Genomic DNA, 56,155 nt, shown 5'->3' with positions numbered 1-56,155 from the left:
CGGCCAAAGAAGGACTAGGGAACGACCCTTGCCCGGGCCACGTCCGGACCACCCGTTTCCAGGACGCCCCGCTACATGATCCAGACTCTCGCCGACGCACTCGCCGAAAAAGGCTTTACCACACTCACCCCCGTACAGGAGGCCGTGACCGATCCCGCACTTTCGGGACGCGACCTTCTCGTCTCAGCCCAGACCGGGTCAGGCAAAACGGTGGGCTTTGGCCTTGCCATCGCAGAGACCCTGCTGGACGGCAGCGAAAAGATGGGTCGGGCCGGTACGCCGCTCGCCCTCATCGTTGCCCCCACCCGCGAACTGGCCTTTCAGGTCATGCGCGAAATCACATGGCTTTATGCCCGCACCGGCGCCGTTGTCGCCACCTGCGTCGGCGGCATGGACATGCGCGGCGAAAAGCGCACGCTTGAACGCGGCGCGCATATTGTTGTCGGCACGCCGGGCCGTCTGGTTGACCATATCAAGCGCGGTTCGCTCGATATGTCGGGCCTGCGCGCCGTCGTGCTAGACGAAGCGGACGAGATGCTTGACCTCGGCTTTCGCGAAGACCTTGAATTCATGCTGGGCGAGGCCCCTGCCGACCGCCGCACGCTGATGTTCTCGGCCACCGTGCCGCCGATGATCGCGACGCTGGCAAAGCAGTACCAGAACAACGCTGAACGCGTGAACACCACCACCGGTGCAAAGCAACACGCCGACATTTCCTATCAGGCGATGGCCGTGGGCGAACGCGACGGCGAACATGCCGTGATCAACCTGCTGCTGTTCCATGATGCCGAAAACGCCATCGTTTTTGCCAACACCCGCGCCATGGTCGCCCGTCTGACGGCGCGCCTGTCCAATCGTGGCTTTGCGGTTGTGTCCCTGTCGGGCGAGCTGTCCCAGACCGAACGTACCCATGCGCTGCAAGCAATGCGCGACGGACGGGCCAAAGTCTGTGTGGCCACCGACGTTGCTGCACGCGGCATCGACCTGCCCAACCTCGACCTCGTGATCCACGCGGAACTGCCGACCAACTCGGAAACCCTGCTGCACCGCTCGGGCCGGACGGGTCGCGCTGGTCGCAAGGGTGTGTCTGCGATGATCGTACCGCAAAAGGTACGCGGCAAGGCGATGCGCCTTCTGAAATTCGCCAAGCTGGACGCCGTATGGACCGTGCCGCCCTCGGCTGACGACATCGTCGCGCGCGATGAGGAACGCCTGCTCAACGATCCGAGCTGGACCACCACGCCGAACGCAGCCGAATCGGCCTTTGCCAACCAGCTGATCGAACGCTTCACGCCCGAACAGATCGCAACCGCCTTCCTGCGTCTGCACCAGTCCCGCCGCTCGGCGCCCGAGGATCTGTCGGCCCCCGACACAAAACCCGACCGCAAGCCGCGCGAATTCGGCCCCTCGGTCTGGTTCAGCCTGTCCGCAGGCCGTGACCAGAATGCCGAACCGCGCTGGTTGCTGCCGCTGCTCTGCCGCGCCGGTAATATCGACAAGGACAGCCTGGGTGCGATTCGCGTTCAGGAAACCGAGTCGTTTGTCGAGCTGCGCGCCTCTGACGCCGACAGCTTCATGGCGGCAATCGGCCCCGATGGTGAACTCGAAGATGGCATGACGATCAAAAAGCTGGACAGGGCCCCCGACATCGGTGCCCCGCCCCGCCGCGACAGCAAGCCTGCGCGCAGCCCCCGGCCCGATTCGAAACCCCGAGGCGAGTACAAGCCGAAATACGACCCCAGCCCCCGGGCCGCCGAAGACGCGCCGCGCCCGGCAGCCCGTCCCGCAGGCGAAGACGCCCCGGTGACCCCGCCTGCCTTTAATGACGCGTCGGACGCCCCCGTGCGCCCCCGCGCTGCAGCGGCAAAAGCCCCTTACGCTGCACGCGAAGATCGCGGCGACCGTCCGGGCAAGCCCAAGCCCTACAAGCCGCACCGTGATGACGAAGACCGCCCGCGCGCCAAGCCCTACAAGGCCCATGACGACAAGCACGACGGCGCCAAAGGCCCTTACAAGGGCAAGCCTGCGGGAAAACCGGCCGGCAAGTTCGGAAAACCCGGTGACAAACCGTATGGCAAATCTTCCGAAGGTGGCAGCAAACCCTTTGGCAAACCGGCAGGAAAATTTGGCAAGCCCGGCGGAAAACCCGCAGGAAAACCCTACGGTGAAACCAAGTCCTATGGCGAGGGAAAGCCCAAACCGGCCCCGGCCAAGGCGGGTGACACCTCCAAACGCTTCACGCCTCCGGGGGCAAAGGCCAAACCGCGCGCAGCCAAACCCGCCGGTCGTCCGGGCGGCAATGACGTGCCCCGGCGCAGCAAGGACTGATTGCTGTCCCTGAGAGTCTGATCAGAACGCGATGACATTTCCAGCGGGGCCCATGACTTTGGGCTCCGCTTTTATTTTGACCTCTTCAATAAACGGACAAGGCGCGGCTCAGCCGCGCGCGGCGAGGTAGCCGTCCAGCAGTTCTTCAGCCGCCGCCGCCGCCGTCATCTCGCCCCGCCCGACCTTGTCGGCTAGGACAGACATGGCGCCCTTCACCGGCTCACGCCTGAGCCGCGCCAGCAGCCCCTCGCGCACTTCCGAAAGGAACCAAAATCGCGCCTGCTCCGCCCGCCGCCCCGCCCAATGTCCCGTCTCGCGCCGCCAATCGGACAGCACCTGCATTTCGTCCCAGGCCTTCACAAGGCCCGTATCCTCCAGCGCCGATACGGTCAGCGCCTTGGGAAAGCCATCGGGGTCCTGCGGACGTTTGCGCAGCAGCCGCAGCGCCCCGGCATAATCCGCGCAGGTCCGCATCGCCTGGGGCCTCAGATCACCGTCTGCCTTGTTGATCAGGATGATATCCGCCATTTCCATAATGCCGCGCTTGACCCCCTGCAGCTCATCGCCACCCGCAGGCGCCAGCAGCAGCAGGAACAGATCCGACATCTCGGACACAACCGTCTCGGACTGGCCCACGCCGACCGTCTCAATCAGGATCACGTCGAAATCCGCCGCCTCACACAGATCAATCGCCTCTCGTGTGCGCCGTGCCACGCCGCCCAGATGGGTCTGGCTGGGCGAGGGGCGAATGAACGCCTTCGGATCGCGGCTCAGACGTTCCATTCGTGTCTTGTCGCCCAGGATCGACCCGCCCGACCGGGCCGAACTTGGATCGACCGCCAGCACCGCCACGCGCAGCCCCAGACCCGTCAGCATCAGACCAAAGGTCTCGATAAAGGTCGATTTTCCCACCCCCGGCGTGCCAGAAAGCCCGATGCGCAACGCCTGACGCTTCAGCGGGCGCAGAGATTCCAGCAAGTTGGTGGCAAGGGCACGATGATCTGCACGTCCACTTTCGACGAGGGTGATGCCCCGCGCCAGTGCGCGCCGCTCTCCCGCCGCGATTCCCCGCGCCATATCCTCGATATCCATGCCACCCGGACCTCCTGTCACTGAGCAAAGTGATGCCCTCCCGCTCCCGACCTTGTCCACCCCCCAACACCAAAGACCCAAATCGCCTTCATCTGCCCCCAAATATCCCGGGGAGCGCGAGGGGCTGGCCCCTCGCTGCGAACCTCTCGGCACAGACCGACGCCCGCCACTTGCCGCCCCATCGCCAATCCAGCATAACCCACGCGATGATCACCCTCCCAATCGACGCCATCCTGCCCGACCTGATCACCGCCCTGCGCGCCCGGGGTCGCGCTGTGCTGCAGGCCCCGCCGGGCGCGGGCAAGACGACGCGCGTCCCACTCGCCATGCTCGATGCCGGTCTCACGCGCCAGACGATCCTCATGCTGGAACCCCGCCGCCTTGCCGCCCGCGCTGCAGCTGAGCGCATGGCCGAAACCCTCAGCGAAAACATCGGCCAGACCGTCGGCTACCGGATCCGGGGCGAGGCGAAGGTATCTGAGCAGACCCGGATCGAGGTGGTGACCGAAGGCATCCTGACCAGACGTATCCAGTCCGATCCGGAACTGCGCGGCGTCGGTGCGGTGATCTTTGACGAATTTCACGAACGCTCGCTCAACGCCGACCTCGGTCTTGCGCTCTGCCTTGAAATCGCGGGCGCGCTGCGGGACGATCTGATCCTGCTCGCCATGTCCGCCACGCTGGACGCCGCCCCGGTGGCCGCGCTGATGCAGGCGCCGATCCTGACCTCTGAGGGGCGCAGCTATCCGGTTGAAACCCGCTGGCTCGACCGGCCCCTGGCCCGCGATCAGCGGTTCGAACCGGCGATCGCCGATCTGATTGTCAGTGCCGCACAGAACTCAACCGGCGGCATCCTTGCCTTTCTACCCGGTGAGGGCGAGATTCGACGCACCGAAGCGCTGCTGAAAAGCCGTCTGCCCGCAGATCATCACATCCACCCGCTGTTTGGTGCCATGGATTTCAGCGCACAACGCGCCGCGATCCAGCCCGCAAAACAGGGTCGCAAGATCGTCCTTGCCACCGCAATCGCCGAAACCTCTTTGACGATCGAGGATGTGCGTGTGGTGGTGGATGGCGGGCGGGCGCGGCGGGCGCGCTTTGATCCCGGCTCCGGCATGTCGCGCCTCGTTACCGAAAGGGTCACCCGCGCCGAGGCGACACAGCGCGCAGGTCGCGCCGGACGGGTCGCCCCCGGAACGGCTTACAGGCTCTGGACCAAGGGCGAAGACGGCGGGATGCTGCCCTTTCCCCCGGCAGAAATTGAGGCGGCAGACCTTGCTGGTTTTGCGCTGGAACTCGCCCTCTGGGGCGCACAGGCCGAGGCTTTGCCGCTGCTGACCCCGCCCAACCCCGGCGCCTTGGCCGAGGCGCAGGCGCTGTTGCAGATGCTGGGCGCGCTGGATCACAGCAACGGCATCACTGCCCATGGCCGCGCGCTGTCCCGCTTGCCGCTGCATCCGCGCCTTGCGCATATGCTCGCCACGGCTGGGCCTGACGCGGCCCCCATGGCCGCACTGCTCGCCGACCGCGACCCGCTGAACGGCGCGCCGTCAGACCTGACCCTGCGGCTTGAAGCACTGCGCGATCCGCGTCGTTTCACCGACACGCGCCCTTATGGGCTCAACCGCCCCGCGCTAAGCCGCATCCAGACCGAAGCAAGCCGCCTGTCCAAGGCCGCCAGAACTGTCTCGCAGACACTGTCCCCGGCGCAGACCGCCGCCCTTGCCTATCCCGACCGCATCGGCCTGCGCCGCAAGGGCGACGCGCCGCGCTATCAGCTTTCTGGGGGCAAGGGCGCGGTGCTGAATGACAGTGACACGCTGGCTGGCGCGCGGCTGATCGTCGCCACAGATCTGGACGGCAACCCGCGCGAGGCTAGGATCCGGCAGGCGATCCAGATCAGCGAACCGGAACTGCGCGATCTCTTTGCCGACCGCATCACTTGGGAAAACATCTGCCTCTGGTCGAAACGCGACCGTCGCGTGACCGCCCGCCAGCAAGAGAAACTGGGTGCCATCGCGCTGGACGACAGGATCTGGAAAGACGCGCCGCCAGAGGCCCTGTCCCGCGCCATGCTGGACGGGGTGCGCGACCTTGGCCTCACGCTGTCGGACCCAGCACGCCGGTTCGTCGCGCGCGTAGATATCGCGCGCAGCGCTGGCCACGATCTGCCAGACATGTCCAATGAAGCCTTGATGGAGCGGCTGGACTATTGGCTGCTGCCCTACCTGTCCGGTGTCACGACTGCAGATCACTGGAAACGGTTCGACCTGCTGCCCGCCCTGCGCGCGCAATTGGATTGGGACGCGACGCAAATACTGGAAAGGGCGGTGCCGGGCAGTTTCACAACACCGCTGGGTCGCCAGATCCCCATCGACTATTCTGGCGAAGCCCCCGAAATCTCGCTCCGCCTGCAGGAAATGTTCGGCCAGACAACTCATCCGACGGTGGGCAAGACGCCCCTGCGCGTGACACTGCTGTCCCCCGCCGGACGCCCGGTGCAGACCACACTGGACATCCCAGGCTTTTGGGACAGCTCTTACGCGGATGTGCGCAAGGACATGCGCGGACGCTACCCCCGCCACCCCTGGCCCGAAAACCCCCGAGAAGCGGACCCGACCCTGCGGGTCAAACCCCGAGGCACCTGACACAAGGCCCCGGGCCCAAGACCTATCTCAGACTTCGAGACACCAGCGCATGATCGCCTTTTGCGCATGCAGGCGGTTTTCAGCCTCGTCCCAGATCACCGAATTCGGGCCATCCATCACGTCGGATGTCACCTCTTCCTCACGGTGGGCAGGCAGGCAGTGCATGAACAGCGCATCGGGTTTGGCGTGATCCATAAGCGCACGGTTGACCTGATAGGGCCGCAGCATGTTGTGGCGGCGTTCCCGGGCCGATTGCGCGTCATGCATGCTGACCCAAGTGTCTGCGATGATCAGGTCGGCGCCTTCGACCGCCTTGGCCGCGTCGCGTTCGATCGTGACATTCACCCCGGCGTTACGCGCCAGACCGACAAATTCCATCTCTGGGTCCAGCTGAACCGGGCCGGTAAATGTGAAATCACAGCCGAACTGCGCAGCCGCATGCAGCCAGGAGGCGCAGACATTGTTGCCGTCACCCGCCCAGACCACCTTCTTGCCCTTGATCGGGCCGCGATGCTCCTCGAACGTCAGGATATCGGCCATGATCTGGCAGGGGTGGGTGCGGTCGGTCAGGCCGTTGATCACCGGGACGGTAGCATATTCCGCCATCTCGGTCAGCACAGCCTCGTCAAATGTACGGATCATGATCATGTCGACATAGCGCGACAGCACGCGGGCGGTGTCGGCGATGGTTTCGCCATGCCCCAGCTGCATGTCGCTGCCCGACAGCACCATGGTCTGGCCGCCCATCTGGCGCACGCCGACATCAAAGCTGACCCGCGTGCGGGTCGAGGGTTTTTCAAAGATCAGCGCGACCATGTGATTGGCCAGAGGCTGCTCGGCGTCCGGCGTTGCCTTGGACGCACCGTTGCGGGCGGCCTTCATCGCGGCGGCAGTGTCGATCATGCCCCGCAGAGCAGCGGGATCGGTTTTATGGATATCAAGGAAATGGTTCATTGTTCTGGCTTTTCTTTTCAGGACTTCGGGGGCATCACCCCGAAACCCAAGAGAGTTTGACCCGGAGAAACGAGACCTCTCAGGCCGCTTCAACGGCGGTGGCGGCTTTGTCCAGACGGTTGACCGCCTCGGCAATGTCAGCGTCGGAAATGTTCAGCGGAGGCAGCAGACGGATGACATTATCTGCTGCCGGCACGGTGATCACCTGCGCATCATAGCCTGCCTTGACCACATCTGCATTCACCGCCACGCATTTGAGGCCCAACATCAGACCCTGCCCGCGCACCGCCTCGAACACCGTCGGATGGGCGGCAACCAGCCCTTCGAGCTTTTGACGCAGCGCGCCGGCCTTGCGGTTCACCTCGTCCAGAAAGGCGGGATCGGCGATATGGTTCATCACGGCGATGCCCACGGCGCAGCCCAGCGGGTTGCCGCCATATGTCGAGCCATGCGTGCCGGCCGTCATGCCACTGGCGGCCTCTTCGGTTGCAAGCACCGCACCAAGGGGGAAGCCGCCGCCGATACCCTTGGCAACCATCATGATATCGGGCGTAACGCCCGACCATTCATGGGCAAACAGACGACCTGTCCGCCCCATGCCGCACTGGACTTCGTCAAAGATCAGCAGCAGTCCGGTGTCCTCGGCCATCGCCTTCAGCCCCTTGAGACACTGATCCGGGACCGGGCGAATCCCGCCCTCACCCTGCACGGGCTCGATCAGTATGGCAGCGGTGATGTCGCTGACGGCAGCCTTCAGCGCCTCGTGATCGCCCCAAGGCACATGCACGAAGCCGGGCAGCAAAGGGCCAAAGCCCTTGGTCATCTTTTCCGATCCGGCAGCGGCAATGCCAGCGGAAGACCGACCATGGAACGAACCCGAGAAGGTGATGATATCGGTCCGGTCGGGCTGACCCTTGTCGTACCAGTATTTGCGCGCCATCTTGACCGCCAGTTCGCAGGCCTCTGTGCCGGAGTTGGTAAAGAACACCGTGTCGGCAAAAGTGTGCTCCACCAGCAGATCCGCCAGCTTCTGCTGCTGCGGGATCTGGTAGAGGTTGGACACATGCCAGACCGCATTCGCCTGCTCGGTCAGGGCCGCGACCAGATCGGGATGGGCATGGCCCAGCGCATTGACCGCGATCCCGGCGCCGAGGTCCAGAAATCGGCGTCCATCCGCCTCGATCAGCCAGCTGCCTTCGCCTTTGACAAAGCTGAGGGGGGCACGGTTATAGGTCGGAAGAACGGAGGAGATCATGGGTCTACCCTTTGTAAGAAGCCCGATTGGTGCCAAGCACGCCGGGCCAAGTCAAGTTATCAGGGGATATGAACAGGCAAAGCACCCGGTTTTCCGGGCACAGGAGGGGACTCAGGCGAGTCGTCGGATATGCAATGCGCTGTTCATGCGACCGCTCATTACAGCGCTTTGCACACATTGCAAGCTTTTCTGACAAATCTCTGGCGAAGAGCCCGAAAACGCGCTGGAGAGCCGAACTCTCGCACCTGAAGCGTCCAGCGCGCAAGCCCTGTCTTGCGCGGAATTCAGCCGAGATAACGTTAGGTAAATCTAACGTCATGAAACTCTTTGGTCGTGTCGACCGTTCTGAAGGGTATGAAACATGTCGCAGATTTCTCCATGACCGCACCCGACATGGCAGCGGCGGACCGGTTCCGGACCACCGGCTTTGTCACGGGCAAGACGCGGTCGCGCCTTTTTGCAAATGGTGCGACCGCGCTATTGCCACCTGTCGTCGGGATGACGGTCACGGACAACGCTGCCTCCAAAGGATTTCTGTCATGAAAAGCATCACTCTGGATCTCCAGACCTTGGCGACACGTGCTGCACGTGCGCGAGGGTTTGAAAAGCCCCAGGCCGAGACATTTGGTCGTGCCGCAGTCCGGCACGTGGCAGAGGGTCGCAATTGCGAGGCGCTGCTAAGCGCGCTGCGGGATCCCGATGACAGCCCCATCCTGCGCCTGCCGCTGATGCTGCGCGACCTTTTGGCGGCCTGTGCCGTATTGGACGGAACGGTCGAGATGACGCTGAACCAAAAGGACGCCGATCTTGCAAAAAGCTATGCGCAGCTTCTGCCAGTGCATCTTGATGAATTCGAGGTTGTGCACCGCGCCGATCTGCGCCGCCTGCGCATCGTCGCAGATACGACCCGGCCCGCCAGCGCAGAAATGCCGCAGGTTTCAGCGCCGGATGCCCTGATTGAAAGCCTCAGGCGGATGGCAACCCGCAGCATGTAACGCAGCGCGCCCGCCCAATACGACGCAAGAGTTACCCGACATCCGCACCGATCAGACGAACGGATCCTCTGGATAACCGACCGCCATCAACGCGAGCCCCTGCGGCGGCGCCACCGGGCCACAGGCCGCACGATCCTGTGCCGCAAGAGCTTCGCCGACAGCCTGCGGCGTCCAGCCTCCAGATCCGACACGTTCCAGCGTTCCAACAAAGCTGCGCACCTGATTGTGCAAAAACGACCGCGCGCGCACTCGGAATTGAAATTCCGTACCCGCATCTGTTTCCACCGCAACGATATTCAGTTCGTCCAGCGTCTTAATCGGCGACTTCGCCTGACAGGACATGGACCGGAAAGTGGTGAAATCATGCAGCCCCACCAGATGCGCCGCCCCTTCGCGCATGGCCGACAGGTCGAGCATATGGTTCACCCGCCAGACCAGTCCGGCCTCCATCGTGGCCGGCGCCCGGCGGGACAGGATGCGGTAAAGATAGTGCCGCTCGTTCGCCGAAAAGCGCGCATGCCAGTCATGAGGTGCCAGCGCGGCGGAAACCACGGCCACCGGAGCAGGCTTGAGGTGGAAATTCAGGGCCTCGGACAGGCGGAAAGGGTCCCACTCCCTGTCCAGATCGCAGTGGCAGACCTGCCCGCGCGCATGCACCCCGGCATCGGTGCGCCCCGCGGCGGCAATTGTGTGCTCACCCGGCTCAAGCCGCGCCAGCGCCGCCTCGATCGCACCCTGAACCGAGGGCTGCTCAGACTGCCGCTGCCAGCCGGAAAACGGCGCGCCATTATATTCGATTCTCAGGGCATATCTGGGCATGCTGCCTGTTATAACGCCCTCAGGCCCCAGACAATCCCCCTGCAGGCACTGGCACCCGCGCCCGCGCATGTCTATCTTGAAACCGGACAGCAAAACGAGGGAACCGCCACGTGGTCATAGGAACCATCGCCGACAGGCTGACGCGCAGCATCGAAAACGTGACCGGCACCATGTCCGGCGCCTTTTCCGATACGGTGATCCGGCTGGGTGTGACCGGGCTTGCACGGTCGGGCAAGACGGTGTTCCTGACCTCACTTATTGCGAACCTGCTGGACAGGGGCCGCATGCCCGGACTGCTGGCCGCCGCTGACGGCCGCATTCAGGCCGCCTATCTGCAACCCCAGCCCGATGACACGATCCCGCGTTTCGATTACGAAGACCACCTTGGCGCGCTGACAGCCCGCATGCCGCACTGGCCCGAAAGCACTCGCAACATTTCTGAGTTGCGTCTGTCACTCAAGGTACGTCCTTCGGGCCTGCTGGCGGGGCTGCAGGGACCTCGCACCGTGCATCTGGACATCATCGACTATCCCGGCGAATGGCTACTCGATCTCGCGCTGATGGAAAAATCCTATGCAGACTGGTCGCAGGAAACGCTGGCGCGCCTCACCACCCGCCCCAGCGCCATGCAGTTTCTGGCACAGGCGCAGGCCGAGGACAGCACGCAAGCCTTCGAAGAAAGCCGTGCCAAACACCTTGCGCAATCTTTCACCGCCTATCTCGAAGCGGCGCGCAAGGACGGCTATTCCGACCTGACCCCGGGGCGGTTCCTGCTGCCCGGCGAAATGTCCGGCTCTCCGGTGCTGACATTTGCGCCCCTCCCGCCACAGGACAAGGCACCGCGCAAATCGCTCTGGCGCGAGATGGACCGCCGGTTCGAGGCGTATAAATCACAGGTCGTGCAGCCGTTCTTTCGCAACCATTTCGCACGGCTCGACCGGCAGATCGTGCTGGTCGATGCTCTGGGTGCGATCCACAAAGGCCCCATCGCGATTGAGGATCTGCGCCGCACCATGGCCGATCTGCTTTCGGCCTTCCGCCCCGGGCGCAACGCCTTTCTGACGCAGCTTCTGCGCGGCAAGCGGGTGGAAAAGATTCTGTTTGCAGCGACCAAGGCTGATCATCTGCACCACACCCAGCACGCCCGCCTGAGCGCGATCATGGAGGCGCTGACCCGCGACGCCCGCGACCGCGCCCGCTTTGCCGGCGCGGAAACGCAGGCCATGTCGCTCGCCTCTCTGCGCGCGACGGTCGAAGAGACGCTCCAGCACAACGGCCAGACCCTGAACTGTGTGCGCGGCAGGCTGCTCGACACCGGGCGGGAGGCGGCGTTTTACCCCGGTGAACTGCCCGAGGACCCGGCGCATCTGCTGGGTCCGGCGCGGGCGGGGGCGGAAAGCTGGCTGGATCAGGATTACCAGATCATGTCCTTTGCCCCCGCACCGCTGTCCCTGAAACCGGGCGAAGGCCCGCCGCACATCCGGCTTGACCGCGCCGCACAGTTCCTGATCGGGGACAAGCTGTGAGCCTTGTGCTGCGCCCCGCCCGTTCGACCGATGCAGGCAAACTCGGCGCGATGCTGACTGCTGCCGTGCTTGAAAATCCATGGAAACCCCGGCTGCATTCGGGTGCCGAAGATATCTCCTTTGTTGGCGTGATGATCGACAGGGGATGGGTCACCGTCGCCGAAGACAGTGACGAACAGGTGCCTCTTGGCTTTATCGCCCGCGACCGGGACGAGGTGAATGCCCTGTTCATCGCCCCCCCTGCCCGCAACTCAGGTGTAGGGCGCGCGCTACTGGAGCATGCAAAAGCAGCCTCGGACGCGCTGACGCTCTGGACCTTTCAGGCCAATGAGGGGGCGCAACGGTTCTACCGGCGCGAAGGCTTTATAGAACTGCGCCGCACCGACGGGCGCGACAATGAAGAGCGGCTGCCGGATGTCCTGCTGCGCTGGCAAAGACCCACCATGCATGCAGCCCCCCGTCGTCCCGCCTCCGCAGCAAAGGCAAAGTCATGATCCCCCCCAAAGGTCCCGTCCTGATCAACCTTGATGACAGCGACACGCCCCGCCCCGGCCCGTCCGAGGCCCCTCCTGTGCCAGATCTCGACACTGCGCCGCCCACGGGTCAGGCAATGGCCACCGCAGCAGCACTGGCGGCGCGCCCCGGATCAAGGCTCGCCCGGTGGTTCTGGGCCCTGCTCAGCGGGATCATCGGCACAATCGCTTCCATCGCCGCATGGGCCTTCGTTGCGAACCTGATCGCAAGCGTGCCCCTGCTGGGCTACGCGGTGGCGGTGCTGTTTGCGCTGTTCCTCGCCGTCGTGCTGATGATCGTGATCAAGGAACTGTCGGTCTTTTCCCGCCTCAAGCGCATCGACCACTTGCACCGCGCTGCGGCATCCGCCCTTGCAGCCGAAGATCTGAGCGCCGCGCGCAAGGTGATCGACGACCTCACCGGCCTCTACACGGGCCGCGAGGATACGAAATGGGGCCGCGAGCGGCTGGCAGAACGGCAGGGCGACATGTTCGATGCCGTTGCCCTGTTCGATCTTGCGGAACAGGAACTGCTGGCGCCGCTTGACCTTGCCGCGCGGCGCGAAGTCGAGGCCGCCGCCCGGCAGGTCGCAACCGTGACCGCCCTCGTGCCGCTGGCCTTTGCCGATGTCGCCGCAGCGCTCAGCCAGAACCTGCGCATGATCCGCCGCATCGCCGAAATCTATGGCGGGCGGTCCGGCACTCTGGGGAGCTGGCGGCTGACCCGGGCGGTGATGTCCCACCTTGTGGCAACTGGTGCTGTGGCCGTGGGCGAGGATATGTTGGAACCCATCCTGGGCGGCGGTGTGCTTGCCAAGCTGTCCCGCCGCTTTGGCGAAGGGCTGGTGAACGGCGCTCTGACTGCGCGGGTCGGCGTTGCCGCGATGGAGGTCTGCCGCCCCCTGCCCTTTGGCCGCAAGGCGCGCCCCTCGGTGCGCAGCATCATCCGCACGGCCCTGTCCGGGCTGTTCACCTCTGACAAGGGATAGCACCGTGGAAAGCTTTGCCGCAGATCTTGCCACATTGACCCGCACCCCGCTGCACGACAGCCATGTCACCGCCCTGCACAAACATGGTGAGCGGCGGGTGCTGGATCCCGGGGACATCGTGCAGGACGGCGGCGCGCCGGTCACCCATTTCCCCTATGTCCTGTCCGGCGAACTTGAGGCGTTTGATCCCAAGACCGGCAAACGCTACGGCGGATTCACCATGGGGGCGACGCAATTTGTGGGCGAGCTCGGATTTCTGCACGGCACAAAGGCGCTGCTGGGCAGCCGCGCGGTGCAGCGCTCGGAAATCCTGTTTGTCCCGCGCGAGGCGGTGCTGCGTCTGATGTCCGAAATCCCCGAGATGTCGGACATCATCGTCTCGGTCTTTGCCGCCCGCCGCCGCCGCATGCTGGAAAGCCAGGAGGTCGGCCTGACCCTTGTCGGGCTCGATCAATCGCGTGGGCTGCGCCAGATCGCCGCCTTTGCGTCGCGCAACCGTCTGCCATGGCGTGACGTGGCCTTGGGCAGCGAAGAGGCTGAGGCGCTGGCGCTTTCCTGCAATATTCCGGCGGGGACGCCCATGGTGGTGCTGGGGCAGGACATGGCCCTGACAGATCCGACACAGTCGCAGGTCGCCGAGGCGCTGGGGATGGATCTGCCCATCGCCTCAGGCGATGTGTTCGATGTGGTCATCGTCGGCGCGGGTCCGGCAGGTGTCGCCGCAGGTGTCTATGCCGGGGCCGAGGGGCTCAAGGCTCTGGTGATCGAGGATACCTCGATCGGCGGACAGGCCGGCACGTCAAGCCGGATCGAGAATTACATGGGCTTCCCCACGGGCATTTCCGGATCGGATCTGGTGGGCCGGGGCGAAATTCAGGCGATGAAATTCGGCACCCGCTTTGCCATGCCGCGCCGCGTCACCCATCTGTCGCATGACGATGCGGCCCTGTTCCATCTGACACTCGACAACGGCAGCGACGTATCCACCCGTGCAATAGTGGTGGCAACCGGCGTGCAATACCGCAAGATGCCCCTTGACCGGCTGGAGGATTTTGAGGGCAACGGCATCTACTACGCCGCCACCGAGATCGAGGCGCGGTTCTGCCGCGACAGCGATGTGGTGATCATCGGCGGTGGCAATTCCGCAGGGCAGGCCGCGATGTACCTGTCGCGCAGCGTGGGGCATGTGCATGTGCTGGTTCGGGGCGAAAGCCTCGCCTCTTCCATGTCGGACTACCTTTTGTCTCGGCTGAAGGCGCATCCGCGCATCACCATCCACACCCGCACCGAGGTTATCGCCCTGCACGGGGACGAGGCGCTTGACGCGGTCACGATCTGCGACAAGGCCTCGGGTCAGGACTGGCGCCTGAAAACCGGCGCGTTGTTCGTGATGGTGGGCGCGGCGCCCAATACCGGCTGGCTGTCGGACTGCGTGAAGCTGGACAAAGGCGGCTTTGTGCTGACCGGCGCGGCGGCGGGCGGCGGCACTGACAGCCCCTATGCCACTTCGCGCCCCGGGATCTTTGCCGTGGGCGATGTGCGCGCCGGATCGGTGAAACGCGTCGCCTCGGCCGTGGGCGAAGGGTCGGTCGTGATCAGCCAGGTCTGGGCACATGTGCATCCCTGAGCGATCCGCGCAATCGCGACCTTCCCGCTGCAGACAAACGCGCCCGCCCTCTGGACGCTGCCCTGCCGCAGGCCTATAACGCCGCGCATGATACGCAGCTTTGCGACCCTCATTCGAATTACATGCCCGGCGCCGTAACCTTACGATGCGCCGGGACAAGGCGTCTGGTCCGCCGCGCCGCCCCTCACCCATAAATTTTGTTGTATGCCGAGGACGCCCGAAATGTGCGCCGACACGCCCGAAACAGTTGATTACAAAGACACCCTGAACCTGCCCCAGACCGATTTCCCGATGCGCGCGGGCCTGCCCAAGCGCGAACCGGAGTGGTTGGAGCGTTGGGAAAAGATCGGGGTTTACGAAAAACTCCGCGAAAAGGCAGCCGGCGCCAAGGGCACGCCAGAGGCGCGCAAGCCCTTTACCCTGCATGATGGCCCGCCGTATGCCAACGGTAATCTGCACATCGGCCATGCGCTGAACAAGATCCTCAAGGATATGGTGGTCCGCTCGCAGCAGATGCTGGGCCGCGATGCACGCTATATCCCCGGCTGGGACTGCCACGGCCTGCCCATCGAATGGAAGATCGAGGAACAGTACCGCGCCAAGGGGCTGGACAAGGACAAGGTCGATGTCGTCGACTTCCGTCAGGAATGCCGCAAGTTCGCTGAGGGCTGGATCGACATCCAGCGCGAGGAATTCAAACGCCTTGGTATCACCGGGACGTGGGATAATCCGTATCTGACGATGAACTTCCGCGCCGAGCGTATCATCGCCGAGGAATTTCAGAAGTTCCTGATGACCGGAACCTTGTACCAAGGCTCCAAACCGGTGATGTGGTCCCCGATCGAGGAAACCGCCTTGGCCGAAGCCGAGGTCGAATATCACGACAAGGAAAGCTTTACCGTCTGGGTGAAATTCCGCGTGGCGAGCTTTGATCTGCCCGATGTCGAGCTGTCTGATGAAGAGGCGACCGATGGTGACCGCGAGGCCGTGGCACAGGCGGTGGCGGACACCTCTGACGACATGGTCGGCGCCTATGTGGTGATCTGGACAACAACACCCTGGACCATCCCGTCGAACAAGGCCGTCGTGTATGGTGCCGGATTCGACTATGGACTTTACGAAGTCATCGACACGCCCGAGCAAAGCTGGGTCAGCACCGGAGAGCGCTATATCCTCGCTGACAAGCTGGCGGCACAGACCTTTGCCCGCGCCCGTCTGGAAGAGGGCCAGTGGCGACGTGTGCGCAGTGTGACCCCGCCGCAGCTGGCCGGAATGACGCTGACCCACCCGCTGCAAGGTGTCGAAGGTTCGAACGGCGAATGGGACGATCCGCGCGACTTCCGCGCCGCCGATTTTGTCACCGACGAAGAAGGCACCGGTTTCGTCCATTGCGCCCCGTCCCACGGGATGGAGGAATACGAGCTTTACCGTGACCTTGGCATGCTCGAACAGGTCATAACCTACAACGTGATGGACGACGGCTCCTTCCGCGAAACCCTGCCGTTCTTTGGTGGCAAGCGCATCCTCAAGCCCAATGGCAAGGAGGGCGATGCCAACACCGCAATCATCGACAAGCTGGTCGAGGTTGGCGGCCTGCTGGCGCGTGGCAAGATCAAACATTCCTACCCGCACTCATGGCGTTCCAAGGCGCCGGTGATCTACCGCAACACACCGCAGTGGTTTGCCGCCATCGACCGCCCCGTCGGCGACGGGCAGGACACCTATGGCAAAACGATCCGCGAACGTGCGCTGACCTCCATCGACCAGCTGGTCACATGGACGCCCCAGACCGGGCGCAACCGGCTTTATTCCATGATCGAAGCGCGCCCTGACTGGGTACTGTCGCGTCAGCGCGCCTGGGGTGTGCCGCTCACCTGCTTTACCAAAAAGGGTGCTTTGCCCACCGACCCCGATTTCCTGCTGCGCGACCCGGCGGTCAACGCCCGCGTGCTGCAGGCGTTCGAGGAAGAAGGCGCCGATGCCTGGTACAAACCCGGCGCCAAGGCGCGGTTCCTCGGCAATGACTATGACGCCAGCGAATGGGAACAGGTGTTCGACATTCTGGATGTCTGGTTCGACTCTGGCTCGACCCACGCCTTTGTGCTGCGCGACCGTGAAGACGGCTCTGACGACGGGCTGGCCGATCTCTACCTCGAAGGCACCGACCAGCACCGCGGCTGGTTCCATTCCTCCATGCTGCAAAGCTGCGGCACGCAGGGCCGCGCGCCCTATCGGGGCGTGCTGACCCACGGCTTTACGCTGGATGAAAAGGGCAACAAGATGTCCAAATCCGTGGGCAACACCGTCGCCCCGGACAAGGTCGTACAACAGTACGGCGCAGATATCCTGCGGCTTTGGGTCGCCCAGGCGGATTACACCGCCGACCTGCGCATCGGGCCGGAAATCCTCAAAGGCACCGCAGATGGCTACCGCCGCTTGCGCAATACCATGCGCTTTCTGCTGGGGGCCTTGTCCACATTCGAGGAATCGGATCGCGTCGCGCCGTCGGAAATGCCCGAACTGGAACGCTGGGTGCTGCACCGTCTGGCTGAACTCGATGAAAAGGTCCGCACCGGCTATGCGGTCTATGATTTCCAGGGCGTGTTCCAGGCGCTGTTCAACTTTGCCACGGTCGAGCTGTCTGCGTTCTACTTCGACGTGCGCAAGGATGCGCTTTATTGCGATGGCGACACTGCGCGCCGCCGCGCCGCACGCACGGTCATGGACATCCTGTTCCACCGTCTGACCACATGGCTTGCGCCAGTTCTGGTGTTCACGATGGAAGAGGTCTGGCTGGAACGCTTCCCGGGCACAGAGTCCTCGGTTCATCTGGTCGACATGCCCGAAACACCGGCAGACTGGCTGAATGCTGATCTGGGTGCAAAATGGGCCAAGGTGCGTCGCGCCCGCCGCGTCGTCACGGCAGCGCTTGAAATGCAGCGCATCGACAAGGTCATCGGTGCCTCGCTTGAGGCTGCCCCGGTTGTTCATGTCGAAGACGCCGACACCCTCGCCGCGCTGAAAACCGTCGCATTCGAGGATGTCTGCATCACCTCGGACATCACGCTGACAGCGGACCCCAGCCCCGCCGAAGCCTTCCGCCTGCCCGACGTTCCGGGCATCGGTGTGGTCTTCGAACCAGCAGAAGGCGACAAATGCCAGCGGTGCTGGAAGATCCTGCCGGATGTGGGCACCCATGCCCATACCGGCACCTGCGCGCGCTGCGATGCCGCGCTGAGCTAAACATCCCCCCCAGCCCGCCTTTCTCCCGAACGGGATGGGCGGGCTGGACAGCGCGTGAGGTTTTCGCGCATCTTGCGGCATGCCCCGCTGGACTTTGCCCTCCCCCCTCGGCCTTCTGACCGTCACTGAGACGGAAGGCGCCATCACCACCCTTACCTGGGGCGGGACAGGCACGGACGAAACCCCGCTGCTGCGCGCGGCGGCGCGCCAGCTTGCGGCCTATTTCAGCGATCCCGCGACAGTGTTCGACCTGCCGCTCCACGCGCCGGGATCGGATTTCCAGCGCGCCGTCTGCGCGACGATGTCGGCGATTCCCCTTGGGGAAACCCGCACCTATGGCGACATCGCAAAACAACTCGGCGCGCCCGCGCAGGCGGTCGGTCAGGCCTGCGGCGGCAATCCGATTCCGATCCTTATCCCCTGCCACAGGGTGCTCGGCGCTAGCAGCCTGGGTGGATTTTCGGGCGTCGGCGGGATCGAGACAAAGGTCTGGCTGCTGCGGCACGAAAAGGCGGCAGGACTCCTGATCTGATACCTTCGAAACAGTACGGCATAGCCGGGGGCCAAACCAGCCAGACCTTGCGAGACGGCCCATAAGGCGCGCGGCCCCACCGCAGCACGAAGCGTCGGGAAGCGCGGCAACCGGTGCCGGGGGCGCTGCCCCCGCCGCCTTTCAGGCGCCTCCCCCGGGATATTTGGGGACAGGTGAAACGGGGACCAGCCCGCTTCTTTTCTTTCAAGACAGGCCCGCCCGAGGCGCAACCGGGCGTGCGGCGCCGGATGTCAGTCGCGGCGCGGATCGCGGGGATAGGTGCCGAGGATTTCCAGCCTGTTGGTAAAATAGCCGAGTTCATCCAGCGCGCGCTGCACCGCGGGATCCTCGGGGTGGCCTTCGATATCGGCGTAGAACTGCGTCGCCGTGAAGGACCCCCCGGCCATGTAGGATTCAAGCTTGGTCATGTTGATGCCGTTGGTGGCAAAGCCGCCCATCGCCTTGTAAAGCGCCGCCGGGATGTTGCGCACCTGGAACATGAAACTGGTGATCATTCCCTGCGTGCCGCGCCGCGACATGTCCGCCATGCGCGACATGATCAGAAAGCGGGTCGTGTTGTTGCCCTGATCCTCGATATGACGCGCCAGCACGTCAAGCCCGTAGATTTCACCGGCGAGTTCCGAGGCCAGCGCCGCAACCGAAGCATCGCCCATGGCGGCCACATCCTTGGCGGAACCAGCGGTGTCGGCACCGGTCAGCCGATCAATGCCATGTTCGGACAGAAACCGGCGGCACTGACCCAGCAGGACCGTGTGGCTCATCGCCTGCTTGATCTCGGCGATTCTGGTGCCCGGAAGCCCCAAGAGGTTGATGTGCACGCGCACAAATGCTTCGTCGATGATGTGCAGGCCGGACTGCGGCAGCAGCGTGTGAATGTCCGCAACCCGCCCATAGGTCGAATTTTCGACCGGGAGCATGGCCAGTTCGGCATCGCCGGACCGCACCGCCTCGATTGCGTCTTCAAAGGTGCGGCAGGCCAGCGCCTCCATCTGCGGGCGTGCCTCGCGGCAGGCCTGATGAGAATAAGCACCTAATTCACCTTGAAAGGCTATCCGACCGTACATCCTTGCCTCATCCATGCTATTCTGCCCCATGGGCGTTTGGTCGCGGCTTCTACACCTTGCCAGACTTGAGGGGAAGCCGTAGATATCTGCGTCAAGAGACAACCGACAGACATGAGACGGACACGCGATCAATGCTTGATACAATGACCTTCACCAAAGTGCTTGGCGGCTTTTGCGGCGCGCTTCTGATCTTTCTTCTGGGCAACTGGGCCGCGGAAAGCCTGTACCATGTGGGCGGGGGGCACGGCGAAGAGGCTCAGGCCTATGTGATCGAGGTCGCCGATGCCGGCGCCGCGACGACCGAAGACGAACCTGTCGATTTCGAGACGCTGATGGCCTCTGCGGATGCCGCAGCGGGCGAAAAGGTCTTTGGCAAGTGCCGCGCCTGCCACAAACTGGAGCAGGGTGCCAATGCAACCGGCCCCTACCTGTACGGCGTCGTGGGCCGCCCCATCGACACAGCTGAGGGATATGGCAGCTATTCCGGCGCCCTTCTGCAAGTTGGCGAGACCTGGACCCCCGAAAACCTGTTCCACTTCCTGGAAAGCCCGCGCACTGCGGCACCGGGCACCGCGATGAGCTTTGCAGGGCTGCCCGATCCGGAGGATCGCGTGAACCTGATCGCCTATCTGGACTCGACCGACCAATAATCTGCACGCGACGTGCACATTAAAAGGCCGCAGCCCCCGGGTGTGCGGCCTTTTTGCTGACCAGATCACGTAATTGCTGAGAAGATCACGGGCCGCTCCCGGTGATTTGCGACAGATTACACAAACGTAACTTGAATGTGACGCCTCCTCGCTCTTAGCTTATGCCACCGGACTGACATCCTATCCGAGCTGAAGGGACACCCATGACGACGACACAAGCCCGGGCCTTGACCATCAGGACACCCGCGATCCGCCGCCTCACCCTGACCGCGCTCATGGCGCTTGGCCTTGCGTTTGCGGCCCAAGGCCTGCGGGCCGAGGAAAAGGTGATCACTGCGCATGGCGTGTCGACCTTCGGAGATCTGAAATACCCTGAAGGATTCGCGCATTGGGACTATGTCAATCCCGACGCGCCAAAGGGCGGCGAATTTTCGACCTGGGCCTTTGGCACCTTTGACAGCCTGACGCCGTACATCCTCAAGGGGAACGCGGCGGCGATGTCCTCCATTTTCTACGAAAGCCTGATGACCGGCAATCTGGAAGAGCCGGATTCGATGTACGGGCTGATCGCAGAATCGCTGGAATATCCCGAAAACCGCGAATGGGTCATCTTTCACATGCGCCCAGAGGCGATGTTCCGCGATGGCACGCCGGTGACCGCGCAGGATGTGGTGTTTTCCTACAACGTGCTGGTGGACAAGGGGCGCCCCAGCTTCAAGATCAGCCTCAAGGATTTCAAAACAGTCGAAGCGCTGGACGATCATACGGTCAAGTTCACCTTCAACCCGGATGGCCCGCTGCGCGAATTGCTGATGACAGCCGGCGGCTTGCCGATCTTCTCAAAGGCTTATTACGACAAAGTCGATTTCACTGAATCGAGCCTTGAGCCGCCGATGGGGTCGGGTGAATACGAACTGCTCAGTGTCGATCCCGGCCGCTCGGTCTCCTACAAGCGGCGGGATGATTACTGGGGCAAGAATCTGCCGGTCAATATCGGCCAGAACAATTTCGACGTGATCAAGTACGAATATTTTGCTGATTACACCACCGCGTTCGAGGCGTTCAAGGCAGGTGCCTACACCTTCCGCGAGGAATACCAGTCCAAGATTTGGGCCACGGGCTATGAATTCCCGGCCGTCAAGAACGGCCAGGTCAAGACCGAAGAGTTGAAAGATGGCCGCCCCGCGGGAACGCAGGGCTTCTGGTTCAACCTGCGCCGCGACAAATTCAAGGACCCGCGTCTGCGCGAGGCAATCGGGCTGGCCTTCAACTTTGAATGGTCCAATGAATCGCTGTTCTACGGTGGCTATGAACGCACTGACAGCTTCTGGGAAAATTCCGACACGCTGCAGGCGACTGGCATGCCGTCAGAGGCAGAACTGGCCCTGCTTGAACCCCTGCGCGCAGATATTCCTGAAACGGTGTTCACGCAACCCGCCTATGTTCCGGAAAAGTCGAACCCCGATGATCTGGCCGACCGCAGGGCGCTGCGCCGTGCAGGCCAGCTTTTGGAAGATGCGGGTTGGATCGTCGGCAACGACGGCATCCGCTACAAGGACGGGCAAAAGCTGACCGTGACGGTGCTGAACGACAGCCCCAGCTTTGACCGCATCATCAACCCGATGATCGAGAACCTGAAGCGGCTCGGGATCGAGGCTGACGCCACCCGCGTCGATGCCGCCGAAGCGCAGGAACGGGAAAAAACCTTCGATTACGACATCGTCACCCAACGCTTTGCCATGTCATCGACCCCCGGGGATGAGTTGCGCCAGATCTTTGGTTCGGAAACCGCCGAGGTGCCCGGTTCGGCCAATATCGCGGGCCTAGCCAACCCGGCGGTTGATGCGCTGGTCGACAAGGTGGCCACCGCAACCAGCCGCGAGGAACTGGACACGGCGGTTCATGCCTTGGACCGGGTGCTGCGCGCGATGCAAATCTGGATCCCGCAATGGTACAAGGGCACGCACACAATCGCCTATTTTGATCAGTACGACCGCCCCTATACCGACACTCCGCCGCCCTTTGGCATGGGCGAGATGTCGATCTGGTGGTACAACGCCGAAAAGGCGCAGGCGCTTCGGGACGCGGGCGCACTCTAGGCAGGCAGGACGACCGACATCATGGGCGCATATATCCTCAGACGGCTTTTGCTGATTATTCCCACATTGCTCGGGATCATGATCATCAACTTCGCCCTTGTTCAGTTCGTGCCCGGCGGGCCGATCGAACAGATCCTCGCACAGGTGCAGGGCGAAGGCGACGTGTTCGCAGGCATCGCGGGCGGCGGGGGTGAAATCGCATCGGGTGGCGGAGCCGAAGGTTACGTCGGCGGGCGCGGTCTGCCGCCCGAATTCATCGCCAGTCTGGAAAAGGAATTCGGCTTCGACAAGCCGCCGCTGGAACGCTTCCTGAACATGCTGTGGAACTACATGCATTTCGATTTCGGCCAGAGCTATTTCCGCTCGATCAGCGTGATTGATCTGGTGCTGGAAAAGATGCCCGTGTCGATCTCTCTAGGGCTCTGGTCCACGGTCATCGCCTATATCATCAGCATCCCGCTGGGCATCCGCAAGGCGGTCAAGGATGGGTCAACCTTCGACACATGGACCTCTGCCGCGATCATCGTCGCCTATGCAGTCCCGGGCTTCCTCTTTGCGATCCTGCTGCTGGTGCTGTTTGCCGGTGGGTCCTACTGGCAGATCTTTCCGCTGCGCGGGCTGACATCCGACAACTGGGAACAGCTGTCCTGGGGCGCAAAGATTCTGGATTATTTCTGGCATATCGCGCTGCCGGTTCTGGCCTCGACCATCTCGGCCTTTGCCACTTTGACGCTGCTGACGAAAAACTCCTTCCTTGACGAGATCAAGAAGCAGTACGTGATGACCGCCCGCGCCAAGGGCCTGACGGAAAGCCGCGTGCTTTACGGGCACATCTTCCGCAACGCCATGCTGATCGTCATCGCAGGCTTTCCGGCGGTGTTCATCGGCGTGTTCTTCAGCGGCAGCCTGATCATCGAAACAATCTTTTCTCTCGACGGTCTTGGCCGTCTGGGGTTCGAGGCCGCGGTGGCGCGCGACTATCCGGTGATCTTTGGCACGCTGTTCATTTTCGGCATCATTGGCCTTGTGGTGGGAATCCTGTCTGACCTGATGTACGTGCTGGTCGACCCCCGCATCGACTTTGAAAAGAGGGAGGGTTAGACCATGGTCGCCCAGCCCGACATCACCCCGCAGCCGATGCCCGGCAAACCGGTGGCGCCCCAGCCGCCCAAGGGTCGTTTTGCCCTGTCGCCGCTGAACCAGCGCCGCTGGCGGAACTTCAAGAAGAACCGCCGCGCGCTATGGTCGCTGTGGATCTTTGCGATCCTGTTTGGCCTGTCGCTCTGTGCCGAATTCATCGCCAATGACAAACCGATCCTCGTGAACTATCGCGGCGACTATTACACCCCGATCTTCAACTTCTACGCCGAGACGGATTTCGGCGGTGACTTCAAGACCGAAGCCGCCTACCGCGACCCCGAAGTGCGCTGCCTGATCGTTACCGGGGGATTGGACACCTGTTTCGACACGCCGGACGAGCTGATAAATCAGGTGAATTCTGGCATCAGCCCGGATGGCGATTTCCAGAAGGGCTGGATGATCTGGCCCATTATCCCCTATTCGTTCCAGACGCCGGTCGACCGCCCCGGTGCGGCCCCCCTGCCGCCCTCGGCGCAGAACTGGCTGGGTACGGATGACACCAAACGCGATGTGGTGGCGCGGGTGATCTATGGCTTCCGCCTGTCGATCCTGTTCACCCTGATCGTCACGGTCTGCGCCTCGGCCATCGGTATCGTGGCCGGCGCCTTGCAGGGCTTCTTTGGCGGCTGGCTCGATTTGATCTTTCAGCGGGTGATCGAAATCTGGTCCTCAACACCGTCGCTGTACATCATCATCATCCTCTTCGCGATTCTGGGGCGCAGTTTCTGGCTGCTGGTCTTCCTCACCGTACTCTTTGGCTGGACCTCCCTTGTCGGCGTAGTCCGCGCCGAATTCCTGCGCGCCCGCAACCTTGAATATGTCCGCGCCGCCCGCGCCCTGGGCGTGTCCAACACACGGATCATGTTCCGCCACATGCTTCCCAATGCGATGGTCGCGACGGTCACCATGTTGCCCTTTATCGTCACCGGCACGATCAGCACGCTCGCGGGGCTCGACTTCCTTGGCTTTGGCCTGCCCTCATCCGCGCCCTCGCTTGGCGAACTGACACTGCAGGCGAAACAGAACTTACAGGCGCCCTGGCTTGCCTTCACCGCCTTCACCGTATTCGCGGTGATGCTGTCGCTGCTTGTCTTCATCTTCGAGGGCGTGCGGGACGCGTTTGACCCCAGAAAGACCTTTTCATGAGCGCCACACTTGAGGTCAAAAACCTCACCGTTTCCTTCCGTCAGGACGGGGCCAGCACGCAAGCGGTCAAGGGCGTCAGCTTCACCGTGAACAAGGGCGAAACCGTCGCGCTGGTCGGGGAATCCGGATCGGGCAAATCCGTCACCGCCCTGTCAACAGTGTCCCTGCTGGGCGATTCTGCGCAGGTCGGTGGTTCGGTGACCTATGACGGGCAGGAAATGATTGGTGCCTCGGATGCGCTGCTGCGCCGCGTGCGCGGCAACGACATCTCCTTCATCTTTCAGGAACCGATGACCTCGCTCAACCCACTGCACACGCTGGAAAAGCAGCTGAGCGAAAGCCTTGCCCTGCATCAGGGTCTGCAGGGCAAGGCCGCGCGCGCCCGCATTCTGGAGCTGCTCAATCAGGTTGGCATCCGCGATCCCGAAAGCCGTCTGGGCGCCTATCCGCACCAATTGTCCGGCGGGCAGCGGCAGCGTGTGATGATCGCCATGGCACTGGCCAACGGGCCGGAGCTGCTGATCGCGGATGAACCGACCACGGCGCTGGATGTGACCATTCAGGCGCAGATCCTTGAACTGCTGGCGGATCTGAAACGGGCGCAGAACATGAGCCTGCTGTTCATCACCCACGACCTTGGCATCGTGCGCCGCATCGCTGACCGCGTCTGCGTGATGAAGAACGGCGAGATTGTCGAAACCGGCCCCACATCCGAGATATTCGCCAACCCGCAGCACCCCTATACCCAGATGCTGCTGAGCGCGGAATCCACCGGCACCCCCGACCCAGTGCCTCAGGGGGCCGAGGAGATTGCCCGCACCGATCACCTCAAGGTCTGGTTTCCGATCCAGCAGGGGCTGATGAAAAAGACCGTTGGCTATGTGAAGGCCGTGAACGACGCGACCCTTTCGGTGCGCGCCGGGGAAACCATCGGCATTGTTGGCGAATCCGGCTCAGGCAAGACCACGCTCGCGCTGGCCATCATGCGGCTGATCCAGTCCGAAGGCGGCATCACTTATCGCGGCGAAGATATGCGCAAATGGTCCACCAAGGAATTGCGCCGCCTGCGCTCGGAAATCCAGATCGTGTTTCAGGACCCGTTCGGATCCCTCTCGCCCCGCATGACCTGCGAACAGATCATCGCCGAAGGGCTGGGTGTGCACGGCGCCCCCGATGGCCGCCCTCATCGCGACCATGTGGCCGATGTGATGAGCGAGGTCGGCCTCGATCCCGCCACGATGCACCGCTACCCGCATGAATTTTCAGGCGGTCAGCGCCAGCGCATCGCCATCGCCCGCGCCATGGTGCTGCGCCCCCGTCTGGTGGTGCTGGACGAACCGACCTCGGCGCTCGACATGACGGTGCAGGTGCAGATCGTGGATCTGCTGCGCGATCTGCAACGGAAATACAACCTCGCCTATCTGTTCATCAGCCATGACCTCAAGGTCATCCGCGCCATGTCCCATCAGGTCATCGTCATGAAACAGGGGGATGTGGTCGAACACGGATCCGCGCAACAGATCTATGAGGCGCCCAAATCAGGCTACACCCGCGCGCTGATCGCCGCTGCGCTCAACCCGGCGGGCTGAGCGCAAACGCTTTATGGCGTCCCACCTGTGACCTGAAACACAGGCATCGTTTTTGGCGTTGTAGGCGCAGCCGACAGGCTGCGAACAAGCGATTGAAGTGTAAGGCGGGACGCTTTAATGCGCCATCAGAACGGGCACTTCGGCCTGTTCCAGCATGTTGCGTGTGGCGCCACCCAGAATCGCCTCGCGGAAACGCGAATGGCCATAGGCGCCCATCACGATCATCTCGGCCCCGACCTCGCGCCCGTGTTCGAGCAGGATGTCCGACACCCGCCGACCGCGCTTCGCCAGCACATCGATCTCGACCTTGATCGCGTGCCGCGCCAGATACCGCGCCAGCAGCCCGTCCGTGGTCATCGCTGCGGGCCCACCCGGCGGGTCGACCAGCACCACATGCACAGTCTTGGCCGCCGCCAGCACTGGCAAGGACGCCCGCACCGCGCGCAGACATTCCGCGCTGCCGTTCCAAGCCAGAACCACCCGTTCCGGCGCGACCATCGGCGTCGTATCGTCAGGCACCACCATAACCGGCGTCAGCCCCTCGAACAGGGCGCCTTCGATCACCGGCACCAGTTCGATGCCGTGATCCTTGCCATAGGGTTTCGGCAGCACCACCAGATCGGCAAACCGCGCCCGCCCGGCGACATTGCGGGCCACATCCGGCAGGGGTGCCGATCCTGTCTCAACCGCCCAGGCGATGGATGCATCATGCAGCCAGGCCCGCGCATGGGTTGCCAGTTCCTCTGCCGTCTCAGCCGCCTGCGACAGTGCCTGCTGCACCATCATCGTGTTGCTGCCGTTGCGGAAATAGCCGCCGGGGGTGCGGTCCACCCCGATGCACAGCACGTCCAGATGCGCGCCCTGCGCCTCGGCCAGCGCATACCCATGCTCCAGCGTCAGATCGCCTAGCTTTTCCTCGGTCAGAACGGTCAGTATCGTCTTGTAACTCATGGTGTCCTCCTCCGGTCCCGAGGAACAGCTTACACAGGCTGCTGTAAAAATCACCTGCAATGAAAGACGCGCGCCCAGAACCTTGGCCGCCCAATCGCCTTTGGTGACCTGCTCCAGCGGCCGCTCCCCCAGGGCCAGCGGAGCCGCCGTTCTGGGGCCAGATCGAGCCGCCATGCCAGCTCGGATTGGTAGAGGATCGGATCAATCATTGGGCATCTCCCCGTTGCGTTCCCGCAGGTCTGCAACGCTCCAGCGGTGCTGACCGCGCTGGACACCGGGCAGACCCAAACCCTTTTGAAAGGTGGCCCGCAGAAAGGTCTGTGGAAGTATTACCAACATGACGCATCTCCTTTTTTGCGCGTTCCGTAAGGAGATATTGCGCTACAGGCGAAAAAATGCGACTCAGGAAATCTGGCTATATGTAAGTCTGGATTACATGATGGATTGGACATCCCTGCCGCCGCTGTCTGCCTTGCGGGCCTTTTCGGCCTATGCGCAAACCGGATCGGTGACAAAGGCCGGCGCGCTGCTGAACGTGAGCCATGCCGCGATCAGTCAGCAGATGCGCAGCCTTGAAACACGTCTCGGAATTGCCCTGCTTGACCGGTCGGCGCGCGCAATGGCCCTGACGACCGAGGGCCAGCAACTGGCCGATGCCCTGGCCGAAGGGTTCGGACGGATCGCTCAGGTGATTGACGCACTGACCGGTGCCGATGCGGATCGCCCCTTGCAGGTGGCCACCACGCCCAGCTTTGCCGCCCACTGGCTGATGCCGCGCCTGGCCGGGTTTCGCGCCGCACATCCCGAAATTGACATCATGATCAACCCCAGCCCGAAGATGACAAACCCCGCGCCCGGCGGGGTCGATGTGGCGCTGCGCTTTGGTCTCGGCCACTGGCCCGGGCTTGTGGCAGAACTGCTCACCCGCTCTCCGGTGGTCGTGGTGGCTGCACCATCACTGATCGGCGACCTTGACCCGCAGGGCCCCGAGGATCTGCTGAACTTCCCCTGGCTGCAGGAACTTGGCACCTCGGAAAGTTCGCTCTGGCTGGCGGGGCGCGCGGTGTCGGGACTGCGCACCAAAGGCGTGATCCATGTCCCCGGCAACCTTGTCCTTGACGGCGCGCGCAGCGGTCAGGGCGTCGCGATCAGCACGCGCCTCTCTGTCGAGGCGGATCTGCGCGCAGGACGCCTGCGACTGCTGTTCGAAGAAGCGGACGAAAACGGCTATCATATCGTCACAGCGCCGGGCGTCATGCGCCCGCCGCTGCGGGATTTCGTGATCTGGTTGCGGCGCGAGGTCAGACCGGACTGATTCCCCCGGGCGACATATCCCGGGGGCTGATGTGCCGGACCTTGGGTGGGTTATTCTTTGCGCTTGCTCGTGACCTGCAGATCAGCATCAAGGTCGATGTCATACTGGCCATCGGCGCAGAACACATCATCCAGCTCATAGCCGGCATCCTCGACCTCGATATTCTCGGCATCCACTTCGCACTGCATCTCGGCGAGCATGGCTGTGATCTTGTCGTGTACCTCGGGGGACACGTCAGTGTCGGCAATGACGGCGGCAGGGGCTGCCAGCAAAAGGGCGGTCAGGGTGGTGCGGATCATAGGGCTATCCTCTTGGATTACTGGATGGAAAACGTAACGGCCTGCGCGTCACCGGTCGATCCGGGAATGCGCAGTGTGTAGCTGCCGGGTTTGATGGCGATAAAGGACAGCTTTGCGCTGCCACCAGCATCAAATTCGATGCTGTCGATGGCCATCGGGCGAATCTCGATATCGCTGATGACGATCTCGTTCATCCAGATGGCGCGAAAGAACTCTGCCCCGGACACGGCCAGCTCGGCCGTGCCGTCAGCCGTGATATTGACCTCGTAATAGGCACCAGACTGCAGCGCGATGGGGCCCTCTCCGGCATAAAGCGGCTTGCCCGACGACAGGGTCAGCTCAACCGGCTCCCCCCGGTTGCATTTGGCAAGCAATCCCGCGAACCCCATGTTGTCACACAGCGGCGCGGCGGTAGCAGGGGCAGCGATCAGGGCCGCAAGAGCAAAAGCCAGTTTGTTCATGGTGATAGTCCTTCCAAAGAATTACGAATCCGGGGCCACGACGACACCCCAGGGCTGTTGTCCGACCTGCACCGATTTGATGACCTTCAGGCTTTCGACGTCAATGATCGAAACGTCGTTGGAATTGCCATTGGTGGTGATGAGGAATTTCTCGTCCGGGGTAAAGGCCAGCTGCCAGACCCGCTGACCGACCAGCAGATACTCGATGACCTCATCCGTCTCGCCATCAATCACCGCCACGCGGTTGGCCGGCCCCAGCGCCACAAACACGCGGCTGCCATCCTTGGTGATCTTGATCCCCACAGGTTGCAGCCATTCGTTCAGAACCCCCGGCACATCAAAGGTGATCTTCTTGGAAATCGCAGGCGTTTCGGCGGCGTGATCAATGACGCTGACCGTACCGCCGATCTCGGCGCTGACATAGAGCTTCTGACCGTCGGCCGTGAATTCGGCATAACGGGGGCGCTGATCGACCAGCACATTGTGCACGATCTCGAATGTCTCGGTGTCGATGAAATGCGCCATGTTGGTGGTTTCAGAAGTATTGATCACCACACTGGCATCCGGGCTGATCGCCATGCCTTCGGGTTCGACCCCCACGGGAATCTCGGCCAGCACCTGATGGGTCTTGGTGTCGACCACGGTGACAAGGTTGTCATCCTCGTTCGCCACATAGAGCGGATTGCCAGAGGGATGGATCACGAACAGCTCCGGATCAGGTCCCGATGGCAGCACATGCAGCTCCTTGAAGGTCACGGGGTCGAACACCCGCACCAGATCGTCATCGGAAGCGCAGACATACAACTCACTGCCATCCGGGGCGATGGTGATGCCGCGCGGACGGTTACCTGCATCGAATTCGGCGATCACCTCCCAGGTTTCGCTGTCCAGCACGCTGACGGTGTTGCCCTTTTCATTCGTGACAAAGACATTGTTGGCATAGGCGGGCGCACTCAGCGCCACAGTCGAAAGAAGCAGGGCACGCAGCATCAATTTTCTCCTTCAAAAGCGGTGCACTCGGTTTCGGGGCGGTCCAGCCCCAGCGTGTCGAGCGGCGAGACCTCGTGCAAAAACCCCTCCTGCGGGCTGACGCTGATCGTCATGCGCCCGTTGGACAGCAGGATCGGCTGGCGCAGCTGGCCGTTCCAGGGCCGAAAGGTCACTGGCACACCCTTGAAAGCCGCAAGGTTGAAATCCGGCGACAGGATATAGGCGCGCAGGGCGGCCGGATCGGCGCTGCTGGTACGTGTCACCGCCTCGCCGATCACCCGCAGGGCCAGCCATGTCTGATAATCAATGTCCGTCATGCTGCGCCCGGCCAGATCCTCGAAACGGCGCTGGATCTGCGTCGCACCCCAGCTTTCGTGCGTCGGCGACCATGTCAGCGGACGCAAGCCCGCTGAACCGGCCACCGGCGCGGCATCCCACAGCTGATAGGGCAGATATTCGGCGAACACATCCGACGCATCGGCCGCCACCACCACATCATGCGGGGCCGCATCCTGCGTGAACACCGGGATCTGCCGCTGTACCAGAACATGCCCGGAATCCGACACACGGCTGCCGCCGGTATCCATGAAAATCCGCTCTTCCGTGATGCGCGCGCCAAACTTGCGGGCAGATGCCTGATAGGACGCGGCAAGCGCCTGATCCGCAGGGTTCGATCCTTCGATCAGGAACCAGTTGTTCCAGCGCTTCCAGACCAGAAACTGTGCCACGGCATCGGTGCGCATCGCATCGCTTGGCGCCACATGCAGCACATTGGCACGGCAGCGCGCGGACCGCAGCGTGGTATCCCCGCTCGCAGCATTGAACAGCAGCGCATCCGCTGGCGCCGCATCGGCCATGGCCAGCAGGTCCGCAGACTCCGCGATCACCACAACCAGCCGCTCTCCCTCGTCCATCAGCGTGCGAAACGCCTCCAGCGCCTTGTCCGCGGTCGCCGTCACCTCTTTGGTGTCATAGGTCTGGCCCATGAACTGGCCGGTGGTTCGGTTGTCATCGGTGGCAAGACGCGCACCGGCAAAGCCACGGTTCTCCCCCGGAAGATCCAGACGGGACAGAGGGAGGAGCGAGGGATAATCAACCCGAAGCACGGCTGCTTTGATATCCTGCGCTGTGGCGGGAGGGGACGCCACAATCGTGCAAAGTGCTGCAAGTGCCAGCACAAGGCCCGTGCGCAAACAAGGGGGACGCAGACCGGTTTTCGAATTTCCTGACATGACTTCCTCAACTCCTCCTGCCTTATCGCTAGCATGGCTCGCAACAGGGCGCGTCCCAAAAGAACCCGGGAACTTTCGGCAAGAGATCAGGGATTATGTCCCGACCCGCGGTTTGCAATCGACGCATCGCAACAGGGCCGCTAGTTTATATAATCGGCAAAACAGAGAGGCTCCGTGTTTTCAGCCATGTATCTCAGACGGCAGGTGGTGCTGGGCATCATCGCGGTGCAGCTGGTCACGCTGGCCATCGGCGCGGCGGTGCTGGTCTACAATGCCCGCGGCGCCGTGCGGCTTGAAATCGCCTCGGGGGCGCAAAGCGCGCGCGCCCTGGTGATCGCAACGCTGGGCTCTGCCCTGCAGGACACCGCGCCGGACAAGGTACTCACACATCTTGCCGACATGCTTGTCGCCCCACGGCATGTAGAGCTGACGCTGATTGATGCGCGCCTGGGCGTGCTGCCACTGACCAGACCCTCCGGGGCCGAACTGCCCGATCCGCCCCCCGACTGGTTCCGCCAGCTGGTCACCCCCACCTTGCGCGAAATCCGCATCCCCGTGCAGGTCAACGGCACGCTCTACGGCTATGTGCTGATGAACACCTCGCCCGAAGACGAGATTGCCGAGGTCTGGCAGGATGTGTCCAGCCTGTTCTGGCTTGTTGCCCTGACCGGGATGCTGTCCGCCCTGATGCTGGGGATTCTGGTGCAGATCGCTCTGCGCCCGCTGGACGATCTGCGCCGCGCGCTGCGGCAGTTGCGCGATGGTGACCTGACACCCCGTCTGGGCCACCGGGGCAGCGCCGACCTTGTCCCGATCCTCGCAGGCTTTGACGCCCTCTCCGAAAGCCTGCAACGGGCCGAGGTCGAGCGCGCCCAACTCAACCGCCGCATTGTTGAACTGGGCGATGCGGAACGCCGCGCCATCGCGATGGAACTGCACGACGAATTCGGCCCCTGCCTGTTCGGACTGCGGGTCAAGGCCTCTGCCATCGGCAGAAAGGCCCGCGCCGGGGGCGACACTCCATTGGCCGAAGAGGCAGACATCATCCTCTCGATCGTTGCGCAGATTCAAGCGTCCAACACCCGTCTGCTGACCACCCTGCGCCCCATGGCCATCGGCCAGCTGCCACTGCTGGACGCCCTGCACGATCTGTTTCAGGCATTCCGCAAGACACATCCGGCGCTGGACTGGTGCATCGACATGCCCGGCGGCCTGCCCCCCACGCCCGAAGTGCTGGATCTGACCGTCTATCGCTTCTTTCAGGAAGGCACGACCAACGCCCTGCGCCACGGCAATGCGCAGCGCATTGCGATCCGGCTGGAGCTGGACAACCGTGACCTCGAACCGATGCTGCGCCTTGAACTTGAGGATGACGGCGTCGGTATGCCCAACTGCCGGATCGAAGGGCGCGGGCTGACCTCCATGCGCGACCGCATCGGTGCGGTGGGTGGGCAGCTTGCCATCACCGGCACCCGTGACGGCGGCACGCGCCTCTCTGCCCGCCTGCCGCTGTCCCAGACAGATGTGACGCCCCTGACGCTGGAGCTTGCCTCATGAAAACCGCACTGGTCATTGACGACCACCCCATCGCACATCTGGGCTGCCGTCAGCTGCTGGGCGAGCTGGGGTATGATCCGATTCACGCGGCGCTGAACGACACGGACGCGCTGCGCCTTGCCGACACCCAGACGCCCGATCTGATCCTGCTGGACCTTGGCATGCCGGGCTTGGGTGGTCTGAACCTGATCGCGCCCCTGCTGCGCCGTGTGCCCGGCGCGCGCATCCTCATCTTCTCGATGAACGAACAGACAGTCTTTGTCTCAAAAGCGCTGGAGGCCGGGGCCTCCGGCTATCTGTCAAAGAATTCCGGCCCCGAAGAGTTCTTTGATGCTGTCGCAGCACTAGAGGCCGGGCGCCTGTACTTGTCGCACGACATGGCCCTGTCGGTGGCAGGCTCACGCATCGGCGGGCGGGCTGATCCGCTGTCTTCGCTCACCAGCCGCGAACATCAAGTGCTGCGGCTGATCGGCCAGGGCAAGGATCTGCAATCCACCGCCGACGCCCTGCGGATCAGCTACAAGACAGCCGCCAACACCTCGTCCAGCATCCGCAAGAAACTGGGCGTCACCGGCACGACCGACCTGATCCGCTACGCGATCGAGGCCGGTCTGACGTCCTGAACCCACTCAGGCGTGGCTCAGCGCCTCTGCCACCCGCAGGCGCAGCTCGGGCGGCAGGGATTCCAGCGCATCGGATATGGTCGCCAGATCCTGCCGCACGGCATGCAGCTGGTCGATCAGGGAAATCACGACGCCCAGCGCCGCTTCATCCATATCCAGATCCTGCGACAGATCACACAGCAGCTCCAGCCGTGCGATGTCCACACGCCGGTAAAACACCCCATCCTCGGCACGCTCAGGGCGCACAAATTCCACCTCGACAAACCGCACAAGCTGGCGGCGCGTCAGCCGGGTGATCGTGGTGACAACCTCTTCTTCGCTAAAACGGTCCTTCATGTCCCCGCCCCCTTCATCAGATCGGCACGTGGATCAAATTCATGCGTCTTGCGCCATTCCATCAGGAAATCGCTCAGGGCCGCGTCCACCTCCGGCGGCGATACGATCTTCAGCTCGACCATCTGATCGCCCTTGGTCTTGCTGCCCGCCCGCGTCACGCCGCGCCCCCGCAGGCGCAGGGTCCGCCCGGAACTGGCACCCTTGGGAATGGTCAGCCCGACAGGCCCATCGATGGTCGGCGCGCTGACCTTGCCGCCCAGAACCGCCTCGTCGATGGTGATCGGCAGCGTCAGCAGGATATCATCCCCCTCGCGCCGGAAGACCGAATGTTCCCCCACCTTGACGGTGATCAACGCATCGCCCGCAGCCCCGCCACCATAGCCCGCCTCTCCCTTGCCGCGCAGGCGCAGGGTCTGACCATCCTCGGTGCCCTGCGGGATCTTCACGGCAAGGCTCTGACCATCCGGCAAAGTGATTCGCTGCTCAGCACCACGCACCGCATCCAGAAACGGCACCTCAAGATTGTAGCGCGCATCCTGCCCGGGCGCGGAAAAGCCGCCGCCGAAGCCGCCGCTGCCCCCTGCGCCGCGCGCCCGCTGACGCAGGATTTCCTCAAAGAAATCCTTCGGATTGCCCTGCGCCCCCGCGGCGCGCCGCTGCTGATAGACATTGTCCGATGAATCCGCAAAGTCGCGATAATATTCGCGTTTCGGGCGTTCCGCGCCAGTGGCATCGATCTCTCCAGCGTCAAAGCGCGCGCGGGTCTCTGGATCTTTCAGAACGTCATGGGCGGCGGCAATCGCCTTGAACCGTGCTTCGGCACCGGGATCGTCGGGATGCAGGTCGGGATGGCTGGTACGGACAAGCTTGCGATAGGCCTTCTTGATCTCGTCCGCCGTGGCCGTCTTGGTCAGGCCAAGGGCCTTGTAGGGATCGTCTGGCATCGTGGTCCTTTCGGGCATCGCCCGCTGTGCGCCTTGGGAGCCCGCCGTCCGGCGGAACACCCCACTCCCCTCATACCACATCGCAGCGCAGCGCGCCCTGATCCATATCAAGGGCCGATGGATTGGACGCGAGCGCCGATGGCTTTGTCAACGGGCGCACAAAGCCCACGGACGCTCTTTTGCCGCGTCAGACGGCGCGCGATCTGTTGCGACGCAGAAACCCCAGCACCCCAAAGGCAGCCATCAGCAACCCAAGCCCTGCAGGCAAAGGAACCGGCGCAGGCAGCGTATCGGCAGGCGGTTTTGGCAGATAATCGGAAACGCAGGACCGCTTCAGGTTGTCGATCGCCCACTGAAAATATGCCGAACCGGTTTTCTTCAGCTGGAAAATGTCGAACTTGCCCGAACCGGTCCATGCGTGCGCGGGAATGGTGAATAAGGTCTTTTTGAATTCCGTCATATCGCTAATATGGTGCGAATTGATCGAACTGTATTCCAAAAATCTGGCGTCACCATCAAATGAATAGTGCATTCTGAAATGGTCCATGAATTCGGTAGAACCGGATTTTCCGCTGCCACCTTTTTCAAAATTGCCGTTAAATTCGATACGCCCTCCGGCGCGCAGATCCTCACCAGCGGCCTTGATCTGGCGCATCTCACGGGATTTGACTTGCCCGCTCAGTGTGGCCTTGCCCGCAAGTGCCTTGCCCAAATGCGCACTGTCCCCGTTGGCAACGTCACCCTTATTGGAAGTGGTATAAAGTGGGCCATCCTTGCCATCAAATGACGGAAGGGAATGCAACGTCTTCCCTTCTTCAGCGGGGCTGATGTAACCGCCCATCAGATCTAGCATGGACGGCAGGTTGTCATCAAATGCCACAGGGGTCGCCGCAGCGGCAGTGGAAATACTGCCAATCACGACAGCATAAAAAACAGACTTCATCTCATTACCTTTACCTAAATCACAACCAACCAAAGAGACGCCGATAAAAACGCAATCACATAACTATACATTTTGCGGAAAAACATTCTGTCTCCCGCTCAATTAATTTTCCGGATTTATCAATTAAACTACGTCCAATCTTGACGCTTCACACGAAATACACACTTCCGTCTTTTTGCCCTTCATTAGTATTTAATTAATTACTCTCGATAATAAAAGCGCAACCTGCCGCGATAGTTAACAACTGACCCGCAGGTTGCCTGCCCTCCCTCTTTGAACCGACGCCCCGCCAGAAACTGTCGGGCTGATCCAGATCAATGCCCTGTGCGCCGCGCGGCCCTATGCGTCAGATGACACCACATCCAGAACTCTTGCGCTCAAAGGGCCAGACCGCATGCAGGATAGCGCCGATCACACACCAGACATCCGCACACAGGCCCAAACACAGGGCACTGTGCACGCTGTCAGAGGCGCCGTTGTGGACGTCCTCTTTGACGGTCCCGACCTGCCGCAGATCAATTCGGCGCTTGTGGTGAACTGGGACCAGCCGACTTCCCTGATTCTCGAGGTGCACAGCCATCTCGACCTGACCACTGTGCGCGCCGTGGCGTTTCAGTCGACCGCGGGCCTCTCGCGCGGTGTCACGGTGCAGGCGACCGGCGCGCCAGTAAAGGTGCCCGTGGGTGACGCCGTGCTGGGTCGGTTGCTCGACGTGGTCGGGGATACACAGGACAACGGCCCCGCCTTGCCCGCCGACACACCCCGCCGCTCGATCCATGCCACACCTCCGACCCTTGCCAACCAGACCCGCACCACGGACGTGTTTGAAACCGGGATCAAGGTGATCGACCTGCTCACTCCGCTGGCCCAGGGCGGCAAGGCCGCGATGTTCGGCGGCGCCGGTGTGGGCAAGACGGTGCTGGTGATGGAACTGATCCGCGCCATGGTCGAAAAATACGAAGGCATCTCGGTCTTTGCCGGTGTCGGCGAACGTTCGCGCGAAGGGCACGAGTTGCTGAGCGAAATGCAGGACTCCGGCGTGCTGGAACGCACCGTGCTGGTCTATGGCCAGATGAACGAACCGCCCGGTGCCCGCTGGCGCGCCCCGCTGACCGCGCTCACCATCTCGGAATATTTCCGCGATCAGAAACACAAGAACGTGCTGCTGCTGATGGACAACGTCTTTCGCTTTGTTCAGGCAGGCGCCGAGGTGTCGAGCCTCTTGGGCCGCCTGCCGTCGCACGTGGGTTATCAGCCGACATTGGCGACCGAGGTCGCAGGCCTGCAGGAACGCATCGCCTCGGTCGCAGGCTCCGCCGTCACGGCCATTCAGGCAGTCTATGTTCCGGCGGACGATTTCACCGACCCTGCCGTCACAACAATCTCCAGCCACATGGACTGCGTCATTGTCCTCTCCCGCGCGCAGGCCGCCGAAGGGTTCTATCCCGCCATTGACCCGCTCGGCTCGTCCTCCATGCTGCTTGATCCGCTGGTCGTGGGGCAAGAGCATTACAAGACGGCCGAGGCGGTGCGCCAGGCCCTCGCCCGGTTCCGCGAACTCACCGACATCATCTCGCTTCTGGGGGTCGAGGAGCTGGGCGCCGATGACCGCCTGACGGTGAAACGCGCGCGCCGGTTGCAGCGGTTCCTGACCCAGCCCTTTATGGTGACAGAGGCGTTCACCGGCATGCCCGGCGCCAGCGTCGCGCTGGCCGACACGCTGGCCGGATGCCGCGCGATACTGGACGGCGCAGCCGACGACTGGTCGGAAAGCTCGCTCTACATGGTCGGCACGCTGGACGATGCCCGCCAGAAAGAGACCGCCGCCAAAGCTGCCGAGACGCAAAAACCATCCGAGGCCGCCGCATGAGACTGCGCATCGCCACCCCCCTCTCCGTCGTGATCGACACGGACATCACCAGCCTGCGCGCCGAAGATGCCAGCGGCAGTTTCGGCATCCTGCCCGGCCACGCCCCGTTTCTGACGGCGCTTGTCATCTCGATCGTCAGCTGGCGGCAGGGGGATCAGGACCGCTTCTGCGCCCTGCGCGGCGGCGTGCTGAGCGTATCGGACGGCACCGTCGCCATCGCCACGCGCGAGGCGGTGACCGGCGATGATCTTGCCACGCTGGACCGCGAGGTTCTCGCCCGGTTCCAGTCGGACGCCGATGCCGAACGGGTCGATCACACCGAAACCGTTCAGCTGCAGCTGAACGCCATCCGGCACATGGTCAGCCGCCTGCATTCCGGTGCCGATGCGGGGGCCTTCCGATGAGCGATGCGCCCGAAGACGACCCGCTGATCGTTGAAACCCGCCTGCGCCGCGACCGGCGCGACCGCTGGCTGCGCGAGGGCGACATGTCCATCGGCCGCCGTCTGGCGCAGATCGGCGTGCTTGGCTGGATCTTCGTCGCGCCCACCCTTATCGGCCTGTTCAGTGGCCGCTGGCTCGACGCTCATTTCGCAACCGGCCTGTTCTGGACAGCGCCCTGCATGCTGCTGGGCCTGTGCCTCGGGGGCTGGACCGCCTGGAACTGGATGAACGCAAGATGATGGACCTCTCCACCCTGCCGCCGCAGCTCACCCTTCCGGCCTGTTTCATTGGCGGCATTCTGCTTGGCTATGGCTATTTCCGCGCCCTGCGCCTGACGGCCAACCTGATCGTAAGCCAGGGACACCCGTTGCTGGGTCTGGCTCTGACAATCGGGCGGCTGGCGTTTCTCTGCGCCGGGTTCTACGTCGCCGTGCAGGCGGGCGGCTTTGCGCTGCTCACAGCCCTTGGTGGCGTGATCTGCGCCAAGGCGCTGATGCTGCGCCAATACCGGGGGGATGCGGCATGAACTCTCCCCTCAGCTCCATAATCCTGTTCCAGATCGGACCCGTCCCGATCACGCAGGCGGTGCTGATCACCTGGGGCATCATGGCGGTGCTGGTCATCGGCTCCGCCCTGCTGACCCGGCATCTGGCGCTGGTGCCGGACAAACGTCAGGCGATGATCGAACTGATTGTCACCACAATGGACACGCAGATCCGCGAGACCACCGGGACCGAACCCGCGCCCTACCGCAGCTTCATCGGCACGCTGTTCCTGTTTATTCTCGTCGCGAACTGGTCCTCGCTTATCCCCGGACTTGAACCGCCCACCTCAAAGCTCGAAACCGATGCGGCGCTGGCCGTTCTGGTGTTCGTCTCGGTGGTCTGGTTCGGCGTGCGTGGCGCGGGCGTGGGCGGCTACCTCAGATCCTTTGCCGCACCCAATGTGGCGATGATCCCGCTCAACATGCTCGAAAGCATCACCCGGGTGTTTTCCATGTTCGTCCGCCTCTTCGGCAATGTGATGAGCGGCGTCTTCGTCATCGGCATCGTCGCCTCGCTTGCCGGGCTGCTGGTACCGATCCCGCTCATGGCGCTCGATCTGCTGACCGGGCTGGTGCAGGCCTATATCTTTGCGGTTCTGGCGATGGTCTTCATCTCGGCCACGGTCGAGGACGGCCAGCCAGACCCCGCCCCCTCCCTCCAGAAAAAGGTTCCCTGATGGATTATCTCTCTCTTGCCAGCATCGTCTGTGCCGCCTTTGCTGTCGCCTTCGGCGCCATCGGTCCCGCCCTGGCCGAAGGCCGCGCCGTCGCTGCCGCCATGGATGCCATCGCCCGCCAGCCAGAGGCGGCAAACACCATCTCGCGCACGCTGTTCGTCGGCCTTGCGATGATAGAAACGACGGCGATCTACTGCCTCGTGATCGCGCTGCTGCTGCTCTTCGCCAATCCGTTGCTGGGCTGATCACATGACAATCGACTTCTGGGGGCTGGGGCTGCAGGCCGTCAACGTGCTGATCCTGGTCTGGCTGCTGTCGCGCCTGTTCTGGCGCCCGGTCGCCGCGGCCATCGCCACACGTCAGGACACCGCCCTCACCCTGATAAATACGGCCAAAGCCACGCAGGCCAAGGCAGATGCCGCCTTGGCCGAAGTGACACAGACCCGCGCCGACATCTCCTCCGAACGCACTGCCGTGCTAGTTGCCGCGCGCAAAGAGGCAGAAGCCGCAACCAGCGCGACGCTGGCCGACGCGCAGGCAAAGGCCGACGCGCTGCTCGCCGCCGCCAAAACCGAAATCGCGACTGAGACAGAGACCGCGCGCAAGGCCAATGCGGCGCAAGCCACCGATCTGTCGCTCGACATCGCAACGCGGCTTCTGGGCCAGCTCAACAGCCCCACCGTGCAGGCCGCCTTTCTGTCTCAGTTGCTGCTGAGCATCGCAGAGATGCCCGCCGCCGACCGCGCCGCGCTGAAAACCGATCCCAACGGGGTCCGGATTGCCACCCCCACCGATCCCGGCGCCGAAAAGGCGGTGATGGAAAAGACCATCCGCGACTCTCTTGGCGACGTTGCCCTGCACTTCGTGACCGACCCCGACCTGATCGCCGGTGTGGAACTGCGCAGCGCGCATTTTGTGCTGCACAACAGCTGGCAGGCGGATCTATCGCAGGTCCGAAAGGCGGTGAAACATGCCGCATGACACCGCTGACTGGGCCGCAACCGCCCGCGCCGCCCTGCGCGACGCCACCCTTGGTCCCCGCGCCGAACAGCGCGGCCGGGTCGAGGAAATCGGCGACGGCGTCGCGATGATCTCTGGCCTGCGCGACGTCCGTCTGGACGAGGTGCTGCGCTTTCAGGGCGGTCAGGTCGGCTTTGCCCGCGTGCTCGACCCCGATCTGATCGGCTGCGTGCTGCTGGACGCCGCCACAAAGGTCGAAGCGGGCGATGCGGTCTTTGGCACCGGCGAGGTCGTCAATGTCCCGGTGGGCGAAGCACTGCTGGGCCGCATCGTCGATCCGCTGGGCCGCCCGCTCGATGGCAAGGGGGTGATCAAGGCGCAAAACCACCTGCCCATCGAACGCCCCGCCCCGTCGATCATCGAACGTGATCTGGTGACCGAACCGGTGCAGACCGGCGTTGTCGTTGTCGACACGTTGTTCGCCCTGGGCCGGGGCCAGCGCGAACTGATCGTGGGGGATCATTCCACCGGCAAGACGACGCTGGCCATCGACAGCCTGATTGCCCAGCGCGACAGCGACATGATCTGCATCTACGTCGCTGTCGGGCAGAAAACCTCCAGTGTGCGCAGCGCCGTGGATGCGCTGCAGGCGCAGGGCAAGTTCGCGCGCTGCATCGTGCTGGTCGCAGGGGCGGCCAGCGCGCCCGGTCTGCAATGGATCGCGCCCTATGCCGGCATGACCATGGCCGAATATTTCCGCGACAAGGGCCAGCATGCGCTGATCGTGATCGACGATCTGTCCAAACACGCCGCCACCCACCGCGAAATCGCCCTGCTGACTCGTCAGTCCCCGGGCCGCGAGGCCTATCCCGGCGATGTCTTCTATATCCACGCCCGCCTTCTGGAACGCGCCGCAAAACTGTCCCCGGCGCGCGGCGGGGGATCCCTGACCGCCCTGCCGATTGCCGAAACCGTGGCCGGGAACCTCTCGGCCTATATCCCGACCAACCTGATCTCGATCACCGACGGGCAGATCGTGCTCGACGCCGCCCTGTTCCATCAGGGCCAGAAACCCAGCGTCGATGTCGGCCTGTCCGTCAGCCGCGTGGGGGGCAAGACTCAGGCGCCCGTGTTGCGCAAGGCGGCAGGCACGCTCCGGCTCGACTATGCGCAGTTCTTGGAGCTTGAGGTTTTCACCCGGTTCGGCGGCATGCCCGATGGCCGCGTGCGCCAGCAACTGACACGCGGCGCGCGGATCAGAGAGGCGCTGCGCCAGAACCAGCATGTCCCCATGCGTCTGGTGGACGAGGTGGCGCTGATGCTCGCCGTGCAATCCGGCCTGCTCGACCCGCTGCCGCTGACCGCCGTTACGGCCTTTCGCGCCGCGCTGCCCGCCGCGCTGGACCGGGATGCCGCCACAGCCCTCACCACGCTGGCAAAGACGGGGGAGCTTGATGAAGAAACGCGCAAGGGCCTGATGGACGCACTCGCGGCCCTCGCCGCCTCTCTTGGCAAGGACAGCCCGCGCGACACGGCCACAGAAAGCGCCACAGAAAGGGCTGCAGACACGCAAGAAGCCAGACCATGACCGAACGGCTGGCCGATATCAGCGCGCGCATCGACGGCATCCGCCAGCTGGGCGCCGTGGTCAACGCGATGAAAGGCATCGCCGCCGCCCGCGCCCATGTGGCCCGCACGCAGGTGGGCGCGGTGGACACCTATGCCGCAACCATCGCCGCCGCCATGGCGCGTGTGCTCAGACCCGATGGGGCAACCGCACCGCACGATGCAAAGGGCACAACCGGCCTGCTGATGTTCTGCGCCGAACAGGGCTTTGCCGGGGCTTTCAGCGAACGGGTGCTTGACAGCCTCGGCGCGGATCCCACCCCCGATACCCTGTTCCTGATCGGCACACGGGGGCTGTCCGTCGCCGTCGCGCGCGGCCTCACCCCGGGGTGGCACGCTTCCCTGCCTTCGCACACGCCGGGCATTCCGAAACTGGCGGATGCGATCACCACCGCGATCTACAGCGCCGTCGCCCGCGGGCGCATCACCCGGCTGGATGTGGTCTTTACCAGCTGGACATCCGGGCGGCCCGGCCTTGTGCGTCAAAACCTCTTTCCGATCAATCTGGGCGATCTGCCCGCCGCCGCCGGTGACCGCCCGCTGATGCAGCTGCCCGAAGCCACCCTGATCGACGCGCTGGGGCAGGATTATTTCCATGCGCAGGTCTGCAAGGCCGCGCTCCACGCCTTTGCCGCCGAAAATGAGGCGCGGATGGAAGCGATGACCGCCGCCGGCAGTCAGATCGCGCGCGAGCTTGAAACCTTTCAGGCCACCCTGCGCCGCGTGCGACAAGAGGCGATCACAGCCGAAATCATCGAACTGGGCACCGGGGCCGCATCGGCCAACGGCACCCGCTGAAGACCCACACCCGAGTCGGGATCGCAAAATCCGCATTGCTCTTGGCGCACTGACCCAGATCAATGCCGCGCTGCGGCGCGGGCGCTAGCATTCTCGCAACGGATGGGTATCCCATGCCATCCACCGAAGGAGATTCCATGTCGGACCACCCCAAGCGGACCCCACGCGCTACCGGTCGCACCGCCATGACGACCGGCACCGCAATCGCAACCGTGCCCAAGCCGCCTGCGGCCGAATCTGCATCGCTCCCGGCCGAACCCACGCCGCAAAGCGCCTATGAGACACTGGACCGCATGGTGCATGCCAGCCTGGCAAAGGCGACCTCGGGCCTCTCGCCTTCGGTTCTGGGCGAGGCATGGATGGACTGGGCCGTACATCTGGCCGTCTCTCCGGGCAAGCAGGCGCATCTGATGGAACAGGCGCTGCAGAACGCACAGGCGCTCTGGTCGCAAAGCCTCGGCATCACCCAGCCAGAGGCACCAAATGACCGGCGCTTTAAAAGTGAGGCCTGGCAGGCCTACCCGTTCAACGTGCTGTCGCAGGCGCATCTGCGCGGCTGGCAGTGGTGGCAGGATGCCACGACCGGCGTGCATGGCGTCGCCCCCGCACATGAGGATCTCATGGCCTTCACTGCCGGGCTGATCACCGACATATCCGCACCGTCGAATTCGCCCCTGACCAATCCCGATGTGATCGCCGCCACCCGCGCTGAAAACGGCCAGAACCTCGTGCGCGGCGCGCAGCATCTGGCGCAGGATATCGCCCGCAAGAACGCAAACGCACCGGCAGACGGCCCGCAACCTTTTGAGGTCGGGCGCAACCTCGCCACCACCCCCGGTAAGGTCGTGTTGCGAAACGATCTGATCGAGCTGATCCAATACGCCCCGACAACCGGCGAGGTGCATCCCGAACCGATCCTGATCGTGCCCGCCTGGATCATGAAATACTACATCCTCGACCTCTCAGCGCAAAACTCTCTGGTCCGCTTCCTTGTGGCACAAGGGTATACCGTCTTCATGGTGTCCTGGAAAAACCCCGATGCCAGCGACCGCGACCTCAGCATGGAGGATTACCGCCAGCTTGGCGTCATGGCCGCCGTCGATGCCGTGCAGGCGATCACCGGCGCACCCCGGATCCATGCCGTCGGCTATTGCCTTGGCGGCACGCTGCTGTCGATTGCAGCCGCCACCATGGGGCGTGACGGCGATGACCGGCTGGCCACCGTCACCCTGCTGGCCGCGCAGGTCGATTTCACCGAAGCCGGCCCATTGCGCCTGTTCATCAACGACTCAGAGGTCACGCTGATCGAGGATATGATGCAGGCACAGGGCTATCTCTCCTCCGATCAGATGGCCGGGGCCTTTGCCCTGCTGCGCGCCCGTGATCTGATCTGGGCACCGATCATTCGCGACTACCTGCTGGGCGAACGCAGCGATTCTTTTGACCTCATGGCCTGGAACGCCGATGCCACACGCATGCCCGCACGGATGCATTCGCAATACCTGCGCCAGCTCTTCCTGAACAACGATCTGGCCGAGGGGCGCTACCACGTCGGCGGCAAGGCCATTGCCGTAACGGACATCCGCGCGCCGGTCTTTGCCGTCGGAACCGAACAAGACCATGTCGCGCCCTGGCATTCGGTCTACAAGATGCACCTGTTTTCCGACACCGACGTGACCTTTGTGCTGACCAGCGGCGGGCACAATGCCGGCATCGTGTCCGAACCCGGCCATGCGCACCGCCATTTCCGCATTGCCCACACCGCCGCCAACGCCGCCTACCGCGATCCGGACGAATGGCTGGCGGCAACCGCCCCAAAGGACGGCTCCTGGTGGAGCGACTTTGCCGCTTGGCTTGGCAAACATTCGGGCACGGCTGTGCCGCCACCGCATATGGGCGCGCGCTCCGGCAGCTACAAAGCCCTCTGCGATGCCCCCGGAACCTACGTGAGGATGACATGAACACTCTTCAAAACAAGGTTGCGCTGGTCGTGGGTGTCGCAAACAGCCATTCCATCGCCACCGGCTGCGCGCAGGCCTTTGCCGATGCCGGGGCCGAGGTCGCGCTGACCTATGTGAATAACAAGGCCAAAGCCTATGCCCAGCCCGTTGCCGATGCCATCGGCGCCAAACTACTCTTGCCGCTCGATGTCGAGGCAGAGGGCGAGATGGAAGCGGTGTTCGACGCGATCAGGGACCGCTGGGGGCGGTTGGATATCCTCGTGCATTCCATCGCTTATTGCCCCGCAGATGATCTGCACGGGCGGGTAACGGATGTGTCGCGCGACGGCTTTGCCCGCGCCATGGATATCTCCGTCCATTCGCTGATCCGCATGGCCCGGCTTGCCGAACCGCTGATGACAGACGGCGGCACGATCCTGACCATGACCTATTATGGAGGTGAAAAGGTTGTCGATCACTACAACATCATGGGCCCGGTCAAGGCCGCACTCGAGGGCACGATGCGCGCCCTCGCCGTCGAACTCGGGCCGAAACAGATCCGCGTCAACGCCCTCTCTCCGGGGCCTCTGGCGACCCGCGCCGGATCCGGAATCGCGCATTTTGACGACCTGATCGACGCCGCCCGCCTGCGCGCCCCGCAACAGTCCCTTGTGACGATTCAGGATGTCGGAAACGTCGCCGCCATGCTGGTCAGCGACGGCGCGCGCAGCATCTCCGGTGATATCACCTATGTTGACGGAGGCCTGCATGTCCGCGCCTGATCCCGCAGCCCCGATGCAGTTCATCGAAAACAAGACCTACGGCGAAATCTCGGTCGGCGATCATGCCGAACTGATCCGCACCCTGAAACCGCAGGACATCGAACTTTTCGCGGTGATGTCCGGCGATGTGAACCCCGCACATGTGGATGCAGATTATGCCAAGACCGACATGTTCCACGGCATCATCGCCCATGGCATGTGGGGCGGCGCGCTGATCTCGGCGGTACTGGGCACCGAACTGCCCGGCCCCGGCACGATCTTTCTGAACCAGAGCCTGAAATTCTCGGCCCCCGTGGGGCTGGGCGATACGGTCACCGTGCGGGTCGAGGTACGCGAAAAACAACCCAAGGGCCGGCTGACGCTTGCCTGCACCTGTATCAATCAGGACGGCACCCTGGTGATCGAGGGCGAGGCGCACGTCATTGCCCCCCGCGACAAGGTCCGCCGCCCCCGCGTGATCCTGCCAGAGGTGCATCTGCATGTCAGGGCCGCGCAATACACCAAGCTGATCGCACAGACCGGTGGGCTCGACCCCATCCGTACCGCGGTCGTGCATCCCTGCGACGCGCTGTCCCTGACCGGCGCGCTGGACGCCGGACAGCAGGGCATGATCATCCCGGTCCTCGTCGGCCCAAGGGCCAGGATCACCGCCGCCGCGACCGAGGCCGGGCTTTCCCTTGACGGAATCGAACTGATCGATGCCCCGCACAGCCACGCCGCTGCTGCTGCTGCCGTGGCCCTCGTGCGCGCAGGCAAGGTCGCCGCGCTGATGAAAGGCTCGCTTCATACGGATGAGCTGATGGAGGCCGTGGTCCACGCAACCCTTGGCCTGCGCACCGAACGCCGGATGAGCCATGTCTACGTGCTCGACGTGCCGACCTATCCCAAACCGCTGCTGATGACCGATGCGGCAATCAACATCGCCCCCGACCTCGCCATCAAACGCGACATCGTACAGAACGCCATCGACCTTGCGCTCGCTTTGGGGATCACACTGCCAAAGGTCGCGATCCTTTCGGCGGTCGAAATGGTGAACCCGCGCATGCCTTCGACGCTGGACGCGGCGGCGCTGTGCAAGATGGCGGATCGCGGCCAGATCAGCGGCGCCCTGCTCGACGGGCCGCTGGCCTTTGACAACGCCATCTCTCCGGCCGCGGCGCAGGCCAAGGGGATCGTGTCGGACGTGGCGGGCATCGCCGATATCCTTGTCGCACCGGACCTTGAGGCGGCGAACATGATGGCGAAACAGCTGATCTATCTGGCAGGCGCCGATGCGGCGGGCATCGTGCTGGGCGCACGGGTGCCGATCATCCTGACCAGCCGCGCCGACACCGCCATGTCACGGCTTGCCTCCTGCGCGCTGGCGCAGCTGTTCATCAGCCATCAGCGAAAGCCGCTGCCATGACCGATGCCGTACTGGTTTTGAACGCCGGATCGTCCAGCCTCAAGTTCGCGGTCTATCCCCATGCCGAGGGCGAGCCCACCGCGATCCTGCGGGGCAAGATTGCAGGCATCGCCACCTGCCCGGTGTTTTCCGCCAGCGATGCAACGGGACAGCCGCTGCCGCAGGATGCACGCATGCCACTGCCGCCCGATGCCACACATGCTGACCTGATCCCCGCCCTGCTGGACTGGATCCAGTCCCACCGGGGCGGCGTCACCCTGACCGCAGCCGGGCATCGCGTGGTGCACGGCGGGCGCAGGCAAACCGGCCCGGCGCGTGTCAGTGATGCCCTGCTGGAAGAGCTGGACAAACTTGTCCCGCTCGCCCCGCTGCACCAGCCCCACAACCTTGCCGCGATCCGCTGCGTTGCGGCCTCGGCCCCGGATCTGCCGCAGATCGCCTGTTTCGACACGAGCTTTCACCGCACCCAGGACCGGCTGGCCCAGCTGTTTGCCCTGCCCCGCGCCCTGTCCGATGCGGGCATCCTGCGCTACGGCTTTCACGGGCTGTCCTATGACTATATCGCCAGCACCCTGCCCGCCCATCTGGGCACCCGGGCGGGGGGGCGCGTCATCGCCGCCCATCTGGGCAATGGCGCCAGCATGTGCGCCATGAAGAACCGCCAGAGTGTCGCCACCAGCATGGGCTTCACCGCTCTGGATGGGCTGATGATGGGCCAGCGCTGCGGTGCGCTAGATCCCGGCGTGGTGCTCTATCTGATGGAGGAAAAGCACCTCAGCACAGCCGAAGTCACCCACCTCCTCTACAGCGACTCCGGGCTGCTCGGGGTCTCCGGCCTCAGCAATGACATGGCCACGCTAGAGGCCAGCATCGCCCCCGAAGCGCGCGAGGCGATAGAACTGTTCTGCTTTCGCGCCGCCGCCGAACTCGCCGGCCTTGCCGCCGCCATCGGCGGGCTGGATGCGCTGATTTTCACCGCAGGAATCGGCGAAAACTCCGCACTGGTGCGCCGCCTGATCTGCGACCGCCTCAACTGGATGGGCATCACGCTGGATCCAAACGGCAACATCCGCAACGCGAGGTTCATCAGCACAGCGGCGTCAGCGGTCGATGTGCTGGTCATCCCGACGGATGAAGAGGGGGTCATCGCCCGCGCCACGCAGGACCTGACCCGTGGTTAGCCCCGGCGCGGCAGGGTCGCGCCGGACCGGCAAAGCCTGGTCGAAACATGACCCGGCCCCGGCATCGTTTCGCCGGACCCGCGCTGCCACGATCTCCATTCCGCCCCATAACCTCGTCCCAAAAAGTGAAACTTATCCCTTTAATAACAATATCTTGAACCAGAAAAAACACCCGCGCACCCAATACCCGACACCCTGCGCATGCGGGCGCTCGCCCACCCTGCCCCAGGATCACGAAAAGACACCGCAAGCCAAAAGCCCCCGCCAGATCAACCGTTTGGCCCCGGACGCAGGCCTTGTAATCGCGCCGCGCGCCCACAGCTAACAGACAGACCCGCTGCCGCCGCCGATCACCGGCCCCGGTGGCATCCGGAACCCCGAACCGGTTTCGCGCAACAGACTGTCGGACGCACCGTCCGACCAGAAAGAAAGGACCCGATCCATGTCCCAGTCCCAGACCCAGAACCGCAAGTTCATCCTCGCCGAACGCCCCAAGGGCGAACCCGACGACAACACCCTGCGCCTCGAAACCGAAGCCCTGCCAACGCCCGGAAAGGGCCAGATGCTGCTGCGCAACGAATACCTCTCGCTCGACCCCTACATGCGCGGCCGGATGAGCGACGCCCCCTCCTACGCCGCCCCGGTCGAAATCGGGCAGACGATGGTCGGCGGCACGGTGGCGCAAGTCATGTCCTCGGATGTGAAGGGCTTTGAAAAGGACGACTGGGTTGTCGCCTTTGGCGGCTGGCAGGATTACGCTCTGTCAGACGGCACCGGCGTGATCAACTTGGGCAAGGATCCCGAAAACAAATCCTGGGCGCTTGGTGTGCTGGGCATGCCGGGCCTGACCGCCTGGACCGGCCTGACCCAGATCGGCCAACCTAAAGCCGGTGAAACCCTTGTGGTTGCCGGCGCCAGCGGCCCGGTCGGCGCCACGGTCGGCCAGATCGGCAAGATCCTTGGCCTGCGGGTTGTCGGCGTCGCCGGCGGCGCGGAAAAATGCGCCCATGTGGTCGACACCCTCGGGTTTGACGCCTGCGTGGATTACAAGGCAGACGGCTTTCCCGCCGCGCTGAAGGCCGCCGCGCCCGACGGCATCGACATCTATTTCGAAAACGTCGGCGGCGCGGTGTTCGATGCGGTCATGCCGCTGCTCAACACCTCGGCCCGCATCCCGGTCTGTGGCGTGATCTCGCAATACAACGCCACCTCCCTGCCCGATGGTCCTGACCGGCTGAGCCTGCTGATGGGTATGGTGCTGCGCAAGCGCATGACGCTCCGTGGCTTTATCGTCTTTGAAGATTTCGGCCATCTCTACCCCGAGTTTTCCAAGCAGATGGGCGATTGGGTGCGCGACGGCAAGATCAAGTACCGCGAAGAGGTGATCGAAGGCCTGGAACAGGCCCCCGCCGCCTTTGTCGGCCTGCTGAACGGCAAAGCCTTTGGCAAACGTGTGGTCAAGCTGACCGCCTGAAGCATCAAAAATCTGAAACACCTATAAAAGAGGGAAACCCCCGATGAAAATTCTCATGGTTCTCACATCGCATGACACGCTCGGCGATACCGGCAAAAAGACCGGCTTCTGGCTCGAAGAATTCGCCGCCCCTTACTACGTCTTCAAGGACGCAGGCGCCGAGGTCACTCTGGCCTCGCCCAAGGGCGGTCAGCCGCCGCTGGATCCCTCAAGCGACGCAGACGACGCCCAGACCGAAGCAACCAGACGCTTCAAGGGCGATGATGCCGCGCAAAAGGATCTGGCCCACACAACGGTCCTGTCCACGGTTTCGGCGGATGGCTTTGATGCGATCTTCTACCCAGGTGGTCACGGCCCGCTCTGGGATCTGGCCGAGGATGGCGACAGCAAGGCCCTGATCGAAGCCTTTGCCGCTTCCGACCGCCCCGTCGGCGCGGTCTGCCACGCCCCGGGCGTATTCCGCCACACGATGGGCACGGACGGCAAACCGCTTGTCTCGGGCAAGACCGTGACCGGCTTCACCAATACCGAAGAAGAGGCCGTCGGCCTGACCAAGGTCGTCCCCTTCCTGGTCGAGGATATGCTGAAATCCAATGGCGGCACCTACCAGAAAGGCGCCGATTGGGCATCCTTCGTCGTGACGGATGGAAAGCTGGTCACCGGCCAGAACCCCGCCTCCTCCGAAGAGGCAGCGCACAAGCTGCTCGCCCTGCTCTGAACCGCTTTTCTGGGCCGTCCCACGTGGGATGGCCCAGACCTTCCGTAAGGTACCCGATGTTTTGGCATGTATCGCGGGCCTTGTTTCGGGCGCTTACGACACCTCCGTCAAAATCCCGCCGGACCAGATCGCCACCGTCGAACGCTATGACGATCTCAAGGTCGAACGCATCGTGCTGGACAACAGCCACATGCTGGTCTTCCACCCCGACGGTCCGCTGGAAGATAAGCGCGCTCATCAGGCGCTGGCCCTCGTCATCGACGGCGCGATGCTGGGCAAGGCGCTCTGGGCCGATCTGAACGACACCCCAAACGGCTAGGAGATGTCGACAGTGATGATCTGGGATTCCCCGGTGGCCGGGGCGGCATCAAACACGCCCCCACCGCTCTGGTCGATGTCGCCCTCACCATCTCGGACCTGCTCGGCCGCGACCGCGACGCTCAGGGCCGTGTCTTGCCGGTCTGGGAGGCCGAACAGGGCGACACCAAACGCTGGTCAGCGACGCCCGGGAGGCAGGGCGCCGTGCGCCTGATCCGCAACCGCGTCGGCGCAGGCATCTACCTCAACCACCTCACCTGAGGCATCACAGCCGCCCGGGGCACCGGTCGGCACCTGCCAGAGCGTGTCGCGCTAAAGGCTCAGCCGCGCCACAATGCTCTGTGCTGTCACACGCCCGATCGCCTCTCCTCGCGCGGTGACCGTCAGGCCCGGCTGATCCCGCAGCCGCAGCATCACATCCCGCACGGCAAGCTCTGCATCGACCTCAGCGCCATCCCCCGCGCCGTCCCCAGACCCGGCAACCATCACATCCCGCGCCGTCAGCACGCCCAGCGGGTTCATGTTGGCGACAAATTCCGCCACATACTCCGACGTCGGGTTGGAAAAGATCTCGCGCGGGGTGCCGCATTGCACGATGCGCCCGCCCTCCATGATCGCGATCCGCCCGCCCAGCTTGAACGCCTCGTCGAGATCGTGGCTGACAAAGATGATCGTGCGTTTCAGCCGGGCCTGCAGCTCCAGCAGCTCATCCTGCAGCCGCGTGCGGATCAGCGGGTCCAGCGCCGAAAACGGTTCGTCCATCAGCAGGATCGGCGCCTCGGTCGCAAAAGCGCGCGCCAGGCCAACGCGCTGTTGCATGCCCCCCGACAGTTCCGCCACCCGCGCCCCGGCCCGTTCCGACAGGCCGACCAGTTCCAGCTGCGCCGCCACCCTATCGGCGCGCTCGCGATCCGGCACACCGGCCAGTTCCAGACCAAAGCCGACGTTTTCCGCCACCGTGCGCCAGGGCAGCAGGCCGAACTGCTGAAACACCATGGCAACGCGGCTCTGGCGGATGCGCCGAAGCGCCTTGGCAGTGCAGGTGGTGACATTCACCATCGCTCCACCGTCATTCACCGACACCGACCCGCGCACCACCGGGTTCAGCCCGTTGACCGCGCGCAGCAACGTCGACTTGCCCGACCCCGACAGCCCCATCAGGACAAGGATCTCACCCTCTTCCACCTCAAGGCTGCAGTCATGCACGCCCAGCACCTGATCGGTCTGGGCCTGAATTTCGCTGCGGGTCATGCCCTGATCGGCCAGTGGCAGCGCCTTGTCCGGGGATGACCCGAACAGGATGCACACCTTGTCGAATATGACGGCCTTGCTCATTTGTCGCCCACCCGCAGCATCCGGTCCAGCATGATGGCGACCACCACGATCACGAAACCACTTTCAAACCCCAGCCCCGTATCGACCCGGTTCAGCGCGCGCACCACCGGCACACCCAGACCATCTGCCCCCACCAGCGCCGCAATCACCACCATCGACAGCGACAGCATGATCGTCTGATTCAGCCCCGCCATGATCTGCGGCAGCGCATAGGGCAGCTCGATCTTCCACAGGGTCTGGCTTGGCTTTGCCCCAAACGCCTCTGCCGCCTCCAGCAGCGCCGTCGGCGTGCTGGAAATGCCCAGATGCGTCAGCCGGATCGGCGCGGGCACCACAAAGATCACCGTGGCGATCAGCCCCGGCACCATGCCGATGCCAAAGAACACAATCGCCGGGATCAGATAGACAAAGGTCGGCAGCGTCTGCATCAGGTCCAGAACCGGACGCATCCAGGCATAAAGCTTGGGCCGGTGCGCCACCGCAATGCCGATGGGCACGCCGACGCCCATGCAGACCACACAGGCCGACAGCACCAGCGTCAGGCTTTCGGTCGTTTCCTCCCAATAACCCTGATTGACGATGAACAAGAACCCGACGGCGATCAGCAGGGGTAGCTTCCAGCCGCGCTGGATCACCCATGTCAGCGCCACAAAGGCCGCAATCACCAGCAATTCGGGCGGCGTTTGCAACACCCACAGGATCGCGGCAATCAGCCCCTCCATCGCGACAGCCATGCCGTCAAAGAACCAGCCGCCGTTTTTCTGCAGCCAGCCAAAGATCGCCTCGGCCCAGTCCCCGATGGGGATCTTGTTGTCGCTCAGCCAGTTCATGCCTGTCCCCTTGGTCGTTTCAAATGAAGTGTTTTATGATGCCCGATCAAATCGGATTACCGGACAAGGGCAATATTTCCGGCCTTCTGCAAATAGCGCTGCCAGTCTCTCGGCCAGATAAAGCGGCTTGATGCACCGGCTTCAGACGTCACTGGCTCGCAGAATCGCCTTTTTCGCAACTCTGGCCAGCGACCTGCGGCACTGCTCCGCCAGGACGGACAGTCACCATATCCCCCTCTGAAAGACACCGACGACCGCAAGGCAGGCCTGCCCTCTGCTCAAGGGCAGGCCTTGAACGATCAATCAGTTGGCAAGGCTTTCCTGCGCCGCCGCCATCGCGTCGGTGCCGTCCAGCATGGTCACGCCGTCCAGCCAGACCGGGATCACCGCGTCATAATTGGCCGCAATCCAGGTCGCCGCCGCCTCTTTCGGGTCCTGCCCCCCGTCCAGGATCGCACCCATGATCTCGTTCTCCATCTCCAGAGAAAAGACCATGTTGTTCAGCAACTTGCCCACGTTCGGGCATTCCGCAACATATCCCGCGCGGGTGTTGGTATAGACCGTAGCACCCCCCAGATCGGGACCAAAATAATCATCCCCCCCGGTCAGATAGGTCAGATCATAGTTCGCATTCATCGGATGCGGCTCCCAGCCAAGGAACACGATCGGCTCGTCCCGGTTGGACAGGCGCTCCACCTGCGCCAGCATCCCCTGTTCCGAACTTTCCTTGACGTCGAAATCCTTTAACCCAAAGGCATCCGCCTCGATCATGTCCAGGATCAGCCGGTTGCCGTCATTGCCCGGCTCGATGCCATAGATGTTGCCGTCCAGCGCATCCGCATGTGCGGCAATGCTCGCAAAGGACTCGATGCCCAGCGCCGCACCGGCAGCATTGGTCGCCAGCGTGTACTTTGCGCCCTCAAGGTTGGCGCGCACGGTGTCCACGCTGCCAGCCTCACGATAGGGCGCGATATCAGCCTCCATCGTCGGCATCCAGTTGCCCAGGAAGACGTCGATATCCCCCGCCGCCATAGAGGTATAGGTCACCGGCACCGACAACAGCTTGGTATCGGTCTCATACCCCAGCGCCTCGAGCACAACCGACGCCGCCGCCGTGGTCGCGGTGATATCGGTCCAGCCGACATCGGAAAACCGCACCTCTTCGCAATTGGCAAAAGCAGCACTTGCAGCAAGTGACAGCGCGATGGCGCCTGTGGCGGTCTTGATCATGGTCTTCTCCCGGTTGGTTTTTGTATTTCTGCCGCGAACTAGCGCTGATTTGGCGCCCAGTGCAACCGCCGGGGCCCTGACCGCCCCGTCACAGCCCGCAAAAGCCGCAGGATATCGCGGCGGCGCATACAATGCGCGCACCCCGGATTCCCGGGCGTTTCAGCTTGGGCGTCAACCGGATCTGCGCGCCCCCGTCCCTCTGGCCAACCGCGCGCCTTCAGAACGCGCTACGGCAGGTCCCGAACCATCAGAATCCACTCGCCGCTCTGGTCCGACCGGTCAAATGGCACAAAGCCACGCCGGTCCCATTCGCGAAACCCGCAGCGCAGATACAGACGATGCGCGCCCGCGTTGAAACTGCCCACCATAAGGGTCAGCTGTCTGCACCCCGCGTCACGCGCAAGTTCTTCCGCCTTGGCCAGCAGCGCAGATCCAACGCCCTGTCCCCGCGCTTCGGGCAGCACAGCGGCGGTCGCAATGTACCACGTCCCCACGGCAACCGCCTTGAGCGCGTTCAGCGGCACCAAAAATTCAGGCAGCTCCGCCTGCGCGCTCGTCCCGGACACCCTGGCAATACGACAGCTGTTCATGCCGCCCAGCAGCTGACCGTCCCGCTCTGCCACCACCCAATGCGTGTAATGAAACGTCTGTCCGACATCGGTCCGGATCTTCTCGCGCCCGATTTCCAGACCGGACTGTCCCGCTCCGGCGGCCCGGTCCCACATGGCAGAGGCCAGACGCCGCGACGCCATATCGCTCAGCACGGCAAGGTCAGAGCAGTCTCCGCTTCGGGCGGGTCGAAAGGTAATGGGCGCAATCATCTGTTCTCTCTTTCAAAAACGTCTCAGGCCCGACACGACACACCCCGCACCGGTTGTCACATCCGGCCAAATCACCTGGCCGCGCGCAACGGTGCCAGCGCACCAGCGCAACGCCGCAAATGCGGCCCGCACGATCACCTCAGCCCGCACTCTGACGGTTGCGCACATCCAGCCCCAGCGCATCATACAACGCCATCAGCGCGCGATTGTGCTCGGGATCGCGCGGCGCCGTGCGGCTGCGGAACAGCGTCGCCTGCGAGCGCAACACCGGCTCCTCGCTCAGGATCTTGAGGTGGTTGGCCCGCAGCGTCTCCCCGCTCGACGTGATGTCGGCCACGGCCTCGGCGGTCAGGTTCTTGACCGTGCCTTCGGTCGCGCCCTGACTATCGACCAGCTGGTAATCCGACACCCCGCCATAACGCAGATACTCCCGCGTCAGCCGGTGATACTTGGTCGCGATCCGCAGGCGGAATCCATGCTCGGCCCGGAACGCCGCCGCCGCCGCATCCAGATCATCCAGCGTGTCCACATCGACCCAGGCCTGCGGCACCGCAACGATCAGGTCAGCAAAGCCAAACCCCAGCGCGCGCACCTCTTCGACCTTCTGATCCCACTGCACCAGCTTTTCGCGGATCAGATCAGTGCCCGTCACCCCCAGATGAATGCGCCCGGCGGCCAGCTCGCGCGGGATTTCCCCGGCGGACAACAGCACAAGGTCGATGCCCTCCACCCCCGCCACCGCCCCGGCATATTCGCGCTCCGACCCGGTCCGGCTCAGCGTGATGCCATGCTGGGCGAACCACTCGAAGGTCTTTTCCATCAGCCGCCCCTTGGACGGCACCCCCAGCTTCACGCTCATAGCTTTGTCTCCATCGCGCAGAGGATATCGGGCCGGATCACCCCGCCCACCGCCGGGATCGACGCGCCCTGCCCCAGCCGCTGGGTCAGCGCATCATAGCGCCCGCCGGTGGCCACGGGCGGCAGATCGGGCCGCGCCTCGGGGTAAAAGCCAAAGACGAAGCCGTCGTAATATTCCATCGAGGTGCGCCCGTAAGACGCCTCGAAATCCAGCGTCGCCACATCGACCCCACGCGCGGACAGTGCCTCACAGCGCTGCGCGAATCGCTCGACCGCATCACCGATGGCGGGCAGATCCACCGCGATGTCGCGCAGATGCTCCAGCGCAAAGACACAGGTTTCCCGCACCGCGAGCACCGAATCGATCAGCTCGACCTGCCCGGCGCTCAGCGGCGGCTCAGCGGCATCCTCGCGCAACGCGGCAATCCGCGCCGCGATTTCCTCCTCGGAGCGCAGCCCGATCAT

Annotated in this window: 56 protein-coding genes; 35 read left to right on the top strand and 21 right to left on the bottom strand. The window is 63.5% G+C overall.

What is annotated here, in order from left to right:
* Positions 1–75 precede the first annotated feature (75 nt).
* Positions 76–2,328, top strand: a complete 2,253-nt coding sequence (locus P775_RS10350; protein WP_099910935.1) for a DEAD/DEAH box helicase — start codon at positions 76–78, stop codon at positions 2,326–2,328.
* Between the two features lie 108 nt (positions 2,329–2,436).
* On the opposite strand, the gene meaB is transcribed toward P775_RS10350, so the two are convergent.
* Positions 2,437–3,420: a methylmalonyl Co-A mutase-associated GTPase MeaB gene (gene meaB, locus P775_RS10345; protein WP_099910934.1), complete on the bottom strand. Its 984-nt coding sequence runs from the start codon at positions 3,418–3,420 to the stop codon at positions 2,437–2,439.
* Positions 3,421–3,626: 206 nt separating this feature from the next.
* Here meaB and hrpB point away from each other — a divergent pair, with 206 nt between their 5' ends.
* Positions 3,627–6,068 carry an ATP-dependent helicase HrpB gene (gene hrpB, locus P775_RS10340; protein ID WP_099910933.1) on the top strand — a complete coding sequence of 814 codons (2,442 nt, stop codon included), beginning with the start codon at positions 3,627–3,629 and terminating at the stop codon, positions 6,066–6,068.
* 27 nt (positions 6,069–6,095) lie between these two features.
* Here hrpB and argF read toward each other — a convergent pair whose 3' ends face one another.
* Positions 6,096–7,022, bottom strand: a complete 927-nt coding sequence (gene argF / locus P775_RS10335; RefSeq protein WP_099910932.1) for an ornithine carbamoyltransferase — start codon at positions 7,020–7,022, stop codon at positions 6,096–6,098.
* 79 nt (positions 7,023–7,101) lie between these two features.
* A complete protein-coding gene (locus P775_RS10330; protein ID WP_099910931.1) occupies positions 7,102–8,277 on the bottom strand; it encodes an aspartate aminotransferase family protein in 1,176 nt (391 codons plus the stop codon).
* A 378-nt stretch (positions 8,278–8,655) separates the two neighbouring features.
* Here P775_RS10330 and P775_RS28030 point away from each other — a divergent pair, with 378 nt between their 5' ends.
* Complete coding sequence (locus tag P775_RS28030; RefSeq protein ID WP_180287401.1) at positions 8,656–8,820, top strand: hypothetical protein; 165 nt, start codon at positions 8,656–8,658, stop codon at positions 8,818–8,820.
* Entirely contained in the window at positions 8,817–9,272 is a 456-nt protein-coding gene (locus P775_RS10320; protein ID WP_099910929.1) for a hypothetical protein, read from the top strand. Before P775_RS28030 ends, P775_RS10320 begins: the two co-directional genes overlap by 4 nt.
* A gap of 51 nt (positions 9,273–9,323) precedes the next feature.
* Here the strand turns inward: P775_RS10320 and truA are convergent, their stop codons facing one another.
* Positions 9,324–10,091, bottom strand: a complete 768-nt coding sequence (gene truA, locus P775_RS10315; RefSeq protein ID WP_099910928.1) for a tRNA pseudouridine(38-40) synthase TruA — start codon at positions 10,089–10,091, stop codon at positions 9,324–9,326.
* Between the two features lie 110 nt (positions 10,092–10,201).
* On the opposite strand from truA, the gene P775_RS10310 reads away from it, so the two are divergent.
* The 6 genes from P775_RS10310 to P775_RS10285 all read left to right on the top strand — a co-directional run bounded on the left by P775_RS10310 (position 10,202) and on the right by P775_RS10285 (position 18,520).
* Positions 10,202–11,617 carry a YcjX family GTP-binding protein gene (locus tag P775_RS10310; protein WP_099910927.1) on the top strand — a complete coding sequence of 472 codons (1,416 nt, stop codon included), beginning with the start codon at positions 10,202–10,204 and terminating at the stop codon, positions 11,615–11,617.
* A complete protein-coding gene (locus tag P775_RS10305; protein WP_099910926.1) occupies positions 11,614–12,111 on the top strand; it encodes a GNAT family N-acetyltransferase in 498 nt (165 codons plus the stop codon). The genes P775_RS10310 and P775_RS10305 overlap by 4 nt, the downstream gene beginning before the upstream one ends.
* The gene (locus P775_RS10300; RefSeq protein ID WP_099910925.1) at positions 12,108–13,118 is read left to right on the top strand and encodes a YcjF family protein; all 1,011 of its coding nucleotides are present in this window, start codon (positions 12,108–12,110) and stop codon (positions 13,116–13,118) included. The genes P775_RS10305 and P775_RS10300 overlap by 4 nt, the downstream gene beginning before the upstream one ends.
* 4 nt (positions 13,119–13,122) lie before the next feature.
* Positions 13,123–14,745 (top strand): FAD-dependent oxidoreductase, encoded by a 1,623-nt coding sequence (locus P775_RS10295; RefSeq protein WP_099910924.1) that lies wholly within the window; start codon positions 13,123–13,125, stop codon positions 14,743–14,745.
* A gap of 222 nt (positions 14,746–14,967) precedes the next feature.
* Positions 14,968–17,988, top strand: a complete 3,021-nt coding sequence (gene ileS / locus P775_RS10290; protein WP_099910923.1) for an isoleucine--tRNA ligase — start codon at positions 14,968–14,970, stop codon at positions 17,986–17,988.
* Positions 17,989–18,067: 79 nt separating this feature from the next.
* Positions 18,068–18,520 carry a methylated-DNA--[protein]-cysteine S-methyltransferase gene (locus P775_RS10285; RefSeq protein ID WP_099910922.1) on the top strand — a complete coding sequence of 151 codons (453 nt, stop codon included), beginning with the start codon at positions 18,068–18,070 and terminating at the stop codon, positions 18,518–18,520.
* Between the two features lie 251 nt (positions 18,521–18,771).
* Here P775_RS10285 and P775_RS10280 read toward each other — a convergent pair whose 3' ends face one another.
* Positions 18,772–19,605 (bottom strand): prephenate dehydratase, encoded by an 834-nt coding sequence (locus tag P775_RS10280; protein ID WP_099910921.1) that lies wholly within the window; start codon positions 19,603–19,605, stop codon positions 18,772–18,774.
* Between the two features lie 131 nt (positions 19,606–19,736).
* Here P775_RS10280 and P775_RS10275 point away from each other — a divergent pair, with 131 nt between their 5' ends.
* From P775_RS10275 to P775_RS10255, 5 genes are all read left to right on the top strand, one after another.
* Positions 19,737–20,255 (top strand): c-type cytochrome, encoded by a 519-nt coding sequence (locus P775_RS10275; protein WP_099910920.1) that lies wholly within the window; start codon positions 19,737–19,739, stop codon positions 20,253–20,255.
* 203 nt (positions 20,256–20,458) lie between these two features.
* Positions 20,459–22,354 carry an extracellular solute-binding protein gene (locus tag P775_RS10270; RefSeq protein WP_099910919.1) on the top strand — a complete coding sequence of 632 codons (1,896 nt, stop codon included), beginning with the start codon at positions 20,459–20,461 and terminating at the stop codon, positions 22,352–22,354.
* A gap of 21 nt (positions 22,355–22,375) precedes the next feature.
* A complete protein-coding gene (locus P775_RS10265; RefSeq protein WP_099910918.1) occupies positions 22,376–23,455 on the top strand; it encodes a microcin C ABC transporter permease YejB in 1,080 nt (359 codons plus the stop codon).
* Positions 23,456–23,491: 36 nt separating this feature from the next.
* Complete coding sequence (locus tag P775_RS10260) at positions 23,492–24,640, top strand: ABC transporter permease (protein ID WP_245875632.1); 1,149 nt, start codon at positions 23,492–23,494, stop codon at positions 24,638–24,640.
* Positions 24,637–26,229 (top strand): ABC transporter ATP-binding protein, encoded by a 1,593-nt coding sequence (locus tag P775_RS10255; protein ID WP_099910916.1) that lies wholly within the window; start codon positions 24,637–24,639, stop codon positions 26,227–26,229. Before P775_RS10260 ends, P775_RS10255 begins: the two co-directional genes overlap by 4 nt.
* A gap of 114 nt (positions 26,230–26,343) precedes the next feature.
* Here P775_RS10255 and P775_RS10250 read toward each other — a convergent pair whose 3' ends face one another.
* Positions 26,344–27,180 carry a universal stress protein gene (locus P775_RS10250; RefSeq protein WP_099911006.1) on the bottom strand — a complete coding sequence of 279 codons (837 nt, stop codon included), beginning with the start codon at positions 27,178–27,180 and terminating at the stop codon, positions 26,344–26,346.
* A 201-nt stretch (positions 27,181–27,381) separates the two neighbouring features.
* Entirely contained in the window at positions 27,382–27,519 is a 138-nt protein-coding gene (locus tag P775_RS28025) for a hypothetical protein (RefSeq protein ID WP_180287400.1), read from the bottom strand.
* Positions 27,520–27,619: 100 nt separating this feature from the next.
* Here P775_RS28025 and P775_RS10245 point away from each other — a divergent pair, with 100 nt between their 5' ends.
* A complete protein-coding gene (locus tag P775_RS10245; protein ID WP_099911005.1) occupies positions 27,620–28,495 on the top strand; it encodes a LysR family transcriptional regulator in 876 nt (291 codons plus the stop codon).
* A gap of 50 nt (positions 28,496–28,545) precedes the next feature.
* Here P775_RS10245 and P775_RS10240 read toward each other — a convergent pair whose 3' ends face one another.
* The 4 genes from P775_RS10240 to P775_RS10225 are packed head-to-tail and all read right to left on the bottom strand — an operon-like array spanning position 28,546 to position 31,477.
* Positions 28,546–28,794, bottom strand: coding sequence for a PepSY domain-containing protein (locus P775_RS10240; protein WP_099910915.1), 249 nt, complete (start codon positions 28,792–28,794; stop codon positions 28,546–28,548).
* Positions 28,795–28,811: 17 nt separating this feature from the next.
* Complete coding sequence (locus P775_RS10235; protein ID WP_099910914.1) at positions 28,812–29,255, bottom strand: cupredoxin domain-containing protein; 444 nt, start codon at positions 29,253–29,255, stop codon at positions 28,812–28,814.
* 21 nt (positions 29,256–29,276) lie between these two features.
* A complete protein-coding gene (locus P775_RS10230; RefSeq protein ID WP_099910913.1) occupies positions 29,277–30,245 on the bottom strand; it encodes a YVTN family beta-propeller repeat protein in 969 nt (322 codons plus the stop codon).
* The gene (locus P775_RS10225; RefSeq protein WP_099910912.1) at positions 30,245–31,477 is read right to left on the bottom strand and encodes an ABC transporter substrate-binding protein; all 1,233 of its coding nucleotides are present in this window, start codon (positions 31,475–31,477) and stop codon (positions 30,245–30,247) included. Before P775_RS10225 ends, P775_RS10230 begins: the two co-directional genes overlap by 1 nt.
* A gap of 174 nt (positions 31,478–31,651) precedes the next feature.
* Between P775_RS10225 and P775_RS10220 the strand changes: the two genes are divergently transcribed.
* Both P775_RS10220 and P775_RS10215 read left to right on the top strand, forming a co-directional pair.
* Positions 31,652–33,034 carry a histidine kinase gene (locus P775_RS10220; protein WP_143520863.1) on the top strand — a complete coding sequence of 461 codons (1,383 nt, stop codon included), beginning with the start codon at positions 31,652–31,654 and terminating at the stop codon, positions 33,032–33,034.
* Entirely contained in the window at positions 33,031–33,657 is a 627-nt protein-coding gene (locus P775_RS10215) for a response regulator (protein ID WP_099910910.1), read from the top strand. Before P775_RS10220 ends, P775_RS10215 begins: the two co-directional genes overlap by 4 nt.
* 6 nt (positions 33,658–33,663) lie before the next feature.
* Here P775_RS10215 and P775_RS10210 read toward each other — a convergent pair whose 3' ends face one another.
* The 3 genes from P775_RS10210 to P775_RS10200 form a co-directional block, all read right to left on the bottom strand.
* Complete coding sequence (locus P775_RS10210) at positions 33,664–33,993, bottom strand: chaperone modulator CbpM (RefSeq protein ID WP_099910909.1); 330 nt, start codon at positions 33,991–33,993, stop codon at positions 33,664–33,666.
* A complete protein-coding gene (locus tag P775_RS10205; RefSeq protein WP_099910908.1) occupies positions 33,990–34,937 on the bottom strand; it encodes a DnaJ C-terminal domain-containing protein in 948 nt (315 codons plus the stop codon). Before P775_RS10205 ends, P775_RS10210 begins: the two co-directional genes overlap by 4 nt.
* 187 nt (positions 34,938–35,124) lie before the next feature.
* A complete protein-coding gene (locus tag P775_RS10200) occupies positions 35,125–35,880 on the bottom strand; it encodes a VPLPA-CTERM sorting domain-containing protein (protein ID WP_099910907.1) in 756 nt (251 codons plus the stop codon).
* Between the two features lie 394 nt (positions 35,881–36,274).
* Here P775_RS10200 and atpD point away from each other — a divergent pair, with 394 nt between their 5' ends.
* The 13 genes from atpD to P775_RS10135 all read left to right on the top strand — a co-directional run bounded on the left by atpD (position 36,275) and on the right by P775_RS10135 (position 48,106).
* Positions 36,275–37,750, top strand: a complete 1,476-nt coding sequence (atpD, locus tag P775_RS10195; RefSeq protein WP_099910906.1) for a F0F1 ATP synthase subunit beta — start codon at positions 36,275–36,277, stop codon at positions 37,748–37,750.
* On the top strand, positions 37,747–38,154 hold the full coding sequence (locus P775_RS10190; protein WP_099910905.1) for a F0F1 ATP synthase subunit epsilon: 408 nt from the start codon (positions 37,747–37,749) through the stop codon (positions 38,152–38,154). Before atpD ends, P775_RS10190 begins: the two co-directional genes overlap by 4 nt.
* The gene (locus tag P775_RS10185; RefSeq protein WP_099910904.1) at positions 38,151–38,432 is read left to right on the top strand and encodes an AtpZ/AtpI family protein; all 282 of its coding nucleotides are present in this window, start codon (positions 38,151–38,153) and stop codon (positions 38,430–38,432) included. The genes P775_RS10190 and P775_RS10185 overlap by 4 nt, the downstream gene beginning before the upstream one ends.
* Complete coding sequence (locus tag P775_RS10180) at positions 38,429–38,719, top strand: ATP synthase subunit I (RefSeq protein ID WP_099910903.1); 291 nt, start codon at positions 38,429–38,431, stop codon at positions 38,717–38,719. The genes P775_RS10185 and P775_RS10180 overlap by 4 nt, the downstream gene beginning before the upstream one ends.
* Positions 38,716–39,414 (top strand): F0F1 ATP synthase subunit A, encoded by a 699-nt coding sequence (locus P775_RS10175; protein ID WP_099910902.1) that lies wholly within the window; start codon positions 38,716–38,718, stop codon positions 39,412–39,414. Before P775_RS10180 ends, P775_RS10175 begins: the two co-directional genes overlap by 4 nt.
* Complete coding sequence (locus P775_RS10170; RefSeq protein WP_099910901.1) at positions 39,414–39,659, top strand: F0F1 ATP synthase subunit C; 246 nt, start codon at positions 39,414–39,416, stop codon at positions 39,657–39,659. Before P775_RS10175 ends, P775_RS10170 begins: the two co-directional genes overlap by 1 nt.
* Positions 39,660–39,663: 4 nt before the next feature.
* Entirely contained in the window at positions 39,664–40,395 is a 732-nt protein-coding gene (locus P775_RS10165; protein ID WP_099910900.1) for a F0F1 ATP synthase subunit B, read from the top strand.
* The gene (locus P775_RS10160) at positions 40,385–41,962 is read left to right on the top strand and encodes a F0F1 ATP synthase subunit alpha (protein ID WP_099910899.1); all 1,578 of its coding nucleotides are present in this window, start codon (positions 40,385–40,387) and stop codon (positions 41,960–41,962) included. Before P775_RS10165 ends, P775_RS10160 begins: the two co-directional genes overlap by 11 nt.
* Complete coding sequence (locus P775_RS10155; protein WP_099910898.1) at positions 41,959–42,798, top strand: F0F1 ATP synthase subunit gamma; 840 nt, start codon at positions 41,959–41,961, stop codon at positions 42,796–42,798. Before P775_RS10160 ends, P775_RS10155 begins: the two co-directional genes overlap by 4 nt.
* A 137-nt stretch (positions 42,799–42,935) precedes the next feature.
* Positions 42,936–44,759, top strand: coding sequence for a PHA/PHB synthase family protein (locus tag P775_RS10150; RefSeq protein ID WP_245875626.1), 1,824 nt, complete (start codon positions 42,936–42,938; stop codon positions 44,757–44,759).
* Positions 44,756–45,520 (top strand): enoyl-ACP reductase FabI, encoded by a 765-nt coding sequence (fabI, locus tag P775_RS10145; protein WP_099910897.1) that lies wholly within the window; start codon positions 44,756–44,758, stop codon positions 45,518–45,520. Before P775_RS10150 ends, fabI begins: the two co-directional genes overlap by 4 nt.
* Entirely contained in the window at positions 45,507–46,925 is a 1,419-nt protein-coding gene (locus P775_RS10140; protein ID WP_218967659.1) for a bifunctional enoyl-CoA hydratase/phosphate acetyltransferase, read from the top strand. Before fabI ends, P775_RS10140 begins: the two co-directional genes overlap by 14 nt.
* Positions 46,922–48,106 (top strand): acetate/propionate family kinase, encoded by a 1,185-nt coding sequence (locus P775_RS10135; protein WP_099910896.1) that lies wholly within the window; start codon positions 46,922–46,924, stop codon positions 48,104–48,106. The genes P775_RS10140 and P775_RS10135 overlap by 4 nt, the downstream gene beginning before the upstream one ends.
* A gap of 321 nt (positions 48,107–48,427) precedes the next feature.
* On the opposite strand, the gene P775_RS29400 is transcribed toward P775_RS10135, so the two are convergent.
* Positions 48,428–48,550, bottom strand: a complete 123-nt coding sequence (locus tag P775_RS29400; protein ID WP_281256071.1) for a hypothetical protein — start codon at positions 48,548–48,550, stop codon at positions 48,428–48,430.
* On the opposite strand from P775_RS29400, the gene P775_RS10125 reads away from it, so the two are divergent.
* From P775_RS10125 to P775_RS29395, 4 genes are all read left to right on the top strand, one after another.
* The gene (locus P775_RS10125) at positions 48,549–49,580 is read left to right on the top strand and encodes an NADP-dependent oxidoreductase (RefSeq protein WP_099910894.1); all 1,032 of its coding nucleotides are present in this window, start codon (positions 48,549–48,551) and stop codon (positions 49,578–49,580) included. The genes P775_RS29400 and P775_RS10125 overlap by 2 nt on opposite strands.
* Before the next feature lie 43 nt (positions 49,581–49,623).
* Positions 49,624–50,298, top strand: coding sequence for a type 1 glutamine amidotransferase domain-containing protein (locus P775_RS10120; RefSeq protein ID WP_099910893.1), 675 nt, complete (start codon positions 49,624–49,626; stop codon positions 50,296–50,298).
* A 61-nt stretch (positions 50,299–50,359) separates the two neighbouring features.
* Complete coding sequence (locus tag P775_RS10115) at positions 50,360–50,617, top strand: hypothetical protein (protein ID WP_180287399.1); 258 nt, start codon at positions 50,360–50,362, stop codon at positions 50,615–50,617.
* A 134-nt stretch (positions 50,618–50,751) separates the two neighbouring features.
* On the top strand, positions 50,752–50,877 hold the full coding sequence (locus tag P775_RS29395; protein ID WP_281256070.1) for a hypothetical protein: 126 nt from the start codon (positions 50,752–50,754) through the stop codon (positions 50,875–50,877).
* A gap of 51 nt (positions 50,878–50,928) precedes the next feature.
* Here the strand turns inward: P775_RS29395 and choV are convergent, their stop codons facing one another.
* From choV to P775_RS10085, 6 genes are all read right to left on the bottom strand, one after another.
* Positions 50,929–51,951, bottom strand: a complete 1,023-nt coding sequence (gene choV, locus P775_RS10110; protein WP_099910892.1) for a choline ABC transporter ATP-binding protein — start codon at positions 51,949–51,951, stop codon at positions 50,929–50,931.
* Positions 51,948–52,781 (bottom strand): choline ABC transporter permease subunit, encoded by an 834-nt coding sequence (choW, locus tag P775_RS10105; protein WP_099910891.1) that lies wholly within the window; start codon positions 52,779–52,781, stop codon positions 51,948–51,950. The genes choV and choW overlap by 4 nt, the downstream gene beginning before the upstream one ends.
* Before the next feature lie 303 nt (positions 52,782–53,084).
* On the bottom strand, positions 53,085–54,011 hold the full coding sequence (gene choX, locus P775_RS10100; protein ID WP_099910890.1) for a choline ABC transporter substrate-binding protein: 927 nt from the start codon (positions 54,009–54,011) through the stop codon (positions 53,085–53,087).
* A gap of 227 nt (positions 54,012–54,238) precedes the next feature.
* Complete coding sequence (locus tag P775_RS10095; RefSeq protein WP_099910889.1) at positions 54,239–54,832, bottom strand: GNAT family N-acetyltransferase; 594 nt, start codon at positions 54,830–54,832, stop codon at positions 54,239–54,241.
* 139 nt (positions 54,833–54,971) lie between these two features.
* Entirely contained in the window at positions 54,972–55,691 is a 720-nt protein-coding gene (hisG, locus tag P775_RS10090; protein ID WP_099910888.1) for an ATP phosphoribosyltransferase, read from the bottom strand.
* Positions 55,688–56,155: ATP phosphoribosyltransferase regulatory subunit (locus tag P775_RS10085; RefSeq protein ID WP_180287398.1), on the bottom strand; the 468-nt coding region annotated here is incomplete at its 5' end. The genes hisG and P775_RS10085, both read right to left, overlap by 4 nt.

The organism is Puniceibacterium antarcticum, assembly GCF_002760615.1.
Lineage (GTDB): Bacteria > Pseudomonadota > Alphaproteobacteria > Rhodobacterales > Rhodobacteraceae > Puniceibacterium > Puniceibacterium antarcticum.
Note: the sequence above shows the minus strand (reverse complement) of the source record. Positions and strands in the feature narration are given on the sequence as shown.

Excerpts from the sequence above, each read along its gene's own strand:
- P775_RS10350 (WP_099910935.1), top strand. The coding sequence starts at position 76 with ATGATCCAGACTCTCGCCGACGCACTCGCCGAAAAAGGCTTTACCACA.
- meaB (WP_099910934.1), bottom strand. The coding sequence starts at position 3,420 with ATGGATATCGAGGATATGGCGCGGGGAATCGCGGCGGGAGAGCGGCGC.
- hrpB (WP_099910933.1), top strand. The coding sequence starts at position 3,627 with ATGATCACCCTCCCAATCGACGCCATCCTGCCCGACCTGATCACCGCC.
- argF (WP_099910932.1), bottom strand. The coding sequence starts at position 7,022 with ATGAACCATTTCCTTGATATCCATAAAACCGATCCCGCTGCTCTGCGG.
- P775_RS10330 (WP_099910931.1), bottom strand. The coding sequence starts at position 8,277 with ATGATCTCCTCCGTTCTTCCGACCTATAACCGTGCCCCCCTCAGCTTT.
- P775_RS28030 (WP_180287401.1), top strand. The coding sequence starts at position 8,656 with ATGACCGCACCCGACATGGCAGCGGCGGACCGGTTCCGGACCACCGGC.
- P775_RS10320 (WP_099910929.1), top strand. The coding sequence starts at position 8,817 with ATGAAAAGCATCACTCTGGATCTCCAGACCTTGGCGACACGTGCTGCA.
- truA (WP_099910928.1), bottom strand. The coding sequence starts at position 10,091 with ATGCCCAGATATGCCCTGAGAATCGAATATAATGGCGCGCCGTTTTCC.
- P775_RS10300 (WP_099910925.1), top strand. The coding sequence starts at position 12,108 with ATGATCCCCCCCAAAGGTCCCGTCCTGATCAACCTTGATGACAGCGAC.
- ileS (WP_099910923.1), top strand. The coding sequence starts at position 14,968 with ATGTGCGCCGACACGCCCGAAACAGTTGATTACAAAGACACCCTGAAC.
- P775_RS10285 (WP_099910922.1), top strand. The coding sequence starts at position 18,068 with ATGCCCCGCTGGACTTTGCCCTCCCCCCTCGGCCTTCTGACCGTCACT.
- P775_RS10280 (WP_099910921.1), bottom strand. The coding sequence starts at position 19,605 with ATGTACGGTCGGATAGCCTTTCAAGGTGAATTAGGTGCTTATTCTCAT.
- P775_RS10275 (WP_099910920.1), top strand. The coding sequence starts at position 19,737 with ATGCTTGATACAATGACCTTCACCAAAGTGCTTGGCGGCTTTTGCGGC.
- P775_RS10270 (WP_099910919.1), top strand. The coding sequence starts at position 20,459 with ATGACGACGACACAAGCCCGGGCCTTGACCATCAGGACACCCGCGATC.
- P775_RS10265 (WP_099910918.1), top strand. The coding sequence starts at position 22,376 with ATGGGCGCATATATCCTCAGACGGCTTTTGCTGATTATTCCCACATTG.
- P775_RS10260 (WP_245875632.1), top strand. The coding sequence starts at position 23,492 with ATGCCCGGCAAACCGGTGGCGCCCCAGCCGCCCAAGGGTCGTTTTGCC.
- P775_RS10255 (WP_099910916.1), top strand. The coding sequence starts at position 24,637 with ATGAGCGCCACACTTGAGGTCAAAAACCTCACCGTTTCCTTCCGTCAG.
- P775_RS10250 (WP_099911006.1), bottom strand. The coding sequence starts at position 27,180 with ATGAGTTACAAGACGATACTGACCGTTCTGACCGAGGAAAAGCTAGGC.
- P775_RS28025 (WP_180287400.1), bottom strand. The coding sequence starts at position 27,519 with ATGTTGGTAATACTTCCACAGACCTTTCTGCGGGCCACCTTTCAAAAG.
- P775_RS10245 (WP_099911005.1), top strand. The coding sequence starts at position 27,620 with ATGGATTGGACATCCCTGCCGCCGCTGTCTGCCTTGCGGGCCTTTTCG.
- P775_RS10240 (WP_099910915.1), bottom strand. The coding sequence starts at position 28,794 with ATGATCCGCACCACCCTGACCGCCCTTTTGCTGGCAGCCCCTGCCGCC.
- P775_RS10235 (WP_099910914.1), bottom strand. The coding sequence starts at position 29,255 with ATGAACAAACTGGCTTTTGCTCTTGCGGCCCTGATCGCTGCCCCTGCT.
- P775_RS10230 (WP_099910913.1), bottom strand. The coding sequence starts at position 30,245 with ATGCTGCGTGCCCTGCTTCTTTCGACTGTGGCGCTGAGTGCGCCCGCC.
- P775_RS10225 (WP_099910912.1), bottom strand. The coding sequence starts at position 31,477 with ATGTCAGGAAATTCGAAAACCGGTCTGCGTCCCCCTTGTTTGCGCACG.
- P775_RS10215 (WP_099910910.1), top strand. The coding sequence starts at position 33,031 with ATGAAAACCGCACTGGTCATTGACGACCACCCCATCGCACATCTGGGC.
- P775_RS10210 (WP_099910909.1), bottom strand. The coding sequence starts at position 33,993 with ATGAAGGACCGTTTTAGCGAAGAAGAGGTTGTCACCACGATCACCCGG.
- P775_RS10205 (WP_099910908.1), bottom strand. The coding sequence starts at position 34,937 with ATGCCAGACGATCCCTACAAGGCCCTTGGCCTGACCAAGACGGCCACG.
- P775_RS10200 (WP_099910907.1), bottom strand. The coding sequence starts at position 35,880 with ATGAAGTCTGTTTTTTATGCTGTCGTGATTGGCAGTATTTCCACTGCC.
- atpD (WP_099910906.1), top strand. The coding sequence starts at position 36,275 with ATGCAGGATAGCGCCGATCACACACCAGACATCCGCACACAGGCCCAA.
- P775_RS10190 (WP_099910905.1), top strand. The coding sequence starts at position 37,747 with ATGAGACTGCGCATCGCCACCCCCCTCTCCGTCGTGATCGACACGGAC.
- P775_RS10185 (WP_099910904.1), top strand. The coding sequence starts at position 38,151 with ATGAGCGATGCGCCCGAAGACGACCCGCTGATCGTTGAAACCCGCCTG.
- P775_RS10180 (WP_099910903.1), top strand. The coding sequence starts at position 38,429 with ATGATGGACCTCTCCACCCTGCCGCCGCAGCTCACCCTTCCGGCCTGT.
- P775_RS10175 (WP_099910902.1), top strand. The coding sequence starts at position 38,716 with ATGAACTCTCCCCTCAGCTCCATAATCCTGTTCCAGATCGGACCCGTC.
- P775_RS10170 (WP_099910901.1), top strand. The coding sequence starts at position 39,414 with ATGGATTATCTCTCTCTTGCCAGCATCGTCTGTGCCGCCTTTGCTGTC.
- P775_RS10165 (WP_099910900.1), top strand. The coding sequence starts at position 39,664 with ATGACAATCGACTTCTGGGGGCTGGGGCTGCAGGCCGTCAACGTGCTG.
- P775_RS10160 (WP_099910899.1), top strand. The coding sequence starts at position 40,385 with ATGCCGCATGACACCGCTGACTGGGCCGCAACCGCCCGCGCCGCCCTG.
- P775_RS10155 (WP_099910898.1), top strand. The coding sequence starts at position 41,959 with ATGACCGAACGGCTGGCCGATATCAGCGCGCGCATCGACGGCATCCGC.
- P775_RS10150 (WP_245875626.1), top strand. The coding sequence starts at position 42,936 with ATGTCGGACCACCCCAAGCGGACCCCACGCGCTACCGGTCGCACCGCC.
- fabI (WP_099910897.1), top strand. The coding sequence starts at position 44,756 with ATGAACACTCTTCAAAACAAGGTTGCGCTGGTCGTGGGTGTCGCAAAC.
- P775_RS10140 (WP_218967659.1), top strand. The coding sequence starts at position 45,507 with ATGTCCGCGCCTGATCCCGCAGCCCCGATGCAGTTCATCGAAAACAAG.
- P775_RS10135 (WP_099910896.1), top strand. The coding sequence starts at position 46,922 with ATGACCGATGCCGTACTGGTTTTGAACGCCGGATCGTCCAGCCTCAAG.
- P775_RS10125 (WP_099910894.1), top strand. The coding sequence starts at position 48,549 with ATGTCCCAGTCCCAGACCCAGAACCGCAAGTTCATCCTCGCCGAACGC.
- P775_RS29400 (WP_281256071.1), bottom strand. The coding sequence starts at position 48,550 with ATGGATCGGGTCCTTTCTTTCTGGTCGGACGGTGCGTCCGACAGTCTG.
- P775_RS10120 (WP_099910893.1), top strand. The coding sequence starts at position 49,624 with ATGAAAATTCTCATGGTTCTCACATCGCATGACACGCTCGGCGATACC.
- choV (WP_099910892.1), bottom strand. The coding sequence starts at position 51,951 with ATGAGCAAGGCCGTCATATTCGACAAGGTGTGCATCCTGTTCGGGTCA.
- choW (WP_099910891.1), bottom strand. The coding sequence starts at position 52,781 with ATGAACTGGCTGAGCGACAACAAGATCCCCATCGGGGACTGGGCCGAG.
- choX (WP_099910890.1), bottom strand. The coding sequence starts at position 54,011 with ATGATCAAGACCGCCACAGGCGCCATCGCGCTGTCACTTGCTGCAAGT.
- P775_RS10095 (WP_099910889.1), bottom strand. The coding sequence starts at position 54,832 with ATGATTGCGCCCATTACCTTTCGACCCGCCCGAAGCGGAGACTGCTCT.
- hisG (WP_099910888.1), bottom strand. The coding sequence starts at position 55,691 with ATGAGCGTGAAGCTGGGGGTGCCGTCCAAGGGGCGGCTGATGGAAAAG.